Source organism: Cellulomonas sp. P4_H12 (assembly GCF_056400905.1).
The window spans coordinates 114938-155852 of sequence record NZ_JBFUKJ010000004.1; the positions used below are offsets into that span (position 1 = coordinate 114938).

Consider the following 40915-nt stretch of genomic DNA (forward strand, 5'->3'; position numbering starts at 1 on the left):
CGCCCTCTTCGAGGACCGGTTCGGTCCCTACCCGTTCGGCGGGTACACCGTCGTGGTCACCGACGACGACCTGGAGATCCCGCTCGAGGCGCAGGGCTTGTCCGTCTTCGGCGCCAACCACATGGACGGGCGGCGAGGGTCGGAGCGGCTGGTGGCGCACGAGCTCGCCCACCAGTGGTTCGGCAACAGCCTGACCGTCTCGCGGTGGAAGGACATCTGGTTGCACGAGGGCTTCGCCTGCTACGCCGAGTGGCTGTGGTCGCAGGAGGCGGGCGGGTGGACGGCCGAACGGCACGCCCGGGCCACCTGGATCCGGCTGTCGGGGCTGCCGCAGGACCTGGTGATCGGGGATCCCGGCCCGCACGCCATGTTCGACGACCGGCTGTACAAGCGCGGCGCCCTGACCCTGCACGCGCTGCGCCTCACGGTGGGCGACGCGGTGTTCTTCGACGTCCTGCGCACGTGGACCGCCCGGTTCCGGCACGGGTCGGTGAGCACCGAGCTGTTCGTCGCGACGGCGAGCGAGGTGGCGGGCCTGTCCCTCGGCCCGATGCTCGACGACTGGCTCTACCGCCAGCCGTTGCCCGCGCTCCCGGTCGCTGTCCGCGCTTAGGCTGAGGGAGGGGATGACCTCGCGGAGCACCGCGGACCCCGTTCGACAGGAGCTTTGATGGCACAGGTCACGGCGGACGGCCTCACGGTCGGGTACGCGGCGATGCTCGAGCAGTTCCACCCCACCGAGGCGGTCGACCTGTCCGCCCACGCGGAGGCCCACGGGTTCTCCGGCGTCATGGCGGCCGACCACTACCAGCCGTGGGTGCCGGCGCAGGGGCAGGCGGCGTTCGTCTGGAACGTGCTGACGGCGCTCGGCGAGCGGACGACGGGCGACATCGGCCCCGGCGTCACGGCGCCGACCTTCCGCTGGCACCCGGCGATGGTCGCGCAGGCGTCGGCGACGCTGGCCGCGATGTACCCCGGCCGGCACTGGCTCGGCCTGGGCTCGGGCGAGGCGCTCAACGAGCACATCGTCGCCGGCTACTGGCCCGAGGCGCCCGAGCGCATCAACCGCATGTTCGAGGCCATCGAGATCATCAAGAAGCTCTTCTCGTCGTCGATCGCGGGCAAGGACGTCAAGCACGCCGGGCAGTTCTACAAGCTCGAGTCGACGCGCCTGTGGACCATGCCGGAGGTCGCGCCCGAGATCCTCGTCGCGACCGCCGGGCCCGTGACCGCCAAGCGCGCCGGCCGGCTCGCGGACGGGCTCATCACGGTCGGGGCGCCGCTCGAGAAGATCTCCGGGCTGTTCGGCAAGTTCGACGAGGGCGCCCGCGAGGCCGGCAAGGACCCGGCGTCGATGCCGAAGGTGCTGCAGCTGCACCTGTCCTGGGCCGAGACCGACGAGGTCGCGCTCGCGAACGCCATGCACGAGTGGCCCAACGGCGGGATGAAGTTCCCCAAGGCCGACATCCGCTCGCCGTTCGACTTCGAGCAGATGGCCAAGCTGGTGCGCCCCGAGGACTTCGACGGCCGCATGGTCATCTCGGCGGACCCCGACGTGCACCGCGCCGAGATCCAGAAGTACGTGGACCTCGGGTTCGACCGCATCTACCTGCACAACGTCGGGCGCAACCAGCGCGAGTGGATCGAGACGTTCGGGGCGGACGTGCTCCCGAAGCTGGTGCGATGACCTCCGAGCTGCGCATCTGGGCGCCGGACGGGCTGCCGGAGATCGCGCCGGGCGACGACCTGGTGGCCCTGCTGGCCAACCTGCTGCGTGCCGACCCGCCCGTCGACGGCGACGTCCTCGTGCTCACCTCGAAGGTGGTCTCCAAGGCCGAGGGCCGCGTGGTGTCCGCTGACGACCGCGAGCAGGCCATCACGGACGAGACCGTGCGCGTCGTCGCCACCCGCGAGCACTCGACCGGCGTGACGCGGATCGTCGAGAACCGGCTCGGGCTGGTCATGGCCGCTGCCGGTGTGGACGCCTCGAACACCCCCGAGGGGACCGTGCTGCTGCTGCCGGTCGACCCGGACGCCTCGGCGCGGCGCCTTCGCGCCGGCCTCTCGGCCGTGTTCGGGGTGCGGATCGGCGTCGTCATCACGGACACCGCCGGACGGCCCTGGCGGCAGGGCGTCACCGACATCGCGATCGGCGCCGCCGGGCTGGTGGTGCTGGACGACCTGCGCGGTCAGGTGGACACGTTCGGCCGCCCGCTGGTCATGACGCAGGCGGCCGTGGCCGACGAGATCGCGTCCGCCGGCGAGCTGGTCAAGGGCAAGGCCGAGGGCAGGCCGCTGGCGGTCGTCCGCGGGCTCGGGCACCTGGTGACCGACGACGACGGTCCGGGGGCGCGTGTGCTCGTGCGGCTCGGCGACGAGGACATGTTCCAGCAGGGCAGCGCCGAGGCGTACTCGCAGGGCTGGAAGGACGCGCTCAGGGGCCAGCAGTAGCCTTCACGGCCGCCTTGGCCGCCTGCTTGGTGGCCCGGACCTCGGACATCGACACCGCGTCGGTCACGTCAGCGATCGACCGGCGCGCCCCTGGCTCGCCGTAGGCGCCGGCCGCCTCGGCCCAGCCCGCGGGCTGCACGCCGCGCTGCTTGCCCAGGAGCGCCAGAAAGATGCGGGCCTTCTGGTCCCCGAAGCCGGGCAGCGCCTTGAGCCGCTTCAGCACCGTGGCACCGTCGGGATCGCCGTCGGTCCACAGCCGCGTGACGTCGCCGTCGTACTGCTCGACCAGGGCGGTGGCGACGCCCTGGATGCGACCGGCCATCGAGCCGGGGTAGCGGTGCACGGCCGGGGGCGTGGAGCACAGCGTGGCGAACGTCTCCGGGTCGGCCTCCGCGATGCGGTGCACGTCGAGGCCGCCCATGCGGGCGGCGATCTTGGCGGGACCGGCGAACGCTGCCTCCATCGGGTACTGCTGGTCGAGGAGCATGCCGATGAGCAGCGCGAACGGGTCGTCGGTCAGGAGCTGGTCGGCGGTCGGGTCGCCGGTGAGCCAGAGCGTCATGCAGGCATCCTCTCGCGAGTGGGGGAGGATGCGCCCGTGCGATGGGTCGTCGTGGTACCCGTGAAGCCGGCCGCCGACGGGAAGACGCGGCTGGCCGGGACGCTGTCCGCTGCCTCGAGGGAGCGGTTGGTGCGGGCGATGGCGCTCGACACGATCGTCGCCGCCGCGGCCGCCGACGGGGTCGAGCGCGTGGTGGTGGTGACGGACGACGGACCGTTGCGCGACCTGCTCGGCGAGTCCGTGGAGCTGGTGGACGATCCCCGCGGCGGTCTGAACGCGGCCGTCCGCGCGGGCATCGAGCGCGCGAGCCGGGGGGACGTCGGCGTCGCCGTGCTGCTGGGCGACCTGCCGGCGCTGCGGGCCTCGGACCTGTCGGACGCGCTGAGCATGGCCGCCGTGCACGACCGCGCCGTCGTCGCCGACGCCGACGGGACCGGCACGACCGTGCTCACCGCACTGCCGGGTCTGGCGTTGGACCCGCGGTTCGGTGCCGGGTCGGCCGCCGCGCACGAGCGTGCCGGGCACGTCCGGCTGGCGGTGCCGGCCGCGTCGACCGCGCGGCGCGACGTCGACGTCGCCGACGACCTGGCCGAGGTCCAGCGGCTGGGCGTCGGTCCCGCGACGCGCGCCGTCCTGGGCCTCGACCGGGACCCCGTGGGCTAGCGTCGGCGCGTGCTCCTCTACCGCTGCCCGCGCTGCGCGAGCGTCGCGTTCGTCGAGACCACCGCGTGCGACGCCTGCGGGCTGCAGATGGGGCTGCACCCGCCGACGCTCACCATGCGGCCGGCGCCCGAGCAGGGCACCGACATCGAGGGCACCTGGTGGTTCCCGTGCGCGAACCGGAGCTGGGGCTGCAACTGGCTCGCCGCCGCCGACTCGGGGTCCGGCCGCTGCCTCGCGTGCCGGCTGATCCGCACGCGACCCGACAACGACGACACCCTGGCGCTGGAGAAGCTGGCGACCGCCTCGGGCGACGAGCGCCGGCTGCTCGTCCAGCTCGCCGACCTCGGGCTGCCGGTGACGCCCTGGTACGAGCGACCCGGCGGGCTCGGCTTCGACCTGCTCTCGTCGCGGTCGAACGGCGCACGAGTCACGATCGGGCACGCGAACGGGATCGTCACGATCGACCTGGCGGAGTCGCTCGACGCGCACCGCGAGGCGCTGCGGATCAGCCTGGGCGAGCCGTACCGCACGATGCTCGGCCACTTCCGGCACGAGGTCGGGCACTACTACGAGTGGATCCTGGTCGAGCAGACGGGCTGGATCGACGAGTGCCGGACGATCTTCGGCGACGAGCGCGCGTCGTACCGCGACGCGATCGCCCGCCACTACCGCACGGGTGCACCGCGGGACTGGGCCGAGAGCTTCATCTCCGAGTACGCGACGATGCACCCCTGGGAGGACTTTGCGGAGTGCTTCGCGCACTACCTGCACCTCACGGGCACCCTGCAGACGGCGGCGGGCGGTCGGCTGACCGTCCAGGTCGAGGGCGTCCCGCAGATCGCCGACGGCGAGGTCCGCCCGCGCACCAGCTACGCCGACGCCACCATGGACGAGGTCCTGGCCGACTGGCTGCCGGTGTCGACGTTCCTCAACCGGGTCAACCGCGCCATGGGCAAGCACGACCTGTACCCGTTCACCATCTCGGCGCCCGTCGCCCGCAAGCTCGACTTCGTGCACCGCGTCGTCACGGCGTCGCGGGTGCCCCAGCCGCTGGGCTCCTAGACCAGGGCCAGCGCGTCCGCGGCGATGCGGGCGGTCGTCGGCACGTCGGTCATGAGGGTGTCGACCGCGCGCGCCTCGAACCCCGCCGCCCGCAGCGACGCGACCGCGTCGGCGTCGCGCTCGTCGACCAGCCACGCGTCGAGGATCCCGTCGGGCCGCCTGCCGTAGTGCTGCGCCACGGCGAGCGCGGTCGTCTCGACGCCGATCGCCGCGAGGCAGGCGTCGGCCATGCCCCGCACCGGAGCCCCGCCGATGACCGGGCTGATCCCGACCACCGGCGCGGCCGTGGTGCGCAGCGCCTCGCGCACACCGGGGATGGCCAGGATGGTGCCGACGGAGACCACGGGGTTCGACGGCGGGATCACGACGACGTCGGCGCCGGCGATCGCGGCGAGCACGCCGGGCGCGGGCCGGGCCGTCTCGACGTTCGTCTGCACGAACCGGCGCGCGGGCAGCGCGGCACGGTGCCGGACCCACCACTCCTCGAAGTGGATCGTGCGGCCGTCCTCGACCACCACGTGCGTCTCGACCTCGTCGTCGGTCATCGGCAGCAGCGTGACGCCCGGCCTCCAGCGCTCGGCCAGCCGCGCAGTCACGGCCGAGAGCGGCAGCCCACCCCGGAGCAGCTCGGTGCGGGCCAGGTGCGTCGCCAGGTCGAGGTCGCCGAGCGTGAACCACTCCCAGCCGAGTCCGTAGGCCTGCAGGTCGTCGCTCACGCGCCGGGACTCGTCGCGACGTCCCCAGCCCTGGTCCTCGTGCACCGCGCCGCCGAGGGTGTACATCAGGGTGTCGAGGTCCGGGCACACCCGGACGCCGTGCAGCCACATGTCGTCACCGGTGTTGGCGATCACCGTGATCTCGGCTCCGGGCAGCTCGCGCAGGCCGCGCGTGAAGCGCGCCCCGCCGACGCCTCCGGACAGGACGGTGATCTTCATCGGTTCTCCCTGGACGGTTCGTGGAACGCGATCACCGGACGGCCGGTCCGGGGGTGGGTGAGCACGTCGGCCTCGACGCCGTAGACGCGGCGCAGCAGGTCGGGCACCAGCACGTCGCGCGGGTGTCCCGCCGCGGCGAGGTGCCCGCCGGAGAGCACGAGCACGTGCTCGCAGAACGCGGCCGCGAGGTTGAGGTCGTGCAGGGCGGCGACGGTGGTCGTGCCCAGGTCCCGGACGAACGCGAGCAGGCTGAGCTGCGCGCTGACGTCGAGGTGGTTGGTGGGCTCGTCGAGCAGCAGCAGGTCCGGCTCCTGCGCGAGCGCGCGGGCGATCTGGACGCGCTGCCGCTCGCCGCCCGACAGGGAGGACCAGGGGCGGTCGGCGAGGTGGTCGGCCTGCGCGGCGACCAGGGCGCGGTCGGTGGCGGCCTCGTCGGGATCGGTGCCCCAGAGGCTCCGGTACGGGATGCGGCCGAGCGCGACGACCTCGCGGACCGTCAGGGGCACCGTGCTCGTCGACTCCTGCTCGAGCAGGGCGATCCGCTGCGCCCGACCCTTGCGCGGCAGGTGGTGCACGGGCGTGTCCTCGACCAGGACGGCGCCCTTCTCCGGCGGGAGCAGGCCGGCGATCAGCCGCAGGAGCGTGGTCTTGCCGGCTCCGTTGGGGCCGAGCAGGCCGGTCAGGTGGCCGGCGGGCGGAGTCGCGTCGATGCCGTCCACCACCCACCGTCCGCCCAGGCGGGTGCCGACGCCGTCGAGGGTCAGGTCCACGCCGACCCCTTCCCGCGCCGCAGCAGATAGGCGAACACCGGGACGCCGATGAGTGCCGTGACGATGCCGACGGGCAGCTCGCGCGGGTCGAACAGCGTGCGCGCGAGCGTGTCCGCCCAGACCAGGAAGACCGCACCGCTGAGCGCGGCGACCGGCAGGAGCCGGCGGTGCGCCGGCCCGGTCAGCGACGAGACGGCGTGCGGCAGGATCAGGCCGACGAAGCCGATGGCGCCGCTCACCGCGACCATCGCGCCCGTGAGCAGCGCGACCACCGTCATCAGCGTCCAGCGCGTGCGGTCGACGTCGATGCCGAGCGCGGCCGCCGACGTGTCCCCGAAGGCGAACGCGTCGAGCCGCGTGGCGCTCAGGAGCAGGACCGCGCCGACGACGAGCACCGCCGTCCCCGCGATCGCGACCGACCCCCACGTCGCACCCGCCAGGGAGCCGAGCAGCCAGTTGAGGATCTCGCGGTACGAGTCGCCGGTGGCCGTCCAGAAGATGACGAAGCTGGTCCCGGCCGCGGCGAGCTGCGAGACGGCGAGCCCGGCCAGCACGGTCCGACCCGGCGCGAGGGCCCCGCCGGTGCGGGCGAGCGCGAGGGTGGCGAMGAGCGCGAGCAGCGCCCCGGCGAACGCCGCGACGGGCAGCAGGACGCTCACGCCCACCACCAGCACCGCGACGGCGCCGAGCGACGCACCCGACGAGAGGCCGAGCAGGTACGGGTCGGCCAACGGGTTGCGGGTCAGGCTCTGCATCACGGCGCCCGCGAGGGCCAGCCCCGCGCCCACGGCGGCGGCCGTGAGGACCCGGGGGAGCCGCAGGTCCCAGACGATGGCGTCGTGCAGGCGCGGCACGGGTTGCACCGGCAGCCCGAGGTGCCCGCCGATGCTCCGCGCGACCTCCGCCACGCTGAGGTCGGCGGGCCCGATGGTGACGGCCACCAGGATCGTCACGATGAGCGCTGCCAGCCCCGCGACGACCAGCAGCGCCAGTGGTGTCCGGCCCTTCACCCCAGCGCGGCGAGCTGGTCGTCGAGCGACTTCACCGCGTCGGCGTTGCGCACGCCGGCCTCGGACGCCGGGAACGGGATGGTCAGGTAGCGGTGCTCCTTGACGGCCGTGAGCTGGTTGGTCGCCGGGTTGGCCTCGAGCATCTCGATCTTCTTCGCGGCGGTGTTCCAGGTGGCGTCGACGAGCACGATCACGTCGGGATCGGCCGCGACCACCTGCTCCCAGCCTGCGGACGTCCAGGTGTCGTGGACGTCGGCGAAGATGTTGGTGAGCCCCGCGGCGTCCATGATCATCTGCGGCGCACCGATGCCGGCCCCCACGTACGGGGTGTCGGAGCCGGAGCTGTACCAGAGGGCGGTGGTCTCGCTGCTCGGCTTCGTGGCGCTCGCCAGCGTGGCCTTCTGCTCCGCGATCAGCTCCTCCGCCCGGTCCTGCACGCCGAAGATGCCGGCCACCTCGCGGATCTCGTCGTCGACCTTGTCGAACGTCAGCGGGTCCGGCATGTAGCCGTCCTCCTTGCACGCCGCGGGCGACACGTACGTGCCGATGCCGAGGTCCTGCAGGCCGGCGCGGTCGCCGACGCCGTCGGCCGAGAAGTTCGACTCCCAGCCGCCGTAGACGAAGTCCGGCTCGAGGGCGAGCAGCGCCTCCTGGCCCGGCACCTTGTCGGACACGACGGGGATCTGGTCGTACGCCGCCTTCTGGTCGGCCGGCACCGGGCCGTCCGCGAACGCCGTGCCGATCATGACGTCCTGCAGGCCGAGCGCGAGCAGCATCTCGGTCGCCGTCGACTTGATGGTGACGACCTTCGTCGGCGGCGCGTCGACGGTGACCGTCGTGCCGCAGTTGTCGAGGGTCACGGGGGCGAAGGTCGTCGCGCTCGCGGTGGGCGTCGTCGGGGCCTCCGGCGCGCTCTGGGCAGCGCAGGCGGCGAGTGCCCACATGGTCGCGACGGCCGCGACGAGGATCCGAGTTCTGTGCATGGGGATGCGGGGCTCCGGTCAGCTGGTGCGCGCGGCGGCGGGTCGCTCGCGCGGGGGGTTGGGGTGCACGTCGCACCTCCGGAGGGCCGCCCACGACCGGGCGGCGCGACCCGACCACATCCGGTCGGGTTCCGCGCACAGAGTAGGCCTGTGACCTGGGAGGTCTGCAAGCGGAGGCTCCGGCGGGAGCGCCCGGCGCGCAGGTGGGCCGGCCGGCCGAGCCCGCCGACGGCGCCCGGTGGTGTCGAGGGCGCCCGGTGTACCGGGCGCCCTGGCGAGGACATGGCGCCGGCGACGGGCGGGAGGGCGCCGGCGCCGGGTCGCGCGGCGGCGGCTTCGGGTCACGCCCAGCTCGCGTGGGGGAGCGTCAGCTCGCCGCGGCCAGGGCGAGGGCGCGGGCGACCTCGTCGACCTCGGCAGCGAGGAGGCCGACGGTGACCCGGACGTGCGCGCTGGTCTCGACGCCGTCGTCGTCGTGGAGCGTGGCCGAGAACGGCGTGCCGGGGGCGACGCGGATGCCGGCGGCCTCGAGCCGGACCAGGGCGGTCCGCTCGTCATGGACCGGGAGCCAGAGGTTGATGCCGTCGCCCGGCTCGAGCGCGATGTGCTGGGCGGCCAGGGCCTCCCGCAGGGCGCGCCGGCGCGCGAAGTAGACGCGGCGCGCGTGGGCGACGGCCTCGATGGCGGCGCCGTCGGTGAGCAGGTCGACCAGGACGTGCTGCAGCAGCCGGCTGGTCCAGCCCGGGCCGAGCATGCGGCGGGCCACGAGCCCGTCGAGGACCGCGGCGGGTCCTCCGACGGCGGCGATGCGCAGGTCGGGGCCGTGCGACTTCGAGTACGAGCGGACGTGGACCACCCGGTCCGGCAGGAGGGCGCCGAGGCTGACGTCGCGCGCCGACGCTATCTCGCCGGAGTGGTCGTCCTCGACGACGAGCGCGTCGCGCCGGCGCAGGATCGCGGCGAGCTCGCGCGCACGCGTCGACGTCATGCTGACGCCGGTCGGGTTGTGGGCACGCGGCTGCAGGACGACCACGCGGGCACCACCCTCGAGCGCCCGGTCGAGCTCGTCGGGGCGCAGGCCCTGGCGGTCGAGCGTGACCGGCACGCGCTCGAGACCCAGCTGGTCCAGCAGGTCGAACAGCGGCGGGAAGCCGGGGTGCTCGACGGCCACGCGCGAGCCGTAGCCCGCCGCGCGCTCCAGGACGCGGCTGATCGCGTCGAGGGCACCGTCGACGACCGTGATCCGTTGGGGGGCGAAGGGCCACGACTCCCGCAGCAGCTCCTCGAGGGCGGGGACGACGGGCGCGGCCAGGTACGCGCCCGTGTCGGCGGCGGGCCGCTGCAGCGCGACCCGGGCGAGCGCCGGGCCGATCAGCGGGAGGAGCTCGGGGTCCGGGGTGCCGGTCGAGAGGTCGAGGCGCGCGGGGGCGCCGCCGGCCAGGTCGCGGTAACGCGGCGGCAACCAGCTCGCCGGGGGCGGCAGCACGATGGTGCCGGCCCGGCCGCGGGAGATGACGATGCCGACGGCGGCGAGCGCCTGCCACGCGCCGCTCACCGTCGCGGGGCTGACCCCGAGCTCGGCGGCGAGGGTGCGGACCGTGGGCAGGCGGTCGCCCGGCCGCAGGTCACCGCCCCGGACCAGGCGCGCCACCGTCGCGGCGATCCCGCGCGGGCTGCGGTCGTCGACGTACGGCGCGAGGTCCATGCGGGCCAGGATGCCCGTCGGCGCCCGGCCGTCCGGGCGGGTGCGGCTCTGTGCACCAGTGTTTACGTGAGCGCCGTCGATGTTCGCGCCGAGGTAACGGGGCGTAACGCCGCAGAAATGTTCAACCCCGACAGTCACATTCCAGGCTACGGTGCCAAGAACGGGCACTCAGGCGCCGCGTAGGGCTCCGAGGCCGGTCGAGATGAGATGCGGAGGAGCCCTATGACCGTCGTACGCGTCGCGTTCACCCAGGCCACCTGGACGGGCGACAAGGAGTCGATGACCGCGCTCCACGAGGCCTGGACCCGGGAGGCCGCCTCGCAGGGTGCGCAGGTCATCGCGTTCCAGGAGCTCTTCTACGGCCCGTACTTCGGGATCACGCAGGACACCGCCTACTACGACTACGCGGAGTCCGTGCCGGGCCCGACGACGGAGCGGTTCGCCGCGCTGGCCAAGGAGCTCGGCATCGTCATCGTGCTCCCGGTGTACGAGGAGGAGCAGCCCGGCGTCCTGTACAACACCGCGGCGGTGATCGACGCCGACGGCAGCTACCTGGGCAAGTACCGCAAGCACCACATCCCGAACCTGCCCAAGTTCTGGGAGAAGTTCTACTTCCGGCCCGGCAACCTCGGGTACCCGGTCTTCGAGACGGCCGTCGGCAAGATCGGCGTGAACATCTGCTACGACCGGCACTTCCCGGAGGGGTGGCGGGTGCTCGCGCTCAACGGCGCCGAGATCGTGTTCAACCCGAACGCCACGGCGCCCGGCATCTCCAACAAGCTGTGGGAGATCGAGCAGCCCGCTGCGGCCGTGGCCAACGGCTACTTCGTCGTCGCCAACAACCGTGTCGGGCTCGAGGACAACGAGTACGGCGACCAGGCCGTCAACTTCTACGGCTCGTCGTACGCGGTGGGTCCCGACGGCAACTACGTCGGCGAGGTGGGCTCGTCGACCGAGAACCAGCTGATCATCCGCGACCTCGACCTGGACCAGATCCGCGTCGTCCGCGAGCGGTGGCAGTTCTTCCGTGACCGCCGGCCCGACGCCTACGGCCCGATCGTGGCGCCGTGAGCGAGGGGAGCGACTGATGAAGACCCTCATCACGGGCGGCACCGTCGTCAGCGCGACGGGGCGCACCGCCGCGGACGTCCTGGTCGACGGCGAGACGGTCGCCGCGGTGCTGTCGCCGGGATCGACGCTGCTCGGCTTCGACCTGGCGGCCAACGTCGACCAGGTGATCGACGCGACAGGCAAGTACGTCATCCCGGGCGGCATCGACGCGCACACCCACATGGAGCTGCCGTTCGGCGGCACCAACGCCTCCGACACCTTCGAGACCGGCACCCGGGCCGCGGCGTGGGGCGGCACGACGACGATCATCGACTTCGCCGTGCAGCGCACGGGGGAGCGGGTGATGGACGGGCTCGGCGCGTGGCACGAGAAGGCGGCCGGCAACTGCGCGATCGACTACGGCTTCCACCAGATCATCGGCGGCGTCGACGAGGACGCGCTCAAGGCCATGGAGGGCCTGGTCGCTGAGGGGATCACCAGCTACAAGCTCTTCATGGCGTACCCCGGCGTCTTCTACTCCGACGACGCGCAGATCCTGCGGGCGATGCAGAAGGCCGCCGACCTCGGGCTGCTGACGATGATGCACGCGGAGAACGGTCCGGCCATCGACGTGCTGGCCGCGCAGCTGGTCGCGCAGGGCAAGACCGACCCGTACTACCACGGCATCGCGCGCGCCTGGCAGCTCGAGGAGGAGGCCACGCACCGCGCGATCATGCTGGCCGACGTCACGGGCGCCCCGTTGTACGTGGTGCACGTGAGCGCGAAGCAGGCGGTCGCCCAGCTGGCGTGGGCCCGCGACGCCGGCAAGAACGTGTTCGGCGAGACGTGCCCGCAGTACCTGTACCTCAGCCTCGAGGAGCAGCTGGGCGCACCCGGCTTCGAGGGAGCCAAGTGGGTGTGCTCGACCCCGCTGCGCTCGCGGGCCGAGGGGCACCAGGAGCACATGTGGCAGGCGCTGCGCACCAACGACCTCCAGATGGTGAGCACCGACCACTGTCCGTTCTGCATGAAGGGCCAGAAGGACCTGGGCGTCGGTGACTTCCGCGCGATCCCGAACGGGATCGGCTCCATCGAGCACCGGATGGACCTGATGTTCCAGGGGGTGGTCACGGGACAGATCACGCTCGAGCGCTGGGTGGAGCTGACCTCGACGACGCCGGCGCGCATGTTCGGCCTGTACGGGAAGAAGGGCGTGATCGCCCCGGGGGCCGACGCCGACGTCGTGGTCTACGACCCCGCCGGGCACACGTCGATCGGGGTGGGCAAGACGCACCACATGAACATGGACCACTCGGCGTGGGAGGGCTACGAGATCGACGGGCACGTCGACGTCGTGCTGTCCCGCGGGTCGGTCGTGGTGGACGGGTCCGGCTATCACGGGCGCGCCGGGCACGGCCAGTACGTGCCGCGCGGCCTGTCCCAGTACCTCCTGTAGAAGGGCGAACCATGGACTTCGGCGTCGTCCTGCAGACGAACCCTCCCGCCTCTCGGACCGTCGAGCTGGCGCGCCTGGCCGAGACCCACGGGTTCAGCCACGTGTGGACCTTCGACTCGCACCTGCTGTGGCAGGAGCCGTTCGTCATCTACTCGGCGATCCTGGCGGCCACGCGCAAGGTCATGGTCGGGCCCATGGTGACCAACCCCGCCACGCGGGACTGGACGGTCATCGCGTCGCTGTTCGCCACGCTCAACGAGATGTACGGCAACCGCACCATCTGCGGGATCGGCCGCGGCGACTCCGCGGTGCGCACGCTGCACGGCAAGCCGTCCAACCTGGCGACCCTGCGCGAGGCCGTGCACGTGATCCGCGAGCTGGCCAACGACCGGGCCGTCGAGATCAACGGCGCGAAGGTGCACTTCCCGTGGTCGCGCGGCTCGGCGCTCGACATCTGGGTGGCGGCCTACGGGCCGCTCGCGCTCAAGCTCACCGGCGAGGTGGGCGACGGGTTCATCCTGCAGCTCGCCGACCCCGACATCGCCGCATGGACCACCAAGGTCGTGCGGGACGCCGCTGAGCAGGCCGGCCGAGACCCCGACGCCGTGCAGTTCTGCGTGGCCGCCCCGATGTACATCGGCGACGACCGCCGGCACATGCGCGAGCAGTGCCGCTGGTTCGGCGGCATGGTCGGCAACCACGTGGCCGACATCGTCGCCCGGTACGGCACCGACTCGTCGGTGCCGAAGGCCCTGACCGACTACATCGCGGGGCGGCAGGGCTACGACTACAACGAGCACGGCCGGGCCGGGAACACGCACGCGGCCTTCGTGCCGGACGAGATCGTCGAGCGGTTCTGCATCCTGGGCGACGCGAGCGAGCACGTCGAGCGGCTCGAGGCCCTGCGCGAGCTCGGCGTGACGCAGTTCGCCGGCTACCTCCAGCACGACAACAAGGAGGAGACGATGCGCGTCTACGGCGAGCACGTCATCCCCGCGCTGGCGACCCCGGTCGTGGCCACCGCATGACCGATCTCGCCACGACGCTGGCGCCGGAGCGCACCGCACCGGTGCCCGTCCCGGTGCGCGGTCGGCGGGGGAGCGTCGGGCGGCGCGTCGTCGTCGGCGTGCTCGCCGTGGTGCTGCTCGCCGTGCTGTGGGAGCTGGTCAAGGTCGTCGTCCCCGACACCGGCGGCCACCTCGGCGGCGCGAGCCTGTTGCCGCGCACCGACGACGTCGCGATGCCGCACGTGTGGGAGATCGTGCAGCGGGTCCTGCAGCCGGAGACGTCCGCCACCGGCTCGCCGACCGTGCTGAGCGCGATGCTCGCGGCCTGCTGGTTCACGCTGCGCGTCGCGCTCGCGGGCTGGCTGCTCGGCTCGGTGGGTGGCCTGCTGCTCGCCGCGCTCATGCAACGGTCGCAGCTCGCCGAGTCCGCGCTCGTGCCGTGGGCGGTGCTGAGCCAGACGGTGCCGCTCATCGCGCTCGCACCGCTGGTCGTCGGGTGGGGCGGGCGGATCCACCTCGGCGGCCTCGAGTGGCAGCGCTGGATGTCGGTGGCGCTCATCGCCAGCTACCTGGCGTTCTTCCCGGTGACCATCGGTGCGCTGCGCGGGTTCCAGTCGCCGCCGGCGGCGCAGGTCGAGCTCTACCGGTCCCTCGCGGCGAGCTGGAGCCGCACGCTGCTCTCTCTCCGGCTGCCCGCCAGCGTGCCGTACCTGCTGCCGGCCCTGCGGCTCGGCGCCGCCACCGCGGTGGTCGGCGCGATCGTCGCGGAGGTGTCCACCGGCACCAAGGGCGGCATCGGCCGGCTGATCATCGGGTACGCCCAGTCGGCCAGCGGCGATCCCGCCAAGCCGTGGGCCGCCATCATCGCGGCCGCGCTGCTCGGGCTGCTCGCCGCCGGGCTCGTGTCCCTGCTCGGGCTCGGCCTGGGCCGCTACCGGTATGCGGAGGTCAGATGAGCGCCGTGGAGGCTCGGGGCGTCGGGAAGGTCTTCTCCTCCCGCTCCGGAGCGGTGACCGCGCTGGACGGCATCGACCTGACGGTGGCGGACGGTGAGTTCGTGTCGCTGATCGGGCCGTCGGGCTGCGGCAAGTCGACGCTGCTGCGGCTGATCGCGGACCTCGACGTCCCGACGTCCGGCACCATCACCGTGTTCGGCAAGACCCCGCAGCAGGCCCGCGAGGCGCAGGACTACGGCATCGCGTTCCAGCAGGCCGGGCTCCTCCCGTGGCGCACCGTCACCGCGAACGTGGAGCTGCCGCTCGAGCTGCACGGCGTCGGCAAGGCGGACCGCGCGGCGCGGGTGGTCGAGCTGCTCGACCTGGTCGGCCTCGGCGACTTCGCCGGCCACTTCCCGCACCAGCTCTCGGGCGGCATGCAGCAGCGCGTCGCGATCGCCCGCGCCCTGGCGGAGCGGCCGAGCATGCTCCTCATGGACGAGCCCTTCGGGGCGCTCGACGAGATGACGCGCGAGCGGATGCAGACCGAGCTGGTCCGGATCTGCGCGGAGAGCGGCGCGGCCGTCGTGTTCGTCACGCACTCGATCCCCGAGGCCGTGTTCCTCTCGCAGCGGGTGGTCGTCATGTCGCCGCGGCCGGGCCGGATCAGCGCCGTCGTGCCGGTGGACCTCGGCGCCGACCGCGGCGAGGGGCTGCGCGAGGACGCCGCGTTCTTCGCGGCGGTCACCGCCGTCCGGGAGGCGCTGCACGGAGCCCCCGTGACCGMGCGCGGCGTGGACACGCGATGACCGCCGCGACCGCCCGTCGTTGGCTCGCGCCGATCGTGCTCGGCGTGGTCGCGCTCGTCGTCTGGCAGGCGGTCGTCGTCGGCACCGGCATCAAGCCCTACCTGCTGCCCAGCCCGACGGCGATCGTCGAGCAGCTGCTGCTGGTCGCGCCGCTGGTCTGGCAGGCCGCACTCGCCACCGGCATGAACGTGCTGGTCGGGTTGCTGGTCGGCAGCGTGGTGGCCATCGGCGCGGCGATCGTGGCGGCGCGCAGCCGGATGGCGGACACGCTGCTGTCGCCGACGGCGGCCGCCCTGAGCGTCATGCCGATCGTCGCGCTGGCGCCGGCGCTGAACACGATGTTCGGCACCACGTCGACGACCCCGCGACGGCTGGTGGTCTCGGTCGTCGTCTTCGCGCCGGTGTTCGTCAACACGCTGCGCGGCCTGCGGCAGGTCCAGCCGGTCCACCGGGACCTGCTCCGGGCGTACGCCGCGACGCCCCGGCAGATCACGCGGACGGTGACCATCCCCGGCGCGCTGCCGTACCTGTTCACGGGCCTGCGCATCGCGTCCTCGACGGCCGTGATCGCGGCCATCGTCGCCGAGTACTTCGGCGGCCTGCAGAACGGCCTCGGCTCCCGGATCACGTCGGCGGCGTCGAACAGCGCCTACGCCCGGGCCTGGGCCTTCGTCCTCGGCGCCATCCTGCTGGGGCTCGTGTTCTACCTCGCGACGCTCGCACTGGAGCGCGCCGTCGCGAGGCGCCAAGGGGGCTAGCACGTCCGCCTGTCAGCGAGGCCAGGCCGGCCGAACACACGCACAGCACAGCCAACGAGAGGATTGACGATGAGACTCACCAGGCGTACTGCGTGGGGCGCGGCCGCGGTCGGCGTCGCCGCCGCGCTCGTCCTGTCCGGGTGCAGCTCCGACGACGGCGGGGACTCCGGCGACGAGCCCTCGATGAGCTCGGAGGTGCTGATCCCCGTCAAGCTCCAGCTGCAGTGGTTCACCCAGGCCCAGTTCGCGGGCTACTACGCGGCGGTCGACCAGGGCTACTACGTCGACGAGGGGCTCGACGTCCAGATCGTCGAGGGCGGCACGGACATCGTGCCGCAGTCGGTGCTGGCCGACGGCTCGGTCGACTACGCGATCGCGTGGGTGCCCAAGGCGCTCGCGTCGCGCGAGCAGGGCGCCGGCATCACCGACGTCGCCCAGATCTTCCAGAAGTCCGGGACCCTGCAGGTCGCGTTCAAGGACAAGGACATCACCACCGCGGCCGACCTCGAGGGCAAGAAGGTGGGCAACTGGGGCTACGGCAACGAGTTCGAGCTGTTCGCCGGCATGACGAAGGCCGGCCTCGACCCGGCCACCGACGTCACGCTGGTCCAGCAGCAGTTCGACATGAACGCGTTCCTGGCGGGCGACATCGACGCCKCGCAGGCCATGACCTACAACGAGTACGCGCAGCTGCTCGAGGCCGAGAACCCCGACACGGGCGAGCTGTACACGCCGGACGACTTCACGGCGGTCAACTGGAACGACGAGGGCACCGCGATGCTCCAGGACGCCATCTGGGCGAACTCCGACAAGCTCGCGAACGACAAGGACTACCAGGACCAGACCGTGAAGTTCATCAAGGCGAGCCTCAAGGGCTGGATCTACGCGCGGGACAACCCGGAGAAGGCCCGGGACATCGTCGTCGCCCAGGGCTCGCAGCTGGGCAACAGCCACCAGCTGTGGCAGACCAACGAGATCAACAAGCTGATCTGGCCGTCGCCGGACGGCATCGGCCTGATCGACGAGAAGGCCTGGAAGCAGACCGTCGACATCGCGCTCAAGACGAAGAACGACCAGGGCGCGACGGTCATCACGCAGGAGCCGGACAAGGACGCGTACACCAACGAGTACGTCGAGAAGGCGCTCGCCCAGCTCAAGGACGAGGGAGTCGACGTGTCCGGCGAGGACTTCGAGGCCCTCGACGTCACACTCGAGGCCGGCGGCAAGTGACCCCTCGCGCGCGGGCGTCGGCAACGGCGCCCGCGCGCGGGCCAGCACCACGAAGGAGCACCCCATGACCACCGACGACGACGCCACCGCGCTGCGGCTCGACCGTGACCACGTCTTCCACTCGTGGTCGGCGCAGGCCCACCTCAACCCGATGGTCATCGCCGGGGGACTGGGCTCGACGGTCTGGGACCACGGCGGCCGGCGGTACCTGGACTTCTCGAGCCAGCTGGTCAACACGAACATCGGCCACCAGCACCCGCGCGTCGTCGCGGCCATCCAGGAGCAGGCCGCGACTCTCACGACCGTCGCGCCCGCGACGGCCAACCTCACGCGCGGCCGGGCGGCGCAGAAGGTGCTGAGCCACGCCCCCGAGGGGTTCAGCAGCGTCTTCTTCACCAACGGCGGCGCCGACGCCAACGAGAACGCGATCCGGATGGCCCGCCTGCACACGGGCCGCGACAAGATCGTGTCCGCGTACCGCTCGTACCACGGCAACACCGGCGCGGCCGTCGTCGCGACGGGGGACTGGCGCCGCGTGCCCAACGAGTTCGCGCGGGCGCACGTGCACCACTTCGGCCCGTACCTGTACCGCTCGGAGTTCTGGGCGACCACGCCGGAGCAGGAGAGCGAGCGCGCCCTGCACCACCTCGAGCGCGTCATCCAGGCCGAGGGCCCGGGCTCGGTCGCGGCCATCCTGCTGGAGACCATCCCCGGCACCGCCGGCGTGCTGGTGCCGCCGCCGGGCTACCTCGCGGGTGTCCGCGCGATCGCGGACCGCTACGGGATCCTGCTCATCCTCGACGAGGTCATGGCCGGCTTCGGCCGCACGGGCCAGTGGTTCGCGTTCGACGGGTTCGACGTGGTCCCGGACCTCATCACCTTCGCCAAGGGCGTCAACTCCGGCTACGTCCCGGCGGGCGGCGTGATCCTCAGCGACGCGATCGAGGCGACGTTCGAGGACACGGTGTTCCCGGGCGGGCTCACGTACTCGGGGCACCCGCTGGCGATGAGCTCGATCGTCGCGACGCTCGACGCCATGGCGGACGAGGGCATCATCGAGCACGCCGCCGCGATCGGCCGTGACGTCCTCGGGCCGGGCCTCGCGGAGCTCGCCGAGAAGAACCCGCTCGTCGGCGAGGTGCGGGGGCTCGGCGTGTTCTGGGCCGTGGAGCTGGTCAAGGACCAGGTCACCCGCGAGCCGGTCGACGCCGCCCTGATGGGCCGGATCAAGGCCGGCGCCCTGGCCCGCGGGCTCCTGCCCTTCCTCGCGGACAACCGCGTGCACGTGGTGCCGCCGTGCGTGGTCACGGCCGACGAGGCGGCGACCGGTCTCGCCCTGCTGACCGAGGTCCTGGCCGAGGTCGCCTAGCCTTCTGCGTAGTCCCCACCATCCTCTGGAGTCCTGCATGAGCACGAGCACGCCCCGACGCGCCCTGGTCACGGGCGCCTCCTCCGGCATCGGAGCCGCGACGGTCCGCCGGCTGCGCTCCGAGGGCTGGGACGTCGTCGCGACCGCCCGGCGCGCCGACCGGCTCGCGGAGCTGGCGGCCGAGACGGGCGCCGACACGGTGGTCGCCGACGTGACGTCCGACGCGGACGTCGCCCGCCTCGCCGCGCATGTGGCCGAGGGCGGCCCGCTCGATGCGCTGGTCAACAACGCGGGCGGCGCGTTCGGGCTCGACCCCGTCGAGTCGTCGGACCTCGAGCACTGGCGGCAGATGTACGAGCTCAACGTGCTGGGCACGCTGCGGGTCACGCAGGCCCTCCTCCCGCACCTGCGCGACGGGGACGGCGGCGACATCGTCGTCGTGACCTCGACGGCAGCGCACGGCACCTATGAGGGCGGCGCTGGCTACGTCGGCGCCAAGCACGCCGAGCGGATGCTCGCGACGACCCTGCGCTGGGAGATCCTCGGCGAGCCGATCCGGATCATCGAGATCGCGCCGGGCGCCGTCGCCACCGAGGAGTTCTCGATGGTGCGGTTCGACGGCGACAGCGAGCGGGCGGCCGCCGTCTACGCCGGGTACGAGCCCCTCGTGGCGGACGACATCGCCGACGCCATCGCCTGGTCGCTGAGCAGGCCCGCGCACGTGAACATCGACCTGCTGGTGGTCCGTCCGCGCGCGCAGGCGAGCAACAACAAGATCGCGCGCACCGGCGCCTGACCGTCCCGAGGGTCGGATCGGTCGGGCAACTGTCGGAGGTCGTACGTAGGGTGCAGGGGTGCCTTCTGCTCCACCCGCACGGTCCGCCACCCCCGACTCCACCACCCGGGTCCTCCTGCGCCTGCGCCACTGGGCCCGGCCCGCGCTGCCCCGGATCGCGCTCGGCGGCCTGACCGCGCTCGGCGCCAGCCTCCTCGCCCTGGCGGTGCCGCAGGTGCTGCGCGTCATCGTCAACGGTCCGCTGCTGAGCCAGGGCTCGCAGCGGGGAGTGGTGCTCGGCGCGCTCGTCGTGCTCGCGCTCGGGGTGCTCGAGGCGTTCCTCGTCTGGTGCCGGCGCGCCCTGATCCTCACGCCGGGCACCGCGGTCGAGCGAGACATGCGCACGGATCTGTTCCGCCACCTGCTCGACCTGCCGGTGGAGTTCCACGACCGCTGGTCGGGCGGGCAGCTGTTGTCCCGCGTGATGTCGGACCTCAGCACCATCCGGCGGTGGACGGTGTTCGGCCTGGTGATGCTCCTGGTCAGCTCGACCACCGTCGTCGTCGGCATCGCGCTGATGATGTGGACCAGCTGGGTGCTCGGGCTGGTCTACCTGGTGGGCGCGGTGCCCATGATCTGGCTCGGGTTCCGCTTCCGCGAGAACTACAAGGTCGTGGCGCGCCAAGCTCGGGACCAGGCGGGCGACCTCGCCACGACCGTCGAGGAGTCGGTGCACGGCATCCGCGTGCTCAAGGCGTTCGGGCGCGGCGACGACGCCCTGGAGGACTTCGCGCGGCAGGCCGCCGCCCTGCGCGCGGTCGAGGTGCAGAAGGCGAGCACGCAGTCCCGGGTGTCGTTCGCGCTGAGCGCGATCCCGGAGGCGATCCTCGCCGTCTCGCTCGGTCTCGGCGTCGTGCTCACCTCGCGCGGGGAGCTGAGCGTCGGCGCGCTCGTCGCGTTCTTCGCCACGGCGGCTGTGGTCAACAGCCCCGTGGAGCGGCTCGGCATGCTGCTCGCCATGACGCTCGACGCCAAGGCAGCGACCGACCGGTACCTCCAGGTCATGGACACAGGCTCGGCGGTGCGCGACCCGGCGACGCCGGCGCAGCTGCCGCCCGCCGACCCGGCGGGCTCGCGCGTCGAGCTGCGCGACGTCCACTTCGGGCACCCGCGCGGCGTCGACGCCGAGGGGCACCCGCGAGGTGGGTCCGACATCCTCGCGGGCATCGACCTGGTGCTCGAGCCGGGCGAGACCATGGCGCTCGTCGGGCTGACGGGGAGCGGGAAGACGACGCTGCTGCAGCTCGTCCCGCGGCTCTACGACGTGACCGCGGGCAGCGTCCGGATCGACGGCGTCGACGTCCGGGACCTCACGCGGGCCGACCTGCGCGCCGCCGTGTCGATCGCGTTCGAGGACCCGATCCTGTTCTCGGCGTCGGTGCGCGAGAACGTGCTCCTCGGCACCGACCTGGCCGGACCCGAGGCKGACGAGCTGGTMACGGAGGCGCTCGACGTGGCGCGGGCCGGCTTCGCGTACGGGCTGCCGGACGGGCTCGACACGGTGATCGGCGAGGAGGGGCTCAGCCTCTCGGGCGGTCAGCGGCAGCGCGTGGCCCTGGCCCGCGCCATCGCCGTCCGGCCGCGCGTGCTGCTGCTGGACGACCCGCTGTCCGCGCTCGACGTCACGACGGAGGCCGCCGTCACCGCACGGCTGCGCGACATGCTCACGGGGACCACCACCCTCGTGGTGGCGCACCGGCCGTCGACGGTCGCCCTGGCGGACCGCGTGGCGGTGCTCGAGGACGGGCGGATCACGGGGGTCGGGCGGCACGCGGACCTGCTGACCAGCCACCCGCACTACCGGTACGTGCTCACCGCGCTGTCGGCGCTCGACGACGCGGACGACCTGACGGCGGTGCCCCGATGACCGCGACCGCCAGCCTGCTGACCTCCGAGGGGTTCGAGGACGAGAGCACCAAGGCCGAGTCGCGACGGATCCGGCGCCGCTCGCTCGCGCTGCTCGGCCTCCTCCTGCGGCCCGTCGCTGGGCCTGCGTGGTGGACGGCCGCGCTGGTGGTGGGCTCGCAGCTCGCCGCGGTCGCCGGTCCGGCGCTCGTCGCGTACGGCATCGACCAGGCCCTCCCGGCGCTCACCGCGGGTGACGCCGGGCCGATCACGCTCGCGACGCTCGGGTACCTCACCGCCGCCCTGCTGGGCGGCGTGCTCACCGCGGCGACCGTCCGTGCGTCGGCGCGGGTGAGCCAGACGATGCTGCTCGACCTGCGTCGCCGGGTCTTCCGGCACACGCAGCGCCTCAGCCTGGAGTTCCACGAGAAGTACACGTCGGGGCGGATCATCTCTCGGCAGACCTCCGACGTCGACGCGCTGCGCGAGCTGCTCGACGGAGGCGTCACCACGCTGGCCTCGAGCGTGCTGGCGATGGTGTTCACCGCGGTGTCGCTGGTGCTGCTCGACTGGCGCAGCGGCCTGGTGCTGCTCATCGCGGTGGTCCCGGGCGTGGTGCTCACCCGCTGGTTCCAGCGCCGCTCGCAGCTGCAGTACCGCAAGCAGCGGACGGCGGCGGCGCGGCTCATCGTGCGGTTCGTCGAGACCATGACGGGCATCCGCGCCGTGCAGGCGTTCCGCCGCGAGCCCCAGGTCGAGGGCGTCTACGGCGGGCTGGCGGAGGACTACCGGGGCTCCACCGCGGAGTCGATCCGGCTCAACGGCGTCTTCGACACCGGCCTGACCCTCATCGGGAACGTCACGGTCGCCGCGGTGCTGCTGGTCGGCGGCCTGCGCGCGCTCGACGGCGGGATCGAGGTCGGCGTGCTGGTCGCGGCGGTGCTGTACGCGCGCCGGTTCTTCAGCCCGCTCCAGCAGATCGGCATGTTCTACAACTCGTTCCAGTCGGCGACGGCGGCCCTCGAGAAGGTCGCGTCCCTGCTGGCCGAGGAGCCGACCGTGCCCGACCCGACGCACCCGACGAGGCTGGCGCACGCMCGCGGCGACGTGCGGTTCGACGGCGTGGAGTTCGGCTACGGCACGGGCCCGACCGTGCTGCCGCACGTCGACCTGCACATCCCCGCCGGCCAGTCGCTCGCGCTCGTGGGCGAGACGGGCGCCGGCAAGTCGACCATCGCCAAGCTGCTCGCCCGCTTCTACGACGTCCGCGAGGGCGCGGTCCGCCTCGACGGCCTCGACCTGCGGTCCGTCGATCCCGTGGACCTGCGGCGGGCGGTCGTCATGGTGACCCAGGAGGCGTACCTCTTCTCGGGGTCCGTCGGCGCGAACATCGCGCTCGGCAAGCCGGGCGCGACACCGGAAGAGATCGAGGCGGCCGCTCGGGCGGTCGGCGTGCACGACCTCATCGCGTCGATGCCGGACGGGTACGACACCGAGGTGGACAAGCGCGGCGTGCGGCTCTCCGCCGGGCAGCGCCAGCTCGTGTCGTTCGCGCGTGCGTTCCTGGCCGACCCGGCGCTGCTCATCCTCGACGAGGCGACCAGCTCGCTCGACGTGCCCGGGGAGGCCCTCGTGCAGCTGGGCCTGCAGACGCTCCTCGCCGACCGCACCTCGGTGGTCATCGCCCACCGGCTCTCGACCGTCATGGGTTCGGACCGGGTGCTCGTCATCGAGGGCGGCCGCATCGTCGAGGACGGCTCGCCGGACGGCCTGGTCGCGGCCGGCGGTCGCTTCGCCGAGCTGCACGCCGACTGGCAGCGCTCGATCCGCAGCACGACCTGACCACCTAGCCGCCCAGGGTCACGTGCAGGATCTTCTCGTTGCTGTTGTTCGGGATGCTGTCCTTGTCGCCGACCGTGCTGGTGGTCAGCCACAGGCCCCCGTCGGGCGCCGGCTCGACGGTGCGCAGCCGGCCGTAGGTGCCGTTGAAGAACACCTGCACGTCGGTCAGCGATGACCCGCTGATGACCTCGCGGTACATCCGGGTGCCCCGCTCGCACGCGACGTACAGCACGTCGCGCACGATCGCGATCCCCGAGCAGGAGCCCTCGGCGGTCGGGTAGGTCCGCTTGGGGGCGATGTACCCGGCGGTCCCGCAGGTCCCCGAGGTGCCCTCGCACGCGGGCCACCCGTAGTTGCCGCCCTTGGTGATGAGGTTGGTCTCGTCCATCACGGAGTTGCCGAACTCCTGCTCCCACAACCGACCCTGCGAGTCGAACGCCAGCCCCTGCGGGTTGCGGTGGCCGTAGCTCCACACGTAGTTGCCGAACGGGTTGTCCGACGGCACGGTCCCGTCGGCGTTGAGCCGCAGGATCTTGCCGTTGAGGCTCGACACGTTCTGCGCGTTGTCGCCGTTCTGGGCGTCGCCGGTGCTGGCGTAGAGCTTGCCGTCCGGCCCGAACCGCAGGCGGCCGCCGTCGTGGAACTTGTTGCGCAGGATGCCCGACAGGAGCACCTGCTCGGTGCTGGTGACCAGCGCGTTGTTCTCGAGCTTGATGCGCACGATCCGGTTGTCGGTGGGCGACGTGTGCATCAGGTAGACCCAGTGGTCGCTGGCGAAGGTGGGGGACAGGGCCAGGCCCAGCAGCCCGCCCTCGCCGTCGGTGCTCTGCACGTTCGGCACGGTGCCCACGGTGGTCGTCACGCCCGTGGCCGGCACCAGCCGGGCGATCGTCTGGGCGTCGCGTCGGGTGTAGAGGATCGAGCCGTCCGGCAGGGTGGCCAGGCCCCAGGGGATGTCGGTGTCGGTACCGACGACCGTCACCCCGCAGACCGAGGTGCCGCACGCCGCGCCCGTGGTGACGGTCGTCGACGCGGACGCCGCGGAGGCGTTGCCCTGGCCGTCGCGCGCCACGACGGAGTACGTGTACGCCGTCGCCGCGGCGAGGCCGCTGTCGACGAAGGTCGTGGCCGGCGGCACGGTCGCCGTCCCCGTCACGGTGCCGACCGCGATCCCGCCGCGCAGGACGGTGTACGTGCGGACGCCGGTGTTGTCCGTGGACGTCGCCCACGTCAGCGTGACCGTGGTGCCGGAGACCGACGCCGTCGGCTTGCCCGGCGCGCTCGGCGCCTGCGTGTCCGTCTGGCACTGCGGCGGCGTGATCGGCACGGTGGCGCTCGCCTGCGACACGTTGCCGGCGGCGTCCCGCGCGTTGACGAACAGCGCCCACGTCACCCCGGCGACGACGGTCAGGTTGACCGAGAGGGTCGAGCCGCTCACCGAGGTCATGAGCTGGCCGTCGTGGTAGACGTCGTAGGCCACGACCCCGACGGCGTCCGTCGACGCGTTCCACGCGAAGGTCACGGCGCTGCAGGTCAGGTTGCTGACCCGCGGGTTGCCCGGGACGGTCGGCGGCGTGGTGTCGCGGGTGCGCAGCGACGTCGTCCAGCTCTGGTTCGTCTGGCCGTTGCAGGTCCACAGGCCGACCGCGGTGCCGTTCGCCGTGCCGCGGCCCGTGACGTCGAGGCACAGGCCCGACTGCTGGCCGATGATCGTGCCGTTGGCCTGCAGCGTCCACCGCTGGTTCGCGCCGCCGTTGCAGGGGTAGATCTGCACGACGGCCGGCGCGGTGGTGTCCTGCCCCGCGACGTCCAGGCAGGTGGCGGCGTCGTACACCTGGAGCTCGCCCGCCGTCGTCAGGGTCCAGGACTGGTTGGCGCCGCCGTGGCAGTCATAGACCGACACGCCGGTCTTCGCGGTCCGCGCCGCACCGTTGACGTCCAGGCACCGACCGGAGCCGACCCCCACGATCGTCGCCGGTCCCGCCACCACCGCGGCCGGGGCAAGCGCGGGGGCCGGTCCCGCGAACGTGACGACCATCGCCGCCATCGCCAGGAGTGCCGCCGCTACCCGTCGAGAGATCCACCGCATCGTGATGCTCCTGCCGCGCCGTCGGGGAGGTGCCGGGCGACGGTCCAGTCATCGCCGCCGGTCACTCTGTCGCACATCCCGACAACTCGCACGGCGAGCCGGCGAGGTGCCCGCCGACCGTCCGCGCCGGCGGGCCGACCGCCGACGGCGCCACCTCGTGCTCGCGGCGCCCGGTAGACCGGGAGCCGTCGGCACGACGTGGCGCCGCCGACGCCGCGCGCGTCCGTCAGAGGTGCCGCGCCGCGTACTCGTGCAGCGCGTCCCGGACGAACGTCGCGCCCTGCTCGCCGCCGTAGTTCGCCGCGAACCGCGGGTCGGCGACGTACATCTCCGCGAGCCCGACGATGTACTCCTTCACCGGCGTCGACCCGTGCCCGGGCGTGCCCGGGATGCTGCCGAGCCAGGCGACGTGGCGGCGCGCGAGCTCCTGCGCCTCGTCGGACGCGGGGTCGGCGCCGGCGGACGCCGCGGCGGCCCACTCGGTGGCGAGTCGCGCGGTCGTCGCCTTCCAGGCGGCGCGCTCGTCGTCGGTCATGCCCTGCCACCAGGCGTCGGAGGTGGCGTAGGCGTCGGCGCCCCAGCGGCGCTCGACCTCCTCCTTGTGCTGGGTGTGGTCGAACCCGTCGAACATGTCCTCGGCCATGAGTGGCCCTCCGTTCTCTCGTGCGGTGATGGTCCGTTCGACGGAGGCGGCCTGCCGCTCCAGCCGGCGCTGCTCGCTGCGCAGCCAGTCGAGGTGGGCGCGCAGCGCGGCCGTCTCGTCCTGCTCGTGCGTGAGCACCCGCCCGATGTCGGGCAGCCCGAGCCCGAGCCCGCGCAGCAGCAGGATCCGCTGCAGCCGCACGAGCGCGCGGTCGTCGTACCAGCGGTACCCGTTGTCGCCGACGCGGCTGGGCTCGAGCAGCCCGATCGCGTCGTAGTGCCGCAGGGTGCGGCTCGTGGTGCCCGTCAGCCGGGCGACCTCCTGGATCGATGCCTCCATGCCGTCCACGGTAGGAGTTGACGCAGCGTCAAGGTCAAGCGCGCGAGGCAACTCCGCCGCCGAGGCGCGCCAGCACGGTGCGTCGCAGCTCGTCGACCGTCCCGACGACGGCCACCGCACCGGCGGCCTCGAGCTCTCCCGGCGCCGCGTATCCCCAGGTCACGCCGACGCAGTCGATGCCGTGCTCGCGGGCGCCGTGCACGTCGTGCTCGCGGTCCCCGACCATCAGCGTGGTCGCGGGTGACGGCGCGTGCGGCTCGGCGGCCAGGGCCCGGGCGATCACGTCGGCCTTGGTGCCGGACTCGTCGAGCGGCGCGCCGAAGACGCCGTCGACCAGCGGGGTGAGCCCGTGGTCCACGCAGATCGGCACGGCGAAGACCTCGGGCTTGGAGGTCGCGACGACGAGCCGGCAGCCCGCGGCGCGCAGGTCCGCGAGCAGCTCCGGGACGCCGTCGAACACCGTCGCGTCGTGCATCCCCGTGGCGCCGAAGTCCTCGCGGTACGCCCGGACCAACTCGCCGATGCGGTCCTCGGGCACCCCGTGGGCGCGGAGACTGTCGCCGATCGGCGGCCCGACGAACGTGCGGAGCTCCGCGGGGCTCGGGACGGGCAGGCCGCACCGGCGGTACGCCACGGCGATGGACGCCGTGATGCCCGGGATGGAGTCGATGAGCGTTCCGTCGAGGTCGAGGAGGACGAGGGGAGTGGTCACGTCCCGATCATGCCCGGAGCAACCTACGCTGGCCGCATGGCGACCACGGAAACGGCACCCGGCCAGCAGCTGCCCGTCGAGCGGGAGGTCCTCGACTGGGAGCTCTTCGGCACCGCGGCCCGCGAGCTCGCGCAGACCGTGGTGGACGACGGCTTCGTGCCGGACATCGTCATCGCGGTGGCCCGCGGGGGACTGCCGCCCGGCGGGGCGATCGCGTACGCGCTCGGCACCAAGGCCGTCGGCACGCTCAACGTCGAGTTCTACACGGGCATCGACGAGCGCCTGCCCGACCCCGTCGTGCTGCCGCCGCTGCTGGACACCGACGCCATGCACGGGCTGCGCGCGCTCGTCGTGGACGACGTCGCCGACACGGGCGAGACGCTGGCGCTGGTGCAGAGGCTGATGACGCAGCACTGCGCCGAGGCCCGCACCGCGGTGCTGTACGCCAAGTCGCGGTCGATCATCGAGCCCGACTACGTGTGGCGCCGCACGGACCGGTGGATCACGTTCCCCTGGTCGGCGCTCCCGCCGGTCGTCGCGAACCCCGCCTGACCTGCTCCTTGCGTTACCCTGGGCCGCACAGGCGTCGACCCGGCCATCACCGGTGAGCCTCCGGAAGAACGGGCCCTCACAAGCCCCAGTAGAACCGGACGGGTAGGCCCGTCACAGCCCTCACGAAGTGGTCGACGACCCGTCAGGGGAGCCGGCAAGCGAGGTGGTACCGCGGTAGGTCCCGGCCGGTCCGGGTCCGATCGTCCTCGCAGCCGAGAGCGACGCACCCGACCGGGTGCCGACCACAGGAGAGCCGCACGGTGGCCTACCCGCTGCACCGCCAGTCCGATGTTCCGGCGTCCCCGGACCTGCCCGCCCTCGAGAAGGACGTCCTGGCCTACTGGGAGTCCGACGGCACGTTCCAGGCGTCGATCGACGCCCGCGAGGCCGGCGAGAACGGCAGCAACGAGTTCGTGTTCTACGACGGGCCCCCGTTCGCGAACGGGCTGCCGCACTACGGCCACCTGCTGACCGGCTACGCCAAGGACGTCGTGCCGCGCTACCAGACGATGCGCGGCCACCGGGTCGAGCGCCGGTTCGGCTGGGACACGCACGGACTGCCGGCCGAGCTCGAGGCGCAGCGCCTGCTGGGCATCACGGACACGTCGCAGATCGAGGCCATGGGCCTGGCCGCGTTCAACCAGGCGTGCCGCGAGTCGGTGCTGCGGTATACGGGCGAGTGGCGCGAGTACGTGACGCGCCAGGCGCGCTGGGTCGACTTCGACCACGACTACAAGACGCTCGACGTCACGTTCATGGAGTCGGTCATCTGGGCGTTCAAGCGCCTCTACGACCAGGACATGGCGTACGAGGGCTACCGCGTGCTGCCCTACTGCTGGCGCGACGAGACGCCGCTGTCCAACCACGAGCTGCGCATGGACGACGACGTCTACCAGTCGCGCCAGGACCCGGCGCTCACGGTCGGCCTGCGCCTGGAGACCGGCGAGCTCGCGCTGATCTGGACGACGACCCCCTGGACGCTGCCCAGCAACCTGGCGATCGCCGTCGGCCCGGACGTCGACTACGTGACGGTCGAGCCGGGCCCGGGAAGCCTTCTGCAGGGCGAGCTCGTGGTTCTCGCCGCCGCGCGCCTGGGCGCCTACGCCAAGGAGCTCGGTGAGGCGACGGTCGTGGCCACCGTCAAGGGCCGGGACCTCGCGGGCCGCCGGTACACGCCGCCGTTCGACTACTTCGTCGGCCGGGAGAACGCGCACCAGGTGCTGCTCGGCGACTTCGTCACCACCGAGGACGGCTCGGGCATCGTGCACATGGCGCCCGCGTTCGGCGAGGACGACATGGTGGCCTGCGAGGCCGTCGGCATCGCGCCGGTCGTGCCGGTGGACTCGCAGGGGAAGTTCACCACCGAGGTGCCGGACTACGTCGGCCAGCTGGTCTTCGACGCGAACAAGCCGATCATCGCCGACCTCAAGGCGGGCTCCGGCCCGCTCGAGCGCGTCCCGGCGGACCAGCGCTCTGTCCTGGTGCGGCACGAGACCTACGAGCACTCCTACCCGCACTGCTGGCGGTGCCGGAACCCGTTGATCTACAAGGCGGTGACCAGCTGGTTCGTGCGCGTGAGCGACTTCCGCGACCGCATGGTCGAGCTCAACCAGGACATCACCTGGACGCCCGAGCACATCAAGGACGGCCAGTTCGGCAAGTGGCTGTCCAACGCGCGCGACTGGTCGATCAGCCGCAACCGCTACTGGGGCACGCCCATCCCGGTGTGGGTGTCGGACGACCCGTCGCACCCGCGCGTCGACGTGTACGGCTCGCTGGCCGAGCTCGAGGCCGACTTCGGCCGGCTGCCGACGAACGAGTCGGGCGAGCCCGACCTGCACCGGCCGTTCATCGACGAGCTCACGCGCCCGAACCCGGACGACCCGTCCGGGCAGAGCACGATGCGCCGCATCCCGGACGTCCTCGACGTCTGGTTCGACAGCGGCTCGATGCCGTTCGCACAGGTGCACTACCCGTTCGAGAACGCCGAGTGGTTCGAGCACCACTACCCGGGCGACTTCATCGTCGAGTACATCGGCCAGACCCGCGGCTGGTTCTACACGCTGCACGTGCTGGCGACGGCGCTGTTCGACCGGCCGTCGTTCCGCAACGTGCTGTGCCACGGCATCGTGCTGGGCGACGACGGCCGCAAGGCCAGCAAGTCGCTGCGCAACTTCCCGGACCCCGCGGAGATGTGGGACCTGTACGGGTCCGACGCCGTGCGCTGGTTCCTCATGTCGAGCTCGATCCTGCGCGGGGGCAACCTCATCGTCGGCGAGGAGGGAATCCGCGACGGCGTGCGCCAGGTGCTGCTCCCGCTGTGGAGCACGTACTACTTCTTCTCGCTGTACGCGGGGGCTGCCGACACCGGGAAGGGGTACACGGCGAAGCCCGTCGACGCCGCGCGCGCCGCGACGCTCGCGCCGATGGACCGCTACGTCCTGGCACGGACGCGTGACCTCGTCGCGACGACGACGGCCCAGCTCGACGCCTACGACATCTCGGCGGCCTGCGAGAGCGTGCGGGAGCACCTCGACGTGCTCACCAACTGGTACGTCCGCACCCAGCGGGACCGGTTCTGGGCCGAGGACGCCGATGCGTTCGACACGCTCTGGACCAGCCTCGAGGTGCTCACGCGCGTCATGGCGCCGCTCGCGCCGCTGGTCACCGAGGAGGTCTGGCGCGGGCTGACCGGGGGGCGCAGCGTGCACCTGACGGACTGGCCGGAAGTCGACCTCGCGCCGGTCGACGAGGACCTCGTCGCCGCGATGGACCAGGTCCGTGCGGTCACGTCGACMGCGCTCGGCCTGCGCAAGGCCGCAGGCGTGCGCGTCCGGCAGCCGTTGCACGCGTTGACGGTCGCGGTCGACGACGCCGCCGCGCTGGCGCCGTATTCCGACCTGCTCGCCGCCGAGCTCAACGTGAAGCGCGTCGACCTCGTCACGGCCGACGCCGGCACCGCCGAGCGCTTCGGCATCACGCAGCGCCTCGCCGTCAACGCCCGGGCGGCCGGTCCGCGCCTCGGCCGCGGCGTGCAGGCCGTCATCCAGGCCGCMCGGTCCGGTGCCTGGCGCGTGGACGGCGACGCGGTCGTGGTCACCACGCCGGACGGCGACGTGGCGCTCGAGCCGGCCGAGTACGAGCTCACGACAGTGGTCGGCGACGAGGGCGGAGCCGCAGCGGTCCTGCCCGGCGGCGGGTTCGTCGTGTTCGACCTCACCCTCGACGACGCCCTGCGCGCCGAGGGCTACGCGCGCGACGTCGTGCGCGTCGTGCAGGACGCGCGCAAGGCCGCCGGGCTGCAGGTCGCGGACCGCATCGTGCTGACGCTCGATGTGCCGGCCGAGCACCTCGCCGCCGTCGAGGAGCACCGCGACACCATCGCGCGCGAGACCCTCGCGGTCTCCGTGGAGATCGAGACGGGGCCCGCGCTGCAGGCCACCGTGGAAGCAGTCGACGCCGGAGGGTATGAGGCATGAGCGCGCGCGAGCGAGGCACCGGAGGGTCGGAGCACCTGCGCCGCCAGGCGGAGCAGGAGGCCCGCACGGCCGCCGACGAGGTCTACCAGGCGATCCTGGCGCGCGCGCCGGAGCACGACATCGACCCGACCCTCGACCGGGTGCGTGCGGTGTGCGAGCTGCTGGGCGACCCGCAGAAGGCGTACCGGACCATCCACCTGACCGGCACCAACGGCAAGACGTCGACGTCCCGCATGGTCGAGCGGCTGCTGCGCGAGCACGGCCTGCGCACGGGTCGCTTCACCAGCCCGCACCTGAGCCGCGTGAACGAGCGGATCGCGATCGACGGCGAGCCGATCAGCGACGAGCGGTTCGTCGAGGTCTGGCAGGACGTCGCGCCCTACGTGCACCTGGTGGACCAGGGCTCGATCGAGAAGGGCGAGCCGAGGCTGTCGTTCTTCGAGGTGTTCACGGTGATGGCGTTCGCGGCCTTCGCGGACACCCCGATCGACGTCGCGGTGATCGAGGTGGGCCTGGGCGGCACGTGGGACTCCACCAACGTGGTCGACGGTGAGGTCGCGATCATCACGCCGATCGCGATGGACCACGAGCGCTACCTCGGCCACACGCTCGTCGAGATCGCCTCGGAGAAGTCCGGGATCATCAAGGACGGCGCGACCGTCGTCCTGGCTCGGCAGACCGAGGACGTCGAGGGCGTGCTCCTGGCCGTGGCGGCGGAGCGCGGCGCCCGCGTGCTGCGCGAGGGCGTCGACATCGAGGTGGGGGAGCGGCAGGTCGCGGTCGGCGGCCAGCTGATCACGCTGCAGGCACTCGGCGGCACCTACACCGAGATCTTCCTGCCGCTGCACGGCGAGTTCCAGGCGCACAACGCGCTGCTGGCGCTCACGGCGGTCGAGGCGTTCCTCACGGGCGGCCGCGCGCTGGACCCCGGCGTGGTCGAGGTCGCGTTCGCCGACGTGGACTCGCCGGGCCGGCTCGAGGTCGTCCGGTCGAGCCCGACGATCATCGTCGACGGCGCGCACAACCCGGCCGGCGTCGAGGCGCTCGTCGCCGGGCTCGAGGAGGCGTTCGAGCTGACGCGCCTCGTCGGCGTGGTCGGCGTGATGGCCGACAAGGACCCCGAGGGCATGCTCGCGACGCTCGAGCCCGTGCTGGCCGAGGTGGTGATCACCCGTGCATCGACGTCCCGGGCGCTCGACCCCGAGGACCTCGCGGACATCGCGATCGACATCTTCGGCGAGGACCGGGTGCACACGGTGGACCGGCTGTCCGACGCGCTGGACCTCGCGGTCTCCCGCGCGGAGAGCGAGGTAGAGCGCGGGTCGGGCGTGCTGGTGACGGGCTCGATCCTGCTCGTCGCCGAGGCGCGACGTCTGCTGGGGCGCGCCTGACTTCTGGTCACCCGTCCGGGTGACTCGACGATGCTCAGCCGCGTGTCTGCACGAACGTGCAGCGACGGCGCACGTCCTCCCCTTGACGGCCCCACGGCACGCCAACATTGTGAGGTTTGTCGGGACGCCGGAGTCCGCGACGGACGTGCGGGCCCCCGCCGTGGGTGCCCGGTGGAAGGGATGGCTGCAGTGAAGAAGCTCATCAACGACCCGCAGACCGTCGTGGCCGAGTCCCTCGAGGGCTTCGCGGCCGCGCACTCCGACGTCGTGGCGGTGAACGCCGAGCACGCGTTCGTCACGCGGGCCGGCGGCCCTTCCTCGGGCAAGGTCGGTCTCGTCAGCGGGGGCGGCTCCGGGCACGAGCCGCTGCACGGGGGCTTCGTCGGCGTCGGCATGCTGACTGCGGCCGTCGCCGGACCGGTGTTCACGTCACCGACACCCGACCAGATCGCCCCGGCCCTGCAGGCGGCGGACGCGGGCGCCGGGGTGCTGGCGATCGTCAAGAACTACACCGGCGACGTCCTGAACTTCGAGACCGGCGCCGAGCTGGCCGACGCCGAGGGGGTGACGGTGCGCAGCGTCGTCGTCAACGACGACGTCGCCGTCGAGGACTCGCTGTACACGGCCGGGCGCCGCGGCGTGGCGGGCACGGTGGCCGTCGAGAAGATCGCGGGCGCGGCCGCCGAGCGCGGCGACGACCTGGACGCCGTCGTGGCGGTCGCGGAGAAGGTCATCGCGAACGTGCGCTCGATGGGCGTCGCGCTGACCGCCTGCACGGTGCCGCACGCGGGCGTGCCCAGCTTCGACCTGCCCGAGGACGAGATCGAGATCGGCATCGGCATCCACGGCGAGCCGGGGCGCCGGCGCATCCCGCTGGCGAGCGCGGACGACATCACGGAGATGCTGCTGACACCGGTCGCGGACGACCTGGGGCTCGGCAGCGGCGACAAGGTCCTGCTGTTCGTCAACGGGATGGGCGGCACGCCCGCGTCCGAGCTCTACGTGGTCTATCGTCGGGCCCGCGCGTTGCTGGAGGAGCGTGGGGTCGAGGTGACCCGGTCGCTCGTCGGCAACTATGTGACATCGCTGGAGATGCAGGGCGCGTCGGTCACCGTTCTCCGGCTGGACGACGAGCTGACCGCCCTGTGGGACGCCCCCGTGCACACCACCGCCCTGCGCTGGTGACCACCGGGGCCGTGACTGAAGGAGCGTGGGCATGACGCTGGACGTCGCGTGGGCGATCKACTGGGTGCGCCTCTCGGCGCAGACCGTCACRGAGCACCGCAGCGAGCTCATCGAGCTCGATCGCCAGATCGGCGACGGCGACCACGGCGAGAACCTGTTCCGCGGGTTCACGGCGGTCGTGGCCAAGCTCGACGCGCTCGAGGCGCAGCCGGCGGACATCGGCGAGGTGCTCAAGCTCGTCGCCACCACGCTGATGTCGACGGTCGGCGGCGCGGCCGGACCGCTCTACGGCACGGCGTACCTGCGTGCGGCGAAGGCCACCGGCGTCCCCGAGCTCGACAGCCAGGGCGTCGTCGCGCTGCTCGAGGCGGCCCTCGAGGGCATCGTCGCGCGCGGCAAGGCCACGACGGGCGAGAAGACGATGGTCGACGCCTGGACGCCCGCGACCGAGGCGGCGGTCGCCGCGGCGGACGCGGGCGCCACACCCGCCGAGGTGCTGACCGCCGCGGCCGACGCCGCGCACGTCGGCGCCGAGGCGACCATCCCGCTCATCGCCACCAAGGGCCGGGCCAGCTACCTCGGCGAGCGGTCCGCCAACCACCTCGACCCCGGCGCCCGCTCGACGGAGCTCATCCTGCGCGCCGCCGCGCAGGCGGCCGCGTGAACGGGCGGCCCGAGCGCGAACCCGCCCCGGTCGCCCTCGTGCTGGTGTCGCACTCCCGCGCGCTCGCCGAGGGGACGGTCGAGCTGGCGGGCCAGATGGCGCCCGGCGTGCTGCTCCTCGCGGCGGGCGGCATGCAGGACGGGGGACTGGGCACCAGCTACGAGACGGTCGAGTCGGCCCTCCTGCGCGCCACGCAGGACGGCCGGTCCGCGGTGGTGCTGACGGACCTGGGCTCGGCGGTCCTCACCGCCGAGTCGGTGCTCGAGCTTCTCGACGAGGACGTCGCGGCCCGCGTGCGCCTGGCGGACGCCCCGTTCGTCGAGGGTGCCGTCGCCGCGGCGGTCACGGCGCACGGGGGAGCCGACCTCGCGGCCGTCGTCGCGTCGGCGGAGCACGCCGGGTCGACGTTCGGCGGGGCGGCCGAGCCGGCGCAGCGCGCGGCCGCGGACCCGGAGGACGGTGTGCTGCGCGCCACCGCGGTGCTCCGCAACCCGCTCGGGCTGCACGCCCGGCCCGCGGCCGTCGTGGCGCGGATGCTCGCGCCGTACGACGCCAGGGTGCGGGTGAACGGCGCGAACGCCGCGAGCGTGCTCGAGCTCATGAAGCTGGGCGCCAAGCAGGGCGTGGAGCTGCACATCGAGGCCGAGGGCGCGCAGGCTGCGCAGGCCCGGGACGCCCTGGTGGCGGCCGTGGAGGGTGGCTTCGGCGAAGTCTGACGTGTGAGCGATCGCACATGAACGTGCGTCCAACTTAAAGTTGCAGTTCATGTAAAGTTGCACCTCGTGCAGAACACTGAGATCGAGGCGCCCGCGCTCGGGCTGCGCGAGCGCAAGAAGCGCGCGCGCCGCGAGGCGCTGATCGACGCGACCCACCGGCTCGTCGCCGAGCACGGGCTGGACGCGGTCACGGTCGACGCGATCTGCGAGGAGGCCGGCGTCTCCGTCCGGACGTTCTTCAACTACTTCGAGACCAAGGACGACGCCGTGCTCGGCCACACGCCGTGGCCGCTCGAGTCGGAGGCAGCCGAGGTGTTCGCCGCCGGCGGGCCGACCGGGCACCTCGTGCTCGACCTGCAGGCGCTCGTCAGCTCGTTCCTCAGTGACCCGCCCATCGGCCGGGAGCGGCTCGCCCGCGCGCTCGAGCTGGCGGCCAAGGAGCCGCGGCTGGTCGCCCGGCACCTCGCCTGGTTCGAGCAGCACAAGGGCCAGCTGTCCGCGCTCGTCGAGCGGCGCCTCGGGGAGAACCCGTCCCACTCGCCCGAGATGGTCGGCTCCGTCCTGCTCTTCCTCACGCACGCGACCTTCCTGCGCTGGGACGCGGCCGGAGGTCACGGCGACGCCGACGACCACCTGACCGCGGTCGTCGCCGAGCTCCGCTCGATCCTGTCTGACTGACTTCTCCGCACGTCCACCCCTTCAGAACGAGGTTTCTCGCATGGCCACCGCAGCACCCGAGGCACCAGCGGTCGACAAGCCGCTGATCGTCCTCACGCCCAAGACCGTCTGGCTCATCTTCGGCGCCCTCATGGCCGGGATGTTCATGTCGTCGCTCGACCAGTCGATCGTCGGCACGGCGATGCCGACCATCGTCGGCGAGCTGAACGGCGTCGAGCACCAGGGCTGGGTCGTCACGGCCTACATCCTGGCGATCGCGATCGTCATGCCGCTGTACGGCAAGTTCGGTGACCTCTGGGGTAGGCGCTGGCCGTTCCTCGTCGCCATCGGCCTGTTCACGGTGGCGTCCGCGGGCGCCGGGTTCGCCCAGTCGTTCGGCGAGCTCGTGTTCTGGCGCGGCGTGCAGGGCCTGGGCGGCGGCGGTCTCATGATCCTGTCGCAGGCGATCATCGCGGACATCGTGCCCGCCAAGGACCGCGGCAAGTACATGGGTCCCATGGGTGCGCTCTTCGGCATCTCGGCCGTCATCGGCCCGCTGCTGGGCGGCCTGTTCACGCAGCACGCCGACTGGCGCTGGTGCTTCTGGCTGAACATCCCGATCGGCCTGGCGGCCTTCAGCATCGCGTGGTTCACGCTCAAGCTGCCGACGCACCGGTCCGGCAAGAAGATCGACGTCGCGGGCATCTTCTTCATGGTCGTCGCGACCTCCGGCCTCGTGCTGGCCACCAGCTGGAGCAGCTGGACCGGCAACCGCGGCTACGACTGGTCGAACCCGGCGCTGCTCGCGCTCGTGATCGGCACCGTCGTCGCCATCGCGGCATTCATCTGGGTCGAGCTGCGCGCCAGCGAGCCGCTGCTGCCCCTGCGCCTGTTCAAGAACCCGACGTTCACCATCGCCACGGCGATCGGCCTCATCCTCGGCATGGGCATGTTCGCCGCCCTGGCGTTCCTGCCGACGTTCCTGCAGATGTCGACCGGCGCCGGCGTCACGGAGTCCGGCTTCCTGCTGCTCCCGATGATGGTCGGTGTCATGTTCACCGCGATCGGCTCGGGCATCGCGATCACGAAGACGGGGCGCTACAAGATCTTCCCGGTGGTCGGCCTGGCCATCACCACGGCCGGCGTCGCGTGGCTCACGCAGATCACGGGCGACATGTCGATGTGGCTCTTCGGCGCCATGATCTTCGTGCTCGGCGCCGGCATGGGCCTGGTCATGCAGACGATCGTGCTCGCCGTGCAGAACTCGGTCGACCCGCACGAGATCGGCACCGCGACCAGCACGAACAACTTCTTCCGCGAGATCGGCGCCGCCGTCGGCACGGCCCTCTTCAGCACGATGTTCACGACGAAGCTCGCGGACAACCTGGCCGGGGTCTTCGCCGGGGCGCCGGCGGGCTCCGGCGGCGACGCCTCGAGCCTGACGCCCGCCGCCGTGCAGGCGCTGCCCGAGCCGCTGAAGACCGGCGTCATCGACGCGTTCACCAACGCGCTCGCGCCGTCGTTCTGGTACCTCGTGCCCGTCATCGCCGTCGGCTTCGTGCTCGCGCTCTTCCTGCGCGAGGTCAAGCTCTCCGACGTGGCCGGCATGGTCGCCCGTGGCGAGGCCCTCGCGGCCGACGGCTCGGGCGCGCCGACCGAGACGGTCGACGGCGCGGTCGTCCTGGACGAGCTGTCCGGGCCCGTCCACGACGAGCTGCCGACCCAGCGCGACGGGGCCTCCGACGACGTCGCGGCCCCGACCCGCCGGTAACCTGGCCCGATGAGCTCCACCGTCCCGGACGGCCAGGCCGTGCGCCGCAAGCGTCCCGCGAAGCCCCAGTTCACCCAGACGATCCTCATCCTCGAGGCCGTCGTGGTGTTCTTCGCGACGCTCGTGGCGTACGGCCTGCGGATCGCGCCCGTCGCCACCGTCTGGTGGGTCGGCGGCACCCTGAGCCTGGTGCTGATCCTGCTGTCCGGGATGGTGTCCCGGCCCGGCGGCTACCTCGCCGGGTCGATCGTGCAGGTGTTCGTCCTGGCCGGCGGGTTCGCCATCCCGATGATGTTCGCGGTCGGGCTGATCTTCGTCGTGCTGTGGGCGGTGGCGCTGCGGCTGGGCGGCCGGATCGACCGCGAACGGGCCGAGTACGACGCCGCCCACCCGGGTGCGGTCGGGCCCTGACGCCCTGACACCCGGTTAGGGTTTCGACCATGACTGACGCACCCACCACGCAGCGCACCCTCGTCCTGGTCAAGCCCGACGGCGTCCGCCGCGGCCTGTCGGGGGAGGTCGTCCGCCGCATCGAGGCCAAGGGCTACACGCTGGTCGCGGTCGAGCTGCGCCAGGCCGACGAGGCCCTGCTCGCCGAGCACTACGCCGAGCACGCCGGCAAGCCGTTCCTCACCCCGCTGATCGAGTTCATGCGGTCCGGTCCCGTCCTCGCCGTCGTGGCCGAGGGCCACCGCGTGATCGAGGGCTTCCGCTCGCTCGCGGGCGCCACCGACCCGACCGTCGCGACGCCGGGGACKATCCGCGGCGACCTCGGCCGCGACTGGGGGCTCAAGGTCATCCAGAACCTGGTGCACGGCTCGGACTCCGAGGAGTCGGCGGCCCGCGAGATCGCGCTCTGGTTCCCTCAGCTGTAAGCACCCGCCTCCCCGGAGCAGGGGTGCGCGCGCCTTAGGCTTCGTGCGTGCACCTCAAGACCCTCACCCTGCGGGGGTTCAAGTCGTTCGCCTCGGCGACGACCCTGAACTTCGAGCCGGGCGTCACCTGCGTGGTCGGGCCCAACGGCTCGGGCAAGTCCAACGTCGTCGACGCCCTGGCCTGGGTGATGGGGGAGCAGGGCGCCAAGTCGCTGCGCGGCGGCAAGATGGAGGACGTCATCTTCGCCGGCACGTCCGGCCGCCCACCGCTCGGCCGGGCCGAGGTCGCGCTCACCATCGACAACTCCGACGGTGCCCTGCCGATCGAGTACTCCGAGGTCACCATCTCGCGGACCCTGTTCCGCAACGGCGGCTCGGAGTACGCGATCAACGGGCAGGGCTGCCGGCTGCTCGACATCCAGGACCTGCTGTCCGACTCCGGGCTGGGCCGGGAGATGCACGTCATCGTCGGCCAGGGCCAGCTGGACGCGGTGCTGCGCGCGACCCCCGAGGAGCGCCGCGGCTTCATCGAGGAGGCCGCAGGCGTCCTCAAGCACCGCAAGCGCAAGGAGAAGGCGCTGCGCAAGCTCGAGGCGATGCAGGCCAACCTCACGCGCCTGTCCGACCTCACCGGCGAGATCCGGCGCCAGCTCGGTCCGCTCGGACGGCAGGCGGAGGTCGCCCGCAAGGCCGCCGTCGTGCAGGCCGACCTGCGCGACGCCCGTGCTCGGCTGCTCGCCGACGACCTCGCGCAGCTCACCTCCACCCTCGAGCAGGAGATCGCCGACGAGAGCGCGCTGCGTGCCCGTCGCGCGGAGGTCGAGGCGACCCTCGCCGCCACCCGCGCCCGCCTGGCCACCCTCGAGCGCGAGGCCGCCGAGGCCGCGCCCGCGCTCAGCGAGKCCAGCGAGGTCTGGTACCGGCTGTCGTCCCTGCGCGAGCGGCTGCGCGGCACCGCGTCCCTGGCCGCCGACCGGGTCCGCCTGCTCGGCAGCGCCGGGCCCGAGCGCACGGGCGGCTCGGACCCCGACGACCTCGCCGCGCAGGCCGAGCGCGTGCGCGCGGCGGAGGCCGAGCTGGCCGCCGAGGTCGACCTCGGTCGCGCCGCGCTCGAGGCCGCCGTGGTCGCCCGCCAGGAGGCCGAGGCCGAGGCCGTCGCCGCGGAGAAGGAGGTCGCCACCGCGCTGCGGGGCGCCGCCGACCGCCGTGAGGGCGTCGCCCGCCTGGCCGGTCAGGTGGCAGCCCGGCGCAGCCGTGTCGAGGCGACGCAGGCCGAGCTCGGGCGACTGCGCGAGTCGCTCGCCGCCGCCGAGCAGCGCGGGCAGGAGGCCACGACGCAGTTCACGGTCCTCGAGTCGCAGGTCGCGGGCGTCGAGGAGGGCGAGGAAGGGCTGGACGCCGAGCACGAGGCGGCCGTCGAGGCCCTCGAGCAGGCGAGCGAGCGCCTGGGCGCGCTGCAGGAGCAGCTGAGCGGCGCCGAGCGTGAGCGCGCCGCCCTGGAGTCCCGGGCCGAGACCCTCGAGCTCAGCCTCACGCGCAAGGACGGCGTCGGTGCGCTGCTCGCGGCGGACGGCCAGCCCGGCCTGGTGGGCTCGGTGGCCGCGCTGCTGGCGGTCGACCCGGAGAACGAGGAGGCCATCGTCGCCGCGCTCGGGGCGGTGGCCGACGCCGTCGCCGTCGACTCCGTGGACGCCGCCGTCGACGCCATCCGCTACCTGCGCACCGAGGACGCCGGTCGCGCGACGCTGCTGGTCAGCGGCGCGTCCACCCCCGCAGACCTGCTGTCCGACGTCCCCGCCGGCGCCGCCCGCGCCGTCGACCTCGTGCGGGCACCCGAGCACGTGCGCGCGGCCGTCGAGACCTTGCTGGCCGACGTCGTCGTCGTCGACGACCTCGCCGCGGCCCGCGCGATCGTCGCCGCTCGCCCCGACCTGGTCGTCGCCACCCGCACGGGCGACGTGCTGTCCCGCCACCGCGCGTCGGGCGGGTCGGCGACGGCCCCCAGCGCCCTGCACCTGCAGTCGGCGCTCGACCAGGCCCGCGCGGGCGTCGCGCAGGCGACCGCCGACGCCGAGCGCGTGCGCTTCGAGCTGGTCGGCGCCACCGAGGCGCAGGCCGCGGCCCGCGCGGCGCACGAGGCGACGCTCGACCGGCTCAACGAGTCGGACGCCGCACTCGCCGCCGTCGCGGAGCAGCTGGGCCACCTCGGCTCGACGGCCCGCGCCGCGCACGCCGAGGCCGCGCGCCTGCAGCAGTCGCTCGAGGCCGCCTCACGGACCCTCGAGGACGACAGCGCGCAGCTGGCCGAGCTCACCGCGCGGCTTGCCGCCGCGGAGGTCGASCCCGCCGAKAGCGAGGCGGCGATCGTCGAGGGCAGCGCCCGCCGCGACCGGCTGGCGGAGCTGGCGGCGGGTGCCCGGGCCCGCGAGACCGAGGCGCGCCTGACGCTGCGCACCGGCGAGGAGAGGGCGCGCGCGCTCTCCGGCCGTGCCGAGTCGCTCGAGCGCGCCGCCCGGACCGAGCGTGCCGCCCGCGAGCGCGCCGCCGAGCGCGAGCGTGCTCGGT

36 protein-coding genes (1 of these 36 only partly in view) are annotated in these 40915 nt (G+C 72.9%); 27 read left to right on the plus strand and 9 right to left on the minus strand.

Annotation, left to right across the window (positions count from 1 at the left end; genetic code table 11):
• The 3 genes in view from AC1DQC_RS03945 to AC1DQC_RS03955 are tightly spaced (at most 57 nt apart) and all read left to right on the plus strand, a layout consistent with a single transcriptional unit that may run on beyond the window.
• Positions 1–613, plus strand: partial view of a M1 family metallopeptidase gene (locus tag AC1DQC_RS03945; protein WP_477049910.1) — the end only. 689 nt of this gene lie to the left of the window's left edge; only the last 613 of its 1302 coding nucleotides appear in the window; its start codon lies beyond the left edge, outside the window; the stop codon is at positions 611–613.
• 57 nt (positions 614–670) lie between these two features.
• Complete coding sequence (locus AC1DQC_RS03950) at positions 671–1687, plus strand: TIGR03557 family F420-dependent LLM class oxidoreductase (RefSeq protein WP_477049911.1); 1017 nt, start codon at positions 671–673, stop codon at positions 1685–1687.
• Positions 1684–2451, plus strand: a complete 768-nt coding sequence (locus AC1DQC_RS03955; RefSeq protein WP_477049912.1) for a coenzyme F420-0:L-glutamate ligase — start codon at positions 1684–1686, stop codon at positions 2449–2451. Before AC1DQC_RS03950 ends, AC1DQC_RS03955 begins: the two co-directional genes overlap by 4 nt.
• Here the strand turns inward: AC1DQC_RS03955 and AC1DQC_RS03960 are convergent.
• On the minus strand, positions 2435–3013 hold the full coding sequence (locus AC1DQC_RS03960) for an HhH-GPD-type base excision DNA repair protein (RefSeq protein WP_477049913.1): 579 nt from the start codon (positions 3011–3013) through the stop codon (positions 2435–2437). The two genes, AC1DQC_RS03955 and AC1DQC_RS03960, sit on opposite strands and share 17 nt — an antisense overlap.
• Positions 3014–3049: 36 nt before the next feature.
• Here AC1DQC_RS03960 and cofC point away from each other — a divergent pair, with 36 nt between their 5' ends.
• Together cofC and AC1DQC_RS03970 are read left to right on the plus strand one after the other, a co-directional pair.
• A complete protein-coding gene (gene cofC / locus AC1DQC_RS03965) occupies positions 3050–3676 on the plus strand; it encodes a 2-phospho-L-lactate guanylyltransferase (protein ID WP_477049914.1) in 627 nt (208 codons plus the stop codon).
• Positions 3677–3685: 9 nt separating this feature from the next.
• On the plus strand, positions 3686–4738 hold the full coding sequence (locus tag AC1DQC_RS03970) for a zinc-binding metallopeptidase family protein (protein WP_477049915.1): 1053 nt from the start codon (positions 3686–3688) through the stop codon (positions 4736–4738).
• Here the strand turns inward: AC1DQC_RS03970 and cofD are convergent.
• The 5 genes from cofD to AC1DQC_RS03995 all read right to left on the minus strand — a co-directional run bounded on the left by cofD (position 4735) and on the right by AC1DQC_RS03995 (position 10141).
• Entirely contained in the window at positions 4735–5673 is a 939-nt protein-coding gene (cofD, locus tag AC1DQC_RS03975) for a 2-phospho-L-lactate transferase (RefSeq protein WP_477049916.1), read from the minus strand. The genes AC1DQC_RS03970 and cofD overlap by 4 nt on opposite strands.
• Complete coding sequence (locus AC1DQC_RS03980; protein WP_477049917.1) at positions 5670–6443, minus strand: putative F420-0 ABC transporter ATP-binding protein; 774 nt, start codon at positions 6441–6443, stop codon at positions 5670–5672. The genes cofD and AC1DQC_RS03980 overlap by 4 nt, the downstream gene beginning before the upstream one ends.
• Positions 6434–7453 carry a putative F420-0 ABC transporter permease subunit gene (locus AC1DQC_RS03985; protein WP_477049918.1) on the minus strand — a complete coding sequence of 340 codons (1020 nt, stop codon included), beginning with the start codon at positions 7451–7453 and terminating at the stop codon, positions 6434–6436. The genes AC1DQC_RS03980 and AC1DQC_RS03985 overlap by 10 nt, the downstream gene beginning before the upstream one ends.
• The gene (locus AC1DQC_RS03990; RefSeq protein WP_477049919.1) at positions 7450–8436 is read right to left on the minus strand and encodes a putative F420-0 ABC transporter substrate-binding protein; all 987 of its coding nucleotides are present in this window, start codon (positions 8434–8436) and stop codon (positions 7450–7452) included. The genes AC1DQC_RS03985 and AC1DQC_RS03990 overlap by 4 nt, the downstream gene beginning before the upstream one ends.
• 367 nt (positions 8437–8803) lie before the next feature.
• Complete coding sequence (locus AC1DQC_RS03995; protein ID WP_477049920.1) at positions 8804–10141, minus strand: aminotransferase-like domain-containing protein; 1338 nt, start codon at positions 10139–10141, stop codon at positions 8804–8806.
• Positions 10142–10363: 222 nt separating this feature from the next.
• Between AC1DQC_RS03995 and AC1DQC_RS04000 the strand changes: the two genes are divergently transcribed.
• The 11 genes from AC1DQC_RS04000 to AC1DQC_RS04050 all read left to right on the plus strand — a co-directional run bounded on the left by AC1DQC_RS04000 (position 10364) and on the right by AC1DQC_RS04050 (position 23277).
• Positions 10364–11212: a nitrilase-related carbon-nitrogen hydrolase gene (locus tag AC1DQC_RS04000; RefSeq protein WP_477049921.1), complete on the plus strand. Its 849-nt coding sequence runs from the start codon at positions 10364–10366 to the stop codon at positions 11210–11212.
• Positions 11213–11225: 13 nt separating this feature from the next.
• Entirely contained in the window at positions 11226–12647 is a 1422-nt protein-coding gene (hydA, locus tag AC1DQC_RS04005; protein WP_477049947.1) for a dihydropyrimidinase, read from the plus strand.
• An 11-nt stretch (positions 12648–12658) separates the two neighbouring features.
• A complete protein-coding gene (locus tag AC1DQC_RS04010) occupies positions 12659–13675 on the plus strand; it encodes a TIGR03842 family LLM class F420-dependent oxidoreductase (RefSeq protein ID WP_477049922.1) in 1017 nt (338 codons plus the stop codon).
• Positions 13672–14610 carry an ABC transporter permease gene (locus AC1DQC_RS04015; protein WP_477049923.1) on the plus strand — a complete coding sequence of 313 codons (939 nt, stop codon included), beginning with the start codon at positions 13672–13674 and terminating at the stop codon, positions 14608–14610. Before AC1DQC_RS04010 ends, AC1DQC_RS04015 begins: the two co-directional genes overlap by 4 nt.
• Positions 14607–15398, plus strand: coding sequence for an ABC transporter ATP-binding protein (locus AC1DQC_RS04020; RefSeq protein WP_477049924.1), 792 nt, complete (start codon positions 14607–14609; stop codon positions 15396–15398). Before AC1DQC_RS04015 ends, AC1DQC_RS04020 begins: the two co-directional genes overlap by 4 nt.
• On the plus strand, positions 15395–16156 hold the full coding sequence (locus tag AC1DQC_RS04025) for an ABC transporter permease (protein WP_477049925.1): 762 nt from the start codon (positions 15395–15397) through the stop codon (positions 16154–16156). Before AC1DQC_RS04020 ends, AC1DQC_RS04025 begins: the two co-directional genes overlap by 4 nt.
• 69 nt (positions 16157–16225) lie before the next feature.
• Positions 16226–17386, plus strand: a complete 1161-nt coding sequence (locus AC1DQC_RS04030) for an ABC transporter substrate-binding protein (RefSeq protein WP_477049926.1) — start codon at positions 16226–16228, stop codon at positions 17384–17386.
• A gap of 64 nt (positions 17387–17450) precedes the next feature.
• The gene (locus AC1DQC_RS04035; protein WP_477049927.1) at positions 17451–18755 is read left to right on the plus strand and encodes an aminotransferase class III-fold pyridoxal phosphate-dependent enzyme; all 1305 of its coding nucleotides are present in this window, start codon (positions 17451–17453) and stop codon (positions 18753–18755) included.
• A 37-nt stretch (positions 18756–18792) separates the two neighbouring features.
• The gene (locus AC1DQC_RS04040) at positions 18793–19551 is read left to right on the plus strand and encodes an SDR family oxidoreductase (RefSeq protein WP_477049928.1); all 759 of its coding nucleotides are present in this window, start codon (positions 18793–18795) and stop codon (positions 19549–19551) included.
• Positions 19552–19609: 58 nt separating this feature from the next.
• Complete coding sequence (locus AC1DQC_RS04045; protein WP_477049929.1) at positions 19610–21457, plus strand: ABC transporter ATP-binding protein; 1848 nt, start codon at positions 19610–19612, stop codon at positions 21455–21457.
• The gene (locus tag AC1DQC_RS04050; RefSeq protein WP_477049930.1) at positions 21454–23277 is read left to right on the plus strand and encodes an ABC transporter ATP-binding protein; all 1824 of its coding nucleotides are present in this window, start codon (positions 21454–21456) and stop codon (positions 23275–23277) included. Before AC1DQC_RS04045 ends, AC1DQC_RS04050 begins: the two co-directional genes overlap by 4 nt.
• A 4-nt stretch (positions 23278–23281) precedes the next feature.
• Here the strand turns inward: AC1DQC_RS04050 and AC1DQC_RS04055 are convergent, their stop codons facing one another.
• The 3 genes from AC1DQC_RS04055 to AC1DQC_RS04065 form a co-directional block, all read right to left on the minus strand.
• Positions 23282–25366 (minus strand): PQQ-dependent sugar dehydrogenase, encoded by a 2085-nt coding sequence (locus AC1DQC_RS04055; RefSeq protein ID WP_477049931.1) that lies wholly within the window; start codon positions 25364–25366, stop codon positions 23282–23284.
• 226 nt (positions 25367–25592) lie between these two features.
• The gene (locus tag AC1DQC_RS04060) at positions 25593–26348 is read right to left on the minus strand and encodes a MerR family transcriptional regulator (protein WP_477049932.1); all 756 of its coding nucleotides are present in this window, start codon (positions 26346–26348) and stop codon (positions 25593–25595) included.
• A 34-nt stretch (positions 26349–26382) separates the two neighbouring features.
• Positions 26383–27060: an HAD hydrolase-like protein gene (locus AC1DQC_RS04065; RefSeq protein ID WP_477049933.1), complete on the minus strand. Its 678-nt coding sequence runs from the start codon at positions 27058–27060 to the stop codon at positions 26383–26385.
• Between the two features lie 36 nt (positions 27061–27096).
• On the opposite strand from AC1DQC_RS04065, the gene AC1DQC_RS04070 reads away from it, so the two are divergent.
• The 11 genes from AC1DQC_RS04070 to smc form a co-directional block, all read left to right on the plus strand.
• Complete coding sequence (locus AC1DQC_RS04070; RefSeq protein WP_477049934.1) at positions 27097–27612, plus strand: phosphoribosyltransferase; 516 nt, start codon at positions 27097–27099, stop codon at positions 27610–27612.
• 260 nt (positions 27613–27872) lie between these two features.
• A complete protein-coding gene (gene ileS / locus AC1DQC_RS04075; protein ID WP_477049935.1) occupies positions 27873–31091 on the plus strand; it encodes an isoleucine--tRNA ligase in 3219 nt (1072 codons plus the stop codon).
• Entirely contained in the window at positions 31088–32482 is a 1395-nt protein-coding gene (locus AC1DQC_RS04080) for a bifunctional folylpolyglutamate synthase/dihydrofolate synthase (protein WP_477049936.1), read from the plus strand. Before ileS ends, AC1DQC_RS04080 begins: the two co-directional genes overlap by 4 nt.
• 189 nt (positions 32483–32671) lie before the next feature.
• Positions 32672–33667: a dihydroxyacetone kinase subunit DhaK gene (dhaK, locus tag AC1DQC_RS04085; protein WP_477049948.1), complete on the plus strand. Its 996-nt coding sequence runs from the start codon at positions 32672–32674 to the stop codon at positions 33665–33667.
• A 31-nt stretch (positions 33668–33698) separates the two neighbouring features.
• Positions 33699–34331 (plus strand): dihydroxyacetone kinase subunit DhaL, encoded by a 633-nt coding sequence (gene dhaL / locus AC1DQC_RS04090; protein ID WP_477049937.1) that lies wholly within the window; start codon positions 33699–33701, stop codon positions 34329–34331.
• Entirely contained in the window at positions 34328–35047 is a 720-nt protein-coding gene (dhaM, locus tag AC1DQC_RS04095) for a dihydroxyacetone kinase phosphoryl donor subunit DhaM (RefSeq protein WP_477049938.1), read from the plus strand. Before dhaL ends, dhaM begins: the two co-directional genes overlap by 4 nt.
• Before the next feature lie 66 nt (positions 35048–35113).
• Complete coding sequence (locus tag AC1DQC_RS04100) at positions 35114–35725, plus strand: TetR/AcrR family transcriptional regulator (RefSeq protein WP_477049939.1); 612 nt, start codon at positions 35114–35116, stop codon at positions 35723–35725.
• Between the two features lie 40 nt (positions 35726–35765).
• Entirely contained in the window at positions 35766–37475 is a 1710-nt protein-coding gene (locus AC1DQC_RS04105) for an MDR family MFS transporter (RefSeq protein ID WP_477049940.1), read from the plus strand.
• A gap of 9 nt (positions 37476–37484) precedes the next feature.
• A complete protein-coding gene (locus AC1DQC_RS04110) occupies positions 37485–37886 on the plus strand; it encodes a DUF4233 domain-containing protein (RefSeq protein WP_477049941.1) in 402 nt (133 codons plus the stop codon).
• A gap of 29 nt (positions 37887–37915) precedes the next feature.
• Positions 37916–38350: a nucleoside-diphosphate kinase gene (ndk, locus tag AC1DQC_RS04115; RefSeq protein ID WP_477049942.1), complete on the plus strand. Its 435-nt coding sequence runs from the start codon at positions 37916–37918 to the stop codon at positions 38348–38350.
• A 47-nt stretch (positions 38351–38397) separates the two neighbouring features.
• On the plus strand, positions 38398–40915 hold a 2518-nt coding region (gene smc, locus AC1DQC_RS04120), incomplete at its 3' end, for a chromosome segregation protein SMC (RefSeq protein WP_477049943.1).

Bases quoted from the DNA above. Each gene is read 5' to 3' on its own strand.
- AC1DQC_RS04070 (WP_477049934.1), top strand. From the start codon at position 27,097: ATGGCGACCACGGAAACGGCACCCGGCCAGCAGCTGCCCGTCGAGCGG.
- AC1DQC_RS03950 (WP_477049911.1), top strand. From the start codon at position 671: ATGGCACAGGTCACGGCGGACGGCCTCACGGTCGGGTACGCGGCGATG.
- AC1DQC_RS03990 (WP_477049919.1), bottom strand. From the start codon at position 8,436: ATGCACAGAACTCGGATCCTCGTCGCGGCCGTCGCGACCATGTGGGCA.
- cofD (WP_477049916.1), bottom strand. From the start codon at position 5,673: ATGAAGATCACCGTCCTGTCCGGAGGCGTCGGCGGGGCGCGCTTCACG.
- AC1DQC_RS03955 (WP_477049912.1), top strand. From the start codon at position 1,684: ATGACCTCCGAGCTGCGCATCTGGGCGCCGGACGGGCTGCCGGAGATC.
- AC1DQC_RS03960 (WP_477049913.1), bottom strand. From the start codon at position 3,013: ATGACGCTCTGGCTCACCGGCGACCCGACCGCCGACCAGCTCCTGACC.
- AC1DQC_RS04025 (WP_477049925.1), top strand. From the start codon at position 15,395: ATGACCGCCGCGACCGCCCGTCGTTGGCTCGCGCCGATCGTGCTCGGC.
- AC1DQC_RS04105 (WP_477049940.1), top strand. From the start codon at position 35,766: ATGGCCACCGCAGCACCCGAGGCACCAGCGGTCGACAAGCCGCTGATC.
- AC1DQC_RS04060 (WP_477049932.1), bottom strand. From the start codon at position 26,348: ATGGAGGCATCGATCCAGGAGGTCGCCCGGCTGACGGGCACCACGAGC.
- AC1DQC_RS04015 (WP_477049923.1), top strand. From the start codon at position 13,672: ATGACCGATCTCGCCACGACGCTGGCGCCGGAGCGCACCGCACCGGTG.
- AC1DQC_RS04080 (WP_477049936.1), top strand. From the start codon at position 31,088: ATGAGCGCGCGCGAGCGAGGCACCGGAGGGTCGGAGCACCTGCGCCGC.
- AC1DQC_RS04110 (WP_477049941.1), top strand. From the start codon at position 37,485: ATGAGCTCCACCGTCCCGGACGGCCAGGCCGTGCGCCGCAAGCGTCCC.
- AC1DQC_RS03995 (WP_477049920.1), bottom strand. From the start codon at position 10,141: ATGGACCTCGCGCCGTACGTCGACGACCGCAGCCCGCGCGGGATCGCC.
- AC1DQC_RS04040 (WP_477049928.1), top strand. From the start codon at position 18,793: ATGAGCACGAGCACGCCCCGACGCGCCCTGGTCACGGGCGCCTCCTCC.
- AC1DQC_RS04010 (WP_477049922.1), top strand. From the start codon at position 12,659: ATGGACTTCGGCGTCGTCCTGCAGACGAACCCTCCCGCCTCTCGGACC.
- AC1DQC_RS04055 (WP_477049931.1), bottom strand. From the start codon at position 25,366: ATGCGGTGGATCTCTCGACGGGTAGCGGCGGCACTCCTGGCGATGGCG.
- AC1DQC_RS04000 (WP_477049921.1), top strand. From the start codon at position 10,364: ATGACCGTCGTACGCGTCGCGTTCACCCAGGCCACCTGGACGGGCGAC.
- AC1DQC_RS04035 (WP_477049927.1), top strand. From the start codon at position 17,451: ATGACCACCGACGACGACGCCACCGCGCTGCGGCTCGACCGTGACCAC.